Annotated in this window: 58 protein-coding genes (1 of these 58 only partly in view); 33 read left to right on the top strand and 25 right to left on the bottom strand. The window is 71.9% G+C overall.

From position 1 onward, the window contains the following. Positions 1-514 precede the first annotated feature (514 nt). The gene (locus OTB16_RS03500) at positions 515-775 is read left to right on the top strand and encodes a GNAT family N-acetyltransferase (RefSeq protein ID WP_267718302.1); all 261 of its coding nucleotides are present in this window, start codon (positions 515-517) and stop codon (positions 773-775) included. On the opposite strand, the gene OTB16_RS03495 is transcribed toward OTB16_RS03500, so the two are convergent. The 5 genes from OTB16_RS03495 to OTB16_RS03475 all read right to left on the bottom strand — a co-directional run bounded on the left by OTB16_RS03495 (position 765) and on the right by OTB16_RS03475 (position 4,573). Then, on the bottom strand, positions 765-2,405 hold the full coding sequence (locus tag OTB16_RS03495) for a transposase (RefSeq protein ID WP_267718301.1): 1,641 nt from the start codon (positions 2,403-2,405) through the stop codon (positions 765-767). The two genes, OTB16_RS03500 and OTB16_RS03495, sit on opposite strands and share 11 nt — an antisense overlap. After that, entirely contained in the window at positions 2,398-2,979 is a 582-nt protein-coding gene (locus OTB16_RS03490) for an IS607 family transposase (RefSeq protein WP_267718300.1), read from the bottom strand. Before OTB16_RS03490 ends, OTB16_RS03495 begins: the two co-directional genes overlap by 8 nt. 104 nt (positions 2,980-3,083) lie before the next feature. Further along, complete coding sequence (locus OTB16_RS03485; protein ID WP_267718299.1) at positions 3,084-3,464, bottom strand: DUF6083 domain-containing protein; 381 nt, start codon at positions 3,462-3,464, stop codon at positions 3,084-3,086. Positions 3,465-3,527: 63 nt separating this feature from the next. Further along, complete coding sequence (locus OTB16_RS03480) at positions 3,528-3,782, bottom strand: DUF397 domain-containing protein (protein WP_267718298.1); 255 nt, start codon at positions 3,780-3,782, stop codon at positions 3,528-3,530. Then, positions 3,779-4,573, bottom strand: coding sequence for a helix-turn-helix domain-containing protein (locus OTB16_RS03475; protein ID WP_267718297.1), 795 nt, complete (start codon positions 4,571-4,573; stop codon positions 3,779-3,781). The genes OTB16_RS03480 and OTB16_RS03475 overlap by 4 nt, the downstream gene beginning before the upstream one ends. Positions 4,574-4,678: 105 nt before the next feature. Between OTB16_RS03475 and OTB16_RS03470 the strand changes: the two genes are divergently transcribed. Continuing rightward, the gene (locus OTB16_RS03470; protein ID WP_267718296.1) at positions 4,679-5,083 is read left to right on the top strand and encodes an ATP-binding protein; all 405 of its coding nucleotides are present in this window, start codon (positions 4,679-4,681) and stop codon (positions 5,081-5,083) included. Between the two features lie 6 nt (positions 5,084-5,089). Here OTB16_RS03470 and OTB16_RS03465 read toward each other — a convergent pair whose 3' ends face one another. Next, positions 5,090-5,728, bottom strand: coding sequence for a hypothetical protein (locus OTB16_RS03465; protein ID WP_267718295.1), 639 nt, complete (start codon positions 5,726-5,728; stop codon positions 5,090-5,092). A 33-nt stretch (positions 5,729-5,761) separates the two neighbouring features. Beyond that, positions 5,762-6,208: a nitroreductase family deazaflavin-dependent oxidoreductase gene (locus OTB16_RS03460; RefSeq protein ID WP_267718294.1), complete on the bottom strand. Its 447-nt coding sequence runs from the start codon at positions 6,206-6,208 to the stop codon at positions 5,762-5,764. A 107-nt stretch (positions 6,209-6,315) separates the two neighbouring features. Here OTB16_RS03460 and OTB16_RS03455 point away from each other — a divergent pair, with 107 nt between their 5' ends. Further along, the gene (locus OTB16_RS03455; protein WP_267718293.1) at positions 6,316-7,314 is read left to right on the top strand and encodes a LysR family transcriptional regulator; all 999 of its coding nucleotides are present in this window, start codon (positions 6,316-6,318) and stop codon (positions 7,312-7,314) included. Between the two features lie 203 nt (positions 7,315-7,517). Here the strand turns inward: OTB16_RS03455 and OTB16_RS03450 are convergent, their stop codons facing one another. Next, positions 7,518-7,703, bottom strand: coding sequence for a hypothetical protein (locus OTB16_RS03450; protein WP_267718292.1), 186 nt, complete (start codon positions 7,701-7,703; stop codon positions 7,518-7,520). A gap of 188 nt (positions 7,704-7,891) precedes the next feature. On the opposite strand from OTB16_RS03450, the gene OTB16_RS03445 reads away from it, so the two are divergent. Continuing rightward, positions 7,892-9,247: a carbohydrate-binding protein gene (locus OTB16_RS03445; RefSeq protein WP_267718291.1), complete on the top strand. Its 1,356-nt coding sequence runs from the start codon at positions 7,892-7,894 to the stop codon at positions 9,245-9,247. Between the two features lie 114 nt (positions 9,248-9,361). Here OTB16_RS03445 and OTB16_RS03440 read toward each other — a convergent pair whose 3' ends face one another. From OTB16_RS03440 to OTB16_RS03430, 3 genes are read right to left on the bottom strand one after another with little or no spacing between them, the layout of a single operon-like run. Continuing rightward, complete coding sequence (locus OTB16_RS03440; protein WP_267718290.1) at positions 9,362-10,369, bottom strand: YdcF family protein; 1,008 nt, start codon at positions 10,367-10,369, stop codon at positions 9,362-9,364. A gap of 5 nt (positions 10,370-10,374) precedes the next feature. Further along, complete coding sequence (locus OTB16_RS03435) at positions 10,375-11,976, bottom strand: N-acyl-D-amino-acid deacylase family protein (protein WP_267718289.1); 1,602 nt, start codon at positions 11,974-11,976, stop codon at positions 10,375-10,377. An 11-nt stretch (positions 11,977-11,987) separates the two neighbouring features. Continuing rightward, on the bottom strand, positions 11,988-13,286 hold the full coding sequence (locus OTB16_RS03430) for an amino acid deaminase (protein ID WP_267718288.1): 1,299 nt from the start codon (positions 13,284-13,286) through the stop codon (positions 11,988-11,990). Between the two features lie 162 nt (positions 13,287-13,448). Between OTB16_RS03430 and OTB16_RS03425 the strand changes: the two genes are divergently transcribed. Together OTB16_RS03425 and OTB16_RS03420 are read left to right on the top strand one after the other, a co-directional pair. Next, positions 13,449-14,222, top strand: a complete 774-nt coding sequence (locus OTB16_RS03425; protein WP_267718287.1) for an IclR family transcriptional regulator — start codon at positions 13,449-13,451, stop codon at positions 14,220-14,222. After that, on the top strand, positions 14,219-14,638 hold the full coding sequence (locus OTB16_RS03420; RefSeq protein WP_267718286.1) for a RidA family protein: 420 nt from the start codon (positions 14,219-14,221) through the stop codon (positions 14,636-14,638). Before OTB16_RS03425 ends, OTB16_RS03420 begins: the two co-directional genes overlap by 4 nt. A gap of 142 nt (positions 14,639-14,780) precedes the next feature. Here OTB16_RS03420 and OTB16_RS03415 read toward each other — a convergent pair whose 3' ends face one another. Next, positions 14,781-16,115: a M14 family metallopeptidase gene (locus tag OTB16_RS03415; RefSeq protein ID WP_267718285.1), complete on the bottom strand. Its 1,335-nt coding sequence runs from the start codon at positions 16,113-16,115 to the stop codon at positions 14,781-14,783. Positions 16,116-16,240: 125 nt separating this feature from the next. Next, on the bottom strand, positions 16,241-17,938 hold the full coding sequence (locus tag OTB16_RS03410; RefSeq protein WP_267718284.1) for a chitinase: 1,698 nt from the start codon (positions 17,936-17,938) through the stop codon (positions 16,241-16,243). Positions 17,939-18,337: 399 nt separating this feature from the next. Between OTB16_RS03410 and OTB16_RS03405 the strand changes: the two genes are divergently transcribed. The 14 genes from OTB16_RS03405 (at position 18,338) to OTB16_RS03340 (ending at position 29,652) form a co-directional block, all read left to right on the top strand. Next, on the top strand, positions 18,338-19,282 hold the full coding sequence (locus tag OTB16_RS03405) for a hypothetical protein (RefSeq protein WP_267718283.1): 945 nt from the start codon (positions 18,338-18,340) through the stop codon (positions 19,280-19,282). Between the two features lie 48 nt (positions 19,283-19,330). Beyond that, positions 19,331-20,032: a Flp pilus assembly protein CpaB gene (gene cpaB / locus OTB16_RS03400; protein ID WP_267718282.1), complete on the top strand. Its 702-nt coding sequence runs from the start codon at positions 19,331-19,333 to the stop codon at positions 20,030-20,032. A gap of 28 nt (positions 20,033-20,060) precedes the next feature. Next, positions 20,061-21,320, top strand: coding sequence for a CpaE/TadZ family protein (locus OTB16_RS03395; protein ID WP_267718281.1), 1,260 nt, complete (start codon positions 20,061-20,063; stop codon positions 21,318-21,320). Positions 21,321-21,407: 87 nt separating this feature from the next. After that, positions 21,408-21,737 (top strand): TadE/TadG family type IV pilus assembly protein, encoded by a 330-nt coding sequence (locus OTB16_RS03390; RefSeq protein ID WP_267718280.1) that lies wholly within the window; start codon positions 21,408-21,410, stop codon positions 21,735-21,737. 1 nt (position 21,738) lies between these two features. After that, positions 21,739-22,113, top strand: a complete 375-nt coding sequence (locus OTB16_RS03385; protein WP_267718279.1) for a TadE/TadG family type IV pilus assembly protein — start codon at positions 21,739-21,741, stop codon at positions 22,111-22,113. 2 nt (positions 22,114-22,115) lie between these two features. Next, a complete protein-coding gene (locus OTB16_RS03380; protein WP_267718278.1) occupies positions 22,116-23,462 on the top strand; it encodes a TadA family conjugal transfer-associated ATPase in 1,347 nt (448 codons plus the stop codon). Then, positions 23,459-24,397 (top strand): type II secretion system F family protein, encoded by a 939-nt coding sequence (locus OTB16_RS03375; protein WP_267718277.1) that lies wholly within the window; start codon positions 23,459-23,461, stop codon positions 24,395-24,397. Before OTB16_RS03380 ends, OTB16_RS03375 begins: the two co-directional genes overlap by 4 nt. A 13-nt stretch (positions 24,398-24,410) precedes the next feature. Further along, positions 24,411-25,301: a DUF5936 domain-containing protein gene (locus tag OTB16_RS03370; protein WP_267718406.1), complete on the top strand. Its 891-nt coding sequence runs from the start codon at positions 24,411-24,413 to the stop codon at positions 25,299-25,301. A 3-nt stretch (positions 25,302-25,304) separates the two neighbouring features. Next, on the top strand, positions 25,305-26,699 hold the full coding sequence (locus OTB16_RS03365; RefSeq protein WP_267718276.1) for a sensor histidine kinase: 1,395 nt from the start codon (positions 25,305-25,307) through the stop codon (positions 26,697-26,699). Continuing rightward, the gene (locus tag OTB16_RS03360) at positions 26,696-27,382 is read left to right on the top strand and encodes a response regulator (protein ID WP_267718275.1); all 687 of its coding nucleotides are present in this window, start codon (positions 26,696-26,698) and stop codon (positions 27,380-27,382) included. Before OTB16_RS03365 ends, OTB16_RS03360 begins: the two co-directional genes overlap by 4 nt. A 110-nt stretch (positions 27,383-27,492) precedes the next feature. Then, positions 27,493-27,738, top strand: coding sequence for a hypothetical protein (locus OTB16_RS03355; RefSeq protein WP_267718274.1), 246 nt, complete (start codon positions 27,493-27,495; stop codon positions 27,736-27,738). Then, positions 27,738-28,397 carry a pilus assembly protein TadG-related protein gene (locus tag OTB16_RS03350; protein ID WP_267718273.1) on the top strand — a complete coding sequence of 220 codons (660 nt, stop codon included), beginning with the start codon at positions 27,738-27,740 and terminating at the stop codon, positions 28,395-28,397. Before OTB16_RS03355 ends, OTB16_RS03350 begins: the two co-directional genes overlap by 1 nt. A 30-nt stretch (positions 28,398-28,427) precedes the next feature. Then, the gene (locus OTB16_RS03345) at positions 28,428-29,012 is read left to right on the top strand and encodes a hypothetical protein (RefSeq protein ID WP_267718272.1); all 585 of its coding nucleotides are present in this window, start codon (positions 28,428-28,430) and stop codon (positions 29,010-29,012) included. Positions 29,013-29,016: 4 nt separating this feature from the next. Then, a complete protein-coding gene (locus tag OTB16_RS03340; protein WP_267718271.1) occupies positions 29,017-29,652 on the top strand; it encodes an OmpA family protein in 636 nt (211 codons plus the stop codon). A 213-nt stretch (positions 29,653-29,865) separates the two neighbouring features. Here OTB16_RS03340 and OTB16_RS03335 read toward each other — a convergent pair whose 3' ends face one another. Next, entirely contained in the window at positions 29,866-30,453 is a 588-nt protein-coding gene (locus OTB16_RS03335) for a TetR/AcrR family transcriptional regulator (protein WP_267718270.1), read from the bottom strand. 124 nt (positions 30,454-30,577) lie between these two features. Between OTB16_RS03335 and OTB16_RS03330 the strand changes: the two genes are divergently transcribed. The 4 genes from OTB16_RS03330 (at position 30,578) to OTB16_RS03315 (ending at position 34,709) form a co-directional block, all read left to right on the top strand. Then, positions 30,578-32,176 (top strand): MDR family MFS transporter, encoded by a 1,599-nt coding sequence (locus OTB16_RS03330; RefSeq protein ID WP_267718269.1) that lies wholly within the window; start codon positions 30,578-30,580, stop codon positions 32,174-32,176. A gap of 319 nt (positions 32,177-32,495) precedes the next feature. Beyond that, on the top strand, positions 32,496-33,383 hold the full coding sequence (locus tag OTB16_RS03325) for a polysaccharide deacetylase family protein (protein WP_267718268.1): 888 nt from the start codon (positions 32,496-32,498) through the stop codon (positions 33,381-33,383). A 171-nt stretch (positions 33,384-33,554) separates the two neighbouring features. Then, entirely contained in the window at positions 33,555-33,878 is a 324-nt protein-coding gene (locus tag OTB16_RS03320) for a nuclear transport factor 2 family protein (RefSeq protein ID WP_267718267.1), read from the top strand. A 204-nt stretch (positions 33,879-34,082) separates the two neighbouring features. Next, positions 34,083-34,709 carry a hypothetical protein gene (locus OTB16_RS03315; protein WP_267718266.1) on the top strand — a complete coding sequence of 209 codons (627 nt, stop codon included), beginning with the start codon at positions 34,083-34,085 and terminating at the stop codon, positions 34,707-34,709. 167 nt (positions 34,710-34,876) lie between these two features. On the opposite strand, the gene OTB16_RS03310 is transcribed toward OTB16_RS03315, so the two are convergent. From OTB16_RS03310 to OTB16_RS03300, 3 genes are all read right to left on the bottom strand, one after another. Beyond that, positions 34,877-36,160, bottom strand: a complete 1,284-nt coding sequence (locus OTB16_RS03310) for an extracellular solute-binding protein (RefSeq protein ID WP_476470156.1) — start codon at positions 36,158-36,160, stop codon at positions 34,877-34,879. 327 nt (positions 36,161-36,487) lie between these two features. Further along, on the bottom strand, positions 36,488-37,105 hold the full coding sequence (locus tag OTB16_RS03305) for an SMI1/KNR4 family protein (protein ID WP_267718265.1): 618 nt from the start codon (positions 37,103-37,105) through the stop codon (positions 36,488-36,490). A 59-nt stretch (positions 37,106-37,164) separates the two neighbouring features. Next, the gene (locus tag OTB16_RS03300) at positions 37,165-37,533 is read right to left on the bottom strand and encodes a DUF192 domain-containing protein (protein ID WP_267718264.1); all 369 of its coding nucleotides are present in this window, start codon (positions 37,531-37,533) and stop codon (positions 37,165-37,167) included. A 222-nt stretch (positions 37,534-37,755) separates the two neighbouring features. On the opposite strand from OTB16_RS03300, the gene OTB16_RS03295 reads away from it, so the two are divergent. Next, entirely contained in the window at positions 37,756-38,715 is a 960-nt protein-coding gene (locus OTB16_RS03295; protein ID WP_267718263.1) for a prepilin peptidase, read from the top strand. Between the two features lie 143 nt (positions 38,716-38,858). On the opposite strand, the gene mgrA is transcribed toward OTB16_RS03295, so the two are convergent. Continuing rightward, complete coding sequence (gene mgrA, locus OTB16_RS03290) at positions 38,859-39,896, bottom strand: L-glyceraldehyde 3-phosphate reductase (RefSeq protein ID WP_267718262.1); 1,038 nt, start codon at positions 39,894-39,896, stop codon at positions 38,859-38,861. Between the two features lie 125 nt (positions 39,897-40,021). Here mgrA and OTB16_RS03285 point away from each other — a divergent pair, with 125 nt between their 5' ends. The 6 genes from OTB16_RS03285 to OTB16_RS03260 all read left to right on the top strand — a co-directional run bounded on the left by OTB16_RS03285 (position 40,022) and on the right by OTB16_RS03260 (position 46,559). After that, a complete protein-coding gene (locus tag OTB16_RS03285; RefSeq protein ID WP_267718261.1) occupies positions 40,022-40,783 on the top strand; it encodes an isoprenyl transferase in 762 nt (253 codons plus the stop codon). A 332-nt stretch (positions 40,784-41,115) separates the two neighbouring features. Further along, a complete protein-coding gene (locus OTB16_RS03280) occupies positions 41,116-42,432 on the top strand; it encodes a PhoH family protein (RefSeq protein ID WP_267718260.1) in 1,317 nt (438 codons plus the stop codon). A gap of 421 nt (positions 42,433-42,853) precedes the next feature. Beyond that, on the top strand, positions 42,854-43,585 hold the full coding sequence (locus OTB16_RS03275) for an aggregation-promoting factor C-terminal-like domain-containing protein (protein WP_476470155.1): 732 nt from the start codon (positions 42,854-42,856) through the stop codon (positions 43,583-43,585). Between the two features lie 114 nt (positions 43,586-43,699). After that, entirely contained in the window at positions 43,700-45,031 is a 1,332-nt protein-coding gene (locus tag OTB16_RS03270; RefSeq protein WP_267718259.1) for an AI-2E family transporter, read from the top strand. Positions 45,032-45,076: 45 nt separating this feature from the next. Beyond that, on the top strand, positions 45,077-45,826 hold the full coding sequence (locus OTB16_RS03265; RefSeq protein WP_267718258.1) for a hypothetical protein: 750 nt from the start codon (positions 45,077-45,079) through the stop codon (positions 45,824-45,826). 19 nt (positions 45,827-45,845) lie between these two features. Beyond that, positions 45,846-46,559, top strand: a complete 714-nt coding sequence (locus OTB16_RS03260; protein ID WP_267718257.1) for a hypothetical protein — start codon at positions 45,846-45,848, stop codon at positions 46,557-46,559. Between the two features lie 111 nt (positions 46,560-46,670). Here OTB16_RS03260 and OTB16_RS03255 read toward each other — a convergent pair whose 3' ends face one another. Further along, entirely contained in the window at positions 46,671-47,216 is a 546-nt protein-coding gene (locus OTB16_RS03255) for an alkyl hydroperoxide reductase (protein WP_267718256.1), read from the bottom strand. 3 nt (positions 47,217-47,219) lie between these two features. Beyond that, on the bottom strand, positions 47,220-47,774 hold the full coding sequence (locus tag OTB16_RS03250; protein WP_267718255.1) for a peroxiredoxin: 555 nt from the start codon (positions 47,772-47,774) through the stop codon (positions 47,220-47,222). A gap of 136 nt (positions 47,775-47,910) precedes the next feature. Between OTB16_RS03250 and OTB16_RS03245 the strand changes: the two genes are divergently transcribed. Next, the gene (locus OTB16_RS03245; protein WP_267718254.1) at positions 47,911-48,861 is read left to right on the top strand and encodes a hydrogen peroxide-inducible genes activator; all 951 of its coding nucleotides are present in this window, start codon (positions 47,911-47,913) and stop codon (positions 48,859-48,861) included. Positions 48,862-48,901: 40 nt separating this feature from the next. Here the strand turns inward: OTB16_RS03245 and OTB16_RS03240 are convergent, their stop codons facing one another. The 5 genes from OTB16_RS03240 to OTB16_RS03220 all read right to left on the bottom strand — a co-directional run bounded on the left by OTB16_RS03240 (position 48,902) and on the right by OTB16_RS03220 (position 53,846). Further along, positions 48,902-51,259 carry an ABC transporter permease gene (locus tag OTB16_RS03240; RefSeq protein ID WP_267718253.1) on the bottom strand — a complete coding sequence of 786 codons (2,358 nt, stop codon included), beginning with the start codon at positions 51,257-51,259 and terminating at the stop codon, positions 48,902-48,904. Continuing rightward, positions 51,256-51,942 carry an ABC transporter ATP-binding protein gene (locus OTB16_RS03235; RefSeq protein WP_267718252.1) on the bottom strand — a complete coding sequence of 229 codons (687 nt, stop codon included), beginning with the start codon at positions 51,940-51,942 and terminating at the stop codon, positions 51,256-51,258. The genes OTB16_RS03240 and OTB16_RS03235 overlap by 4 nt, the downstream gene beginning before the upstream one ends. Continuing rightward, on the bottom strand, positions 51,939-52,463 hold the full coding sequence (locus OTB16_RS03230; protein WP_267718251.1) for a PadR family transcriptional regulator: 525 nt from the start codon (positions 52,461-52,463) through the stop codon (positions 51,939-51,941). Before OTB16_RS03230 ends, OTB16_RS03235 begins: the two co-directional genes overlap by 4 nt. Positions 52,464-52,638: 175 nt before the next feature. Next, positions 52,639-52,944 carry a type II toxin-antitoxin system antitoxin gene (locus OTB16_RS03225; protein WP_420717601.1) on the bottom strand — a complete coding sequence of 102 codons (306 nt, stop codon included), beginning with the start codon at positions 52,942-52,944 and terminating at the stop codon, positions 52,639-52,641. Beyond that, positions 52,941-53,846 carry an SPFH domain-containing protein gene (locus OTB16_RS03220; RefSeq protein ID WP_267718250.1) on the bottom strand — a complete coding sequence of 302 codons (906 nt, stop codon included), beginning with the start codon at positions 53,844-53,846 and terminating at the stop codon, positions 52,941-52,943. Before OTB16_RS03220 ends, OTB16_RS03225 begins: the two co-directional genes overlap by 4 nt. A 236-nt stretch (positions 53,847-54,082) precedes the next feature. Between OTB16_RS03220 and OTB16_RS03215 the strand changes: the two genes are divergently transcribed. Then, positions 54,083-55,342: the 5' portion of a transglycosylase domain-containing protein gene (locus OTB16_RS03215; protein ID WP_267718249.1), read on the top strand. The gene runs 1,020 nt beyond the window's last position; 1,260 of the gene's 2,280 nt are visible here — the first part of the coding sequence; its start codon is at positions 54,083-54,085; its stop codon lies off the right edge, out of view.

Here is a 55,342-nt window from a genome sequence, read left to right as displayed (position 1 = left end):
TGCCCGCCGGTTCGCCGAACAGCGCCTGCCAGCGCGTGGGCAGTGCCGCCTCTGTGCTCATGTGGTGTGCCGCCCCTCCCGTGGCGCCTCCGGCGCCGCCTGCCCTGTACGTAACCAAGCGACGGGTCTCGAACGCAAACTCGGGTGGCGAACATCCGGGGGGAGAACCCCTGTTGGATTGTGGTTTGCACGTGGATGGGCAAGGGCCTGGTGGTCGGTTCCAGCGAGGCGTTTCAGCGAACGCCGGGAAGGGCGGCAGTCTCGGCCGCATGCGCTACCGACACGCCACCGAAGCCGACGCGCCCGCCATGGCCGCGCTCTTCGCCGCCAACCACCACGACGCCCTGACGGAGGAGCAGCGCCGCGCCCAGGGCTTCGTACAGGGCGTGTTCGGCGAGGAGGCGCTGCGCGCCATGGCCAGGGCCGGGGAACTGCTGGTGGCGGACGACGCGGGCCGGGTGGCCGGGCTCCTCGCCTCTCGGCGGCGGCCGACCTCCCGGACCCGCCCCCGCCGGTGCGCACCCTCCTCGACGCCCAGGACGTGCTGCGCTGGCAGGGCCGCCCGCTCCGCAAGGTGCACTGGCTGCTGTACGGCCCCGTGGTGGTCGACGCGGCCTTCCGGGGCCGGGGCGTGGCCCGCGGCCTGTTCACGATGGCCGTCGCGGTAGCGGCGCAGGCGCGCGCCGAGGCCGTCGTCGCGTTCATCGAGGCGGGCAACGCGCCGTCCTGGCGGGTCCATGTCGACGGCTTCGGCATGACCGTTCCTACTCAGTGAGCAGGAGTGAGTCTTGAACCCATTCCTGATCAGATGGGACATCCCGAACGGTTTTGGGTGTCCTGGTCGCCCGCGTTCTCGTTGTCCCCGTTCGGTCTTCCAGCTTGGTGCTGGGGTCCGTGGCGGGGTGGCGGGTTTCCTCGCGTCCTCGGGTTTCCGGTCCGGCCTGGACGGTCCGATGCCCACGACGATCGCTCTGGTCGTCGTGGGGCGGTGCCGTCCGTCGCCGGATCGGATGCCCGAGGGCACGTCGTCCGATCGCGATGCCGGCGGCATCGTGACGGGACATCTTGCGGCGCGGGGTGAGCAGCGGCTTGCGCCAGTGCTCGGCTCCCCACATGGAGGTGTAGGCGGGGTCCACGGCGATGATCGCCAGGCCCTGCTCGGCGGCCATCGACACCAGGCGGGTGCGGAGTTTCCCGGTGGGGATCCCGGAGATCAGCTGACGGAACTTCTTCCGCCGGCCGTGCTTCTCGCGGGTCTTCTCCGCCCCGAAGTCGAGGTTCTCGATCGCGATCGCCTTGGCGCCGCACTTCTTCGCCCAGTGCAGGACTTGGGTGATGGCGTGGCGGACCTGGGCATCACGGTTGCCGGCGCTGCCGGACAGGTCGTAGAAGAACTGGTGGGGGTCGCCGATCGGGTTGCCGTGGACGTCGAGCCGGTAGGCGGCGAAGTGATCGGCGTTCGTGTCGACGCCGACCATCCCCGCGGCGCGGGCGGTCTCCAGCGGGACCGTCTGGACGACGGGCTTCTGCCACGAGGCGGTCAGGTACCAGCGGCCCCGGGCGACATCGAGGTGGATGCGGTAGGCGACCGCCCGGTTGCCCTCCACCCGGTCACGCCACTCCGCGCCACGGTGCGGGAACGCGACCTTCGAGGCGAGGACGTACCGGCCGCGGGGTGCGTTCGCCAGGTGGGCAAGCGGCGCGGGAAGGTTGACGGAGACCTCGCCGTCGGGGCTGACGCGGATCGTGTCGTTGCCGTAGCGCTTCCCGGACTCGCCGTCTGCCGACAGGAACCAGCGCTCGGCCTCCCACCGCTCCCGCCACTGGGGTTCGGTGAGCTTGGCTGCGGCCAGGTTGTTCCGGGTGTTCAGCAGCTTCCGGCCGCCCCGCACGACGCGGACGACACCGGCTTCCCGCTCGGCGCGGGCAACATCGAGGCGGTGCTCCAGCACGGCCAGGCGGCGGGTCTTGTGGAACCACTCACTCTTCGACCGGTAGCCGCCCGCCGCCCGCTTGGTGCCCTTCTCCCCGAGAGGCTGCGACAGGCGGTGCATCAGCGTACGGACACCAGCCTCCAGGCTCTGAATGTGGGCGAGTTGGCAGCGGCGGGAGAGCGCCCACTGGTCGTGGGTGGCCTTCGTGATCGACCCGGCCCACCGCGACGACGACTCCGCCGTCAGGTCCCGCTTACGGACCGCCCACGACTCGGAAGAGTGCTCCTGGCCCTGGGCGCAGCGCACGGCCAGGTCACGGGATGCGAGCCGGCCGAGGTGCTCGCCGACCAGGCGCAGTACCTTCTCGTCGCCGGGCGTCAGGTGCTTGAGCCGGTCGCGTATCGCGACGCCGGACGGGCCGAGTGCGACGAACGGGGCGTCGATGGTGCGGAGTTTCTTCTTCTCACTCACCTTCGGCCGCCGCTTCCAGCGCCTTGCGGGCCCGGTTCTTCGCCGACCGGCGGCCGTACAGGCGGGCGCAGAACGACGTCAGTACCTCGACCATGTCGCGGACCAGGTCGTCCTCGACCTCTCCTTCGTCCAGGACCACCAGGCGGCGGCCGTGCGCCGACAGAGCGGCCTCGACGAGCTCCACGTTTATCCGGCCGAGGCGATCCTTGTGCTCGACCACGACCGTGGTCACCTTCGGATCGGCCAGCAGCCGGCGCACCTTGGACCGGGCTCCGTTCGTTCCGGACCCGACCTCGGACTCCACCCGCACGACACGGTGACCGGCCTTCGCCGCCCACGTCGCGAGCCGGGCGGTCTGCCGCTCAAGGTCCTGCTTCTGATCGTGCGACGAGACCCGGGCGTACAGGCCCACACCATCAGACCCGACAGGCGGCGCGGAGTTCGCTTCCACGTTCACCAGGATCGTGCGCGGCCCCACACGCGTCGCCGGAACCGGCAACGTGCCCTCGCGGAACCAGCGATAAGCGGTATGCGGATGCACACCGTTCGCCTTCGCCCACTCCTTGAGGTTCATACGGAGATCATAACGCCAACTTAAAGGCAGTCATGCACACTAGAGTTGACTACACCGCGAGCAGTTCAAACCTCGCTCGGCGACTACGAGGCCGGGGGCCGCACCTACAGCGCCGTCGCGGCCCCCGCCGGGGACGCGACGGCCTGAGCGCACACGTCGAAATGGCTGACCCGGCAGGTGTCCGAGGGGATCGCCCGGCCGAGGTTGAGGGCGGTGCCGTCGCCCGCGATGCGCCAGCGCTTGCCCTCCGGTACGAGGTGGCAGGGCGCCTCGCCGGGCTGGATCAGAATCCACCGGCCGTGGACCGTCCGGTGCCAGTACGCGGCCTCGCCGCACCGCCGGCACACCGCCTGCCGCCCCTCGCGCGCATCGGGCTGCCGCTGCCGGCCGATGGTCACGAGGGTGTCCGCCAGTACCTGCGCGAGCAGGAACGGCCCGTTCTCACTGCGCCGGACCCGGTCCCGCTCGTGGGTGTTTGTGTTCAACTGTCCCCCTTCCCCGCTCTGTTGATAGCGGTTCAGGGGGCTGTCAGGCCACCGTTACGGTGATCAATCCCCCGAACGGGTGGCGACCCCGCCGAGGAACACGCCCCAGGCGTCCGCAGGCACGGAGAACCGGGGCCCGGCCGCGCCGAGCTTGGTGTCCCGGACGTGGACGGTGTGGGGGCAGGCGGCGACCTCGACGCAGTTGCTGCCCTGGTCGTCGCTGTACGTGGACTTGTGCCAGTCGAGGGCGACTTCGACGCAGTTGCCGCCCTGGCCGTCGCTGTAACTGGACTTGAACCACGTCAGATCGTTGCTCATAGCTCCTCCGCGAGTCTCTTGATGAACTCCGCCGACTCCGCAGCGCTGAGGGCGTTGGTTCGGATCATGCCATGGGCCTGTGTGAGCGCGCTGACCTTGTCCCGGTGGGAGTACATGGCGCTGGTCTCCTGGCCGTCCGCCCAGGCCCAAAGCTGATGTTCCGGCGTTTCCAGCAGGATGATCGGACCTACGAGCGCGACACCGGGGCACTTGCTCTTCGGCAGTACTTGGATGGATACGTTTCGCAGGTCGGAGAGCTTCAGCAGGTGCGCGAGCTGCCGTCGCATGGCGTCCGGGCCGCCGACCCCCGTGAGCAGGGCCGACTCGTTGACGATGAAGCTGTAGACGGTCCTGATCCGCCGCACCATCGCGTGTTGGCGTTCAATGCGCGCACGGACCCGTTCGTCCACGGTCTCATCGTCCAGGAGTGGGCTGCTGGAGCTGATCAGGAGGTGTGCGTGCTCTTCGGTTTGAAGCAGGCCCGGGATCAGCAGCGGCTCGTAGTTGTTGAAGGCAAAGCACTCCGCCTCCGCTGCCATGAACTCCTCCGACCGTTTCGGGAACGGCTCCGGTTTCATGTACTCGGCGACCGCCACCAACTTGCCGCCCGCCCCGAACAGCTGGTCCGCCGTCCGGAGCAGCTGCATCGTCGGGCGCCTGCGGCCCAGTTCCATCGACTTGACGGTCTCAGGGTCGTAGTTCGCCTCGGCCGCCAGTTCCTCCCGGCTCTTGCCCGCCTCCGTGCGCCACAGTTTGACCTGGTTGCCGCCGTACCGCCATGCCTCGGTCATTGGTCCGTCCGCCCCTCCTGCCACCGGTACCGCGCGTGTACAAACGACCCCCGTCTACGCGCCGTTGCTCGCCCGGCCCCTACCCCGGCCGCCACCGTATGGACCATGGATCACCCCATCGAGTGGCGCTACCCCCGCGCGCCCATCAGCGTCCCCCGCGCCCGTGCCTGTCTCGCCGCCCAGGCCCGGGAGTGGAAGTTGCCGGACGAGACCGCCGAGACGGCCGTCCTGCTGCTCAGCGAACTGATGGCCAACGCCTGCTGGCACGCCCGCGTCCCCGGCCGGGAGATCTGGGTGCGGTGCCTGTACGACGGGGAGCGGCTGCGGGTGGAGGTGCTCGACGCCGGGCGGGAGCTGCCCGTCCCGCGGGAGCCCCGGCCGCTGGCGGAGTCCGGGCGGGGGCTGGGGATCGTGGCGGCGCTGGCGGAGGGCTGGGGGGCGTACCCGAGGGAGTGCGGGATCGGGAAGGCGGTGTGGTTCGAGCTCGCCACGCCGCCGGACGGGACGTGAGCCCCCCTAGGACCGGCCCCGGCCGGCCGGGCGGCACCAGGCCGTTCCCGCCGCAGAGGCCGCGAAGGCCGGCAGCAGGACCGTGATCAGCACGGGCAGCCAGCCGGGGACCAGGCCCCGCGTGCCGAGCGGGCCCGTGCAGGTCGTCTGCGGCGGGAACGCCGTCCGTCCGGCGGTCTCGGCGGGCCGGCACGACAGGACCGGCGGGGAGGCCAGCGCGTACGCGACCACCAGCAGCGCCCCCGAGACGGCGGTCAGGACGCCGAAGCGCCGCCGCGACCCCGGGCGGCGCAGGTGGGCGAACTCCAGGGCGAACGCGCCGAGCAGCAGCAGGAGCAGGACGGCCTGGAAGAACCACCACACGTACGCCAGGGCGCCGATCGCCGACAGCTCCGTACCGTCCGGGTACACGCAGGTGTCGTCGTACGGGAAGACCGTGCCCTCCACGCGGAAGGCGCCGCCGGGGCCGATCATGCCGTGCGAGCAGCGCTCGACGTGCTCCGAGACCTCGGTGACCAGGACCGTCAGCAGCCACAGCGGGACCATGACCGCGAGGACCGTGGCGAAGGCGAGCCACGCCCCGCTGGGGGACGGGAGCGCGGTCCAGGCCCGTATGCGGTCGCGGGCCGTTTCGGTGGCGTACATGCCAGGAGCCTAGGGGGCTGCGGCCCGCACCGGTCAGAAGGGTTCCAGGACGACCAGGGGGATCTCCCGGTCCGTGGCCACCTGGTCCTCCTCGTACGCGGGCCACAGGCCGGTCATCAGGTGCCAGTACGTCTCCCGCTCCGCCCGGCCGGCCGTGTGGGCCGTGGCCCGGCGCAGGGTCGCGCCGGCCTGGAAGCGGACCTCGGGGTGCGCGGTGAGGTTGCGGTACCAGGCGGGGTGGTGCGGGGCGCCGTAGCCCGAGGCCACCAGGATGATGCGGCCCGCGTCCTCGCCGTAGATCAGCGGGGTGCGGACGGCGCGGCCGGTGGCGCGGCCGGCCGTGGTGAGGAGCAGGGTGTGGACGCCGTGCCAGAGGTGGCCGTCGGCGCCGACGGAGGCCACGTAGGCGCGTACGTGGTCGAGCTGCGGGCCTGGTCGCGGGTCCACGGGGTGGTCCCAGTCGACGTCGAGTGCGTGCATTCACCTGTCCTTTGGGTCGTGGCCCCCGGGCGGCTAACGAGCATTCACCGATTCTGGATGCGGCCGACCCGTAGCGCCCGCCCACTGGTCTGAACCAAGCTCGTGACATGGACCTGGAGCTGAGGCACCTCAAGATCGTCAGGGCCGTGGCGGACGCCGGCAGCCTGACGCGGGCCGCCACCGCGCTGGGGATCGCGCAGCCCGCGCTCAGCACACAGCTGAAGCGGATCGAACGGGTGCTGGGCGGGGCGCTGTTCGTACGCGGACGGGAGGGCGTACGGGCCACCCCGCTCGGGGAGCTGGTGCTGGACCGGGCCCGCGTCGTGCTGCCCGCCGTGTGCGAACTCCAGGAGGAGGCGGTGCGGTTCGCCCGGCAGGGCGCGGACGGCTACCGGCTCGGCGGGACGCACGGGCCGCTGCTCGGCGGGCTCGTGGACCGGCTGGCCCGCGAGGAGCCCGGGGTACCCGTGACCACGTACACCTCCTGGTCCGAGAAGGACGTCGCCGGCAGCGTCGCCGACGGGCGCCTGGACTTCGCGCTGGTCGGGGTCTGCGGGGAGAGCGCGCCGCCCGAGCCGGGGCGCCTCGCGTGGATGGAGGTGGCGCGGGACGCGGTGTACGTGATGCTCGCCGAGGACCATCCGCTGGCCGCCCGGCGGGAGATCGACCTGGCGGAACTGGCCGCCGAGGCCTGGACGGACGTGCCGGGCGACGGGTGCTTCGGGGACTGTTTCGCGGCGGCGTGCGTACGGGCCGGGTTCACGCCCGCCTGCGTCTACGAGACCGACACCGCCTCCTGCGTGCACCTCGTGCAGGTCGGGCGGGCGGTCGGGCTGTGCCGGGCCACCTTCCCGGTCACCCCGGGGGTGGTGGCCCGGCCGCTGGCCGGGACCCCGCTGGTGTGGCGGCACCTGCTGGGGTGGCACCCGGCGGCGCGGTCGGCGGGCCGGGCCGCCGACGTACTGGAGCACGCCCGGGCCGCGCACGCGCAGGCCCTCGCCGGCTCGGCCGGGGCGGCGGACGGCGTCGGGGGCCCGGTCGCGGCCGGACCCGGCGACGGGCTGGCGGCCGCGGCGGCCACCCCGGCGGCCCGGCCCGCCCGGTGACGGCCGGGCGGTGACGGCCCGCCCCGTGACGGACCTCCTGGCTGCGCGCTGACCGGCCGGCCGGCCGTGCGCTGACCCGGCCGTGCGCTGACCGGCCGGCCGGCCGTTCGCCGCCCGCCGGGGTCGGCCCCGGCGGGCGTACGCGAAGGCCCCGGGCCGGGGGCGACCCGGGCCGGGGCTGTTCGCGGCATCCGCGTCGAGCGCTACGGCAGGTAGCGCTCGATGACCTGCGGACCCTCCTTCTCGATCATCTGGCGTGCCTTCTCGAGCCGCTCCGGAGTCGGCTCCATCCCGCGCACCATCACGAGGTCTTCCGGGTCGTACGGCCGCTCGCCGCCCGAGAAGAGCCGGTCGGGCCGCTGAGGCTGCTGATCCGCTGCACTGTCCATCGCGTACCTCCTCCGATGCCCCCTGGGGCCATCCTGCGGCGGCCGCCCCATGAACGCACCCCGGGGCGGGTCCGGCCCGGCGGCCCGCCCCGGGCATACCGCCGGGGGAGGGGCCAACCGACAGCTCCCGTACGGTGGTTCGGGTTTCTACGGTTTCGGTTACCCCCACCGAACCGAGGAGATCCCCCATGCTCAAGCGACACGCCCGCGCGGCGTGTACCGCCCTGGCCGCCGCCGGGCTGCTGCTGGCCGCGGCGGGCGGTGCCACCGCCGGCCCCGCCCCTGAGACCGCCGCCCCGGCCGCTTCCGCCGCGGCCACCCTCCGGACCGCCGAAGCGCCCTCCGAGCTGCTCGCCGCCCTGCAGCGGGACCTCGGCCTGACCCCCACGCAGGCCAAGGCCCGACTCGCCCACGAGGCCGAGGCGGGCGCCACCGCCGCCCGGCTCCGGGACCGGCTCGGCGCCGCCTTCGCCGGGGCCTGGGTGGACGGCGCCGACTCCGCCACCCTCACCGTGGCCACCACCCGGGCCGCCGACACCGCCGCGATACGGGCCGCCGGGGCCCGGGCCGCCGTCGTCACCCGGACCCTGGCCGACCTGGACGCCGCCAAGGCCGTACTGGACCGGGCCGCCGACGCCGGAACCCCGGTCCGGTACGCCGACCCGCGCACCAACCGCCTGGTCGTCGAGGAGACCCGGGCGGGCGCGGCCGCCCGGCTGCTGGCCGCCACCGGCACCGACGCGGCCCTGGTCACCGTGGTCCGTACGGCCGAGGCCCCCCGCCCGCTGTACGACCTGCGCGGCGGAGACGCCTACTACATGAACGGCAGCGGGCGCTGCTCCGTCGGCTTCCCGGTCACCAAGGGCACGGTGAACGGCTTCGCCACCGCCGGGCACTGCGGCCGCGCCGGCACCACCACCACCGGCTTCAACCAGGTCGCCCAGGGGTCCTTCCAGGCCTCCGTCTTCCCCGGCAACGACATGGCCTGGGTCGCCGCGAACGCCCAGTGGACCGCCACCCCGTACGTCAAGGGCAGCGGCGGCGCGAACGTGCAGGTCACCGGCTCGGTGCTGCAACCCGTCGGGTCCTCCGTCTGCCGCTCCGGCTCGACCACCGGCTGGCACTGCGGAACCGTCCAGCAGCACAACACCAGCGTCACCTACCCCGAGGGCACCATCTCGGGCGTGACCCGTACGACGGTCTGCGCCGAGCCCGGCGACTCCGGCGGCTCCTACATCTCCGGCAGCCAGGCCCAGGGCGTCACCTCCGGCGGCTCCGGGAACTGCTCCAGCGGCGGCACCACCTTCTTCCAGCCGCTGAACCCGATCCTGTCCGCGTACGGCCTCACCCTCAAGACCACGGGCAGCGGCCCGGGACCCGGCCCCGGCGACCCCGAGCCGGGCGGCACCTGGAAGGCGGGCACGGTCTACGCGACCGGCGCCTCCGTCACCTACGGCGGCGCGACCTACCGCTGCCTCCAGGGGCACCAGGCCCAGACGGGCTGGGAGCCGCCGGCCGTCCCCGCGCTCTGGCAGCGCGTCTGACCGGCGCGCCCCGCCCGGGGACAGGGGGCGCCGTGGCTGCCAAGGGGGGAGTCACGGCGCCCCCGCGCACGTCCCGGCCCGGCCCCCGGGGAACGCTCACGTACATCCTCACTGTCAGGCGGCGAACGTCGCCGCCATCCCGGCCGCCACCAGCAGCCCGCAGATCCCCAGGTTCACCGTCCGGTGCTCCCAGAACACCGCGACGAACTCGCGCAGGGTGGCGCTCGGCCAGAAGTACCGGGCCGTCGGCGAGCCCACCACCTGGCCGTTGACCCCGGCCTTGCGGGCCATCATCGCGGCCCGGAAGGCGTGGAAGTTGTTGGTGACCACCACGCACCGGTAGCCGGGGTCGTCCGCGCGCATCAGCTCCCGGCTGAACTGCATGTTCTCCTCGGTCGTCGTCGACCGCTCCTCCAGCGCGACGTGCTCCGCCGGGACGCCCTCAGCGATCAGCCAGTCCGCCATCGCCCGCGCCTCGGACACCTTCTCGTCCGTCCCCTTGCCCCCCGAGACCAGCAGCACCGGCGGGCGGCCGCCGCGGGCCAGCTGGGCCGCGTAGATCTGCCGGCCCTTGCGCAGCCGCGAGGCCAGCAGCGGCGGGACCTGGTCACCGCAGACCAGGCCCGAGCCGAGCATGACCACGTGGTCGACGTCGCCGCGGACCTTGATCCGGCCGTAGAGGTAGGCGTAGCCGAGGAAGCACATGAAGATGAAGGAGACGTAGGCGGCGACCGCGCTGACGACCGCCGCGACACCGGTCACCGCCGTCGAGTCGAAGGCCCCCGCGGCCGCCACCAGCGCGATCACCGCGAAGATGCCCAGCCCCGCCAGCATCGACAGCAGGTTGGGCAGGTAGGCGCCCTCCTTGCGGACCATGGTCACCCCGTTGGCGACGAGGAACACGCCCAGCGCCAGGATGCCGAGGGCGGGCAGGCCGAACACCACCAGCAGCACGACCACCCCCGCCCAGCCGGGCAGCTTGTCCACCTGGAGGAGCAGGCCGGACGACAGGGTGAGGAACGTCAGGCCCAGCAGGACGGCGTTGCGGAACCTGCGGCGGTCGTTGCGGGCACTGACGCAGAAGGAGAGGAAGAAGAGCGTGGCGAGGGCGAAGGCGACCATGCCGTTCATCGTATGGGGCGGCGGGGGGCCGGCGCGGGGCCGCCCCGTACCGACCGACCTGCGAGGACGTCCGTCCGACGGCCCTCGTGGATCACCGGCCTGCCGTCGATGAACACGTACGGGATCCCGGTCGGCAGGACGCGCGGACGCTCGTACGTGGACCCGGCCGCGACCGTGGCCGGGTCGAAGAGGACGAGGTCGGCCCGGAAGCCCTCCCGGACCAGGCCCCGGTCGGGCAGCCGCAGCCGGGCCGCCGGGCGGCCGGCGAGGTGCGCGACGCACTCCTCCAGCGAGAGCACCCCCAGGTCGCGGACGTAGTGGCCCAGGTAGTGCGGGAAGGTGCCGTAGGCGCGCGGGTGCGGCTTCGCGCCCTGGAGGATGCCGTCGGAGCCGCCCGTGTGGACCCGGTGGCGCATGATCGCCCGGACGTTCTCCTCGTGGCCGACGTGCTGGAGGATCGTCGGCGCGAGCCGGTCGTCCAGCAGCAGCCGCCGGGCCGTGTCCCAGCCGTCGACGCGCCGGCCGACGTGCGCGGCGGCGAGGGCCGGGTCGCCGACGCCCGAGATCTCGATCGTCGACCAGTCGACGGGCACCCCGTGACAGCCGTCGGCCCCCTCGACCTCCAGGGCGTGGCGGATCCGGGCGGCCACGGCGTCGTCGCGCAGCCGGGCCAGCACCGCCTCGGGGCCGCCCTCGTTCGCCCAGCTGGGCAGCAGGGCGACCAGGGTGGTACAGCCCGGGGTGTACGGGTAACTGTCGAGGGTGATGTCGCAGCCCTCGGCCAGGGCCGCGTCGAGGAGCGCGAGGAGTTCGGGGGCCCGGCCCTCGTTCTCACCGAAGTTCATGGTGGCGTGCGCGAGGTGCAGCGCGCAGCCGGCCTCCCGGGTCAGCTCGATCATCTCGGCGTACGCGTCGAGCGCGCGGTGGCCGTAACTGCGGTGGTGTGGGCAGTAGTAGCCGCCGTGCCGCGCCACCACCCGGCACAGTTCGGTCAGTTCGGCGCCGTCGGCGTACATGCCGGGGGTGTAGGTGAGACCCGAGGACATGCCGACCGCGCCCTGGGCCAGGCCCTCGTCGACGAGCTCCCGCATCCGGTCCAGCTCGGCGGCGGTCGCGGGCCGGTCGTCCCAGCCGACGGCGTACGCGCGGACCGTGCCCTGGGGGACGAGGTAGGCGGCGTTCACGGCGATGCCGCGGCCGCCGTGGGCGTGGTCGAGGCGGTCCAGGTACCCGCCGACGGTGCGCCAGTCGAAGTCGACGTCGTCGCCGGGGCCGTTCCAGCCCGCGATGGCCGTGCGGACACCGGCGAGGGTGCGGTCGTCGGCGGGCGCGTACGACAGGCCGTCCTGGCCCAGGACTTCGAGGGTGACGCCCTGGGCGGCCTTCGCACTGTGGTCCGGGTCGCGGAGCAGGGCCAGGTCGCTGTGGGCGTGCATGTCGACGAAGCCGGGGGCGAGGGCGAGGCCGTGCGCGTCGAGCGTGCGCCGCCCGCCGCCCGGGATCCGGCCGATCGCGGCGATCCGGCCCCCGTGCACGCCGACGTCGGCCGTGTACGAGGGCCCGCCCGTGCCGTCGACGACGCGGGCCCCGCGGATGACGAGGTCCATGCGGCCGCGGCCTAGAAGAAGGTGCGGACGTAGTCGGTGACCGTGCCGTCGGCCTCCACGACCGGGATCAGCGGCCACTTCTCGAAGATCGTGCATGGGTGGGACATGCCGAGCGCCACCCAGTCGCCGACGTCCAGGTCCCCGGCGGAGTCGGTCTCCAGCCAGGTGTGCTGGTCGGAGAGCTTCACCACGCGGACCCCGGTCGCGGGCCGCTCGGTCCCGTCGAGCGCGTCGCGGACGAGTTCGGCCTCCGGCAGGCCCAGGTCGTAGGCGATGTCGCGCTTGCCGGCGTTGACGAACGCCTGCGTGGGGGAGGGGCGGGAGACCACCTGCGTCCACAGGCGGAACGCGGGGCGCAGCCCGCCCTCCTCCGGGATCCGGTTGAAGGGCGTCAGGCGGGTGTACCAGCCGTGGTCGTGGGAGACGTACGCGCCGGAGCGCAGCAGCTTCAGGACCGGGCGGGACAGCTCCGGGATCCCGGCGAAGACGTCGGCGACGGCGTCGAACCAGGCGGAGCCGCCGGCGCTGACGACGATCTCGTCCAGGTCCGCGGCGAACCGCCCGGCCTTGTCGAACTCGGCGGCGAGCGAGGTCAGACGGCGCAGGTAGGCGTGGACGTTGTCCTCGTCGGCGCCGGGGACCTCGGCCTCGTACCCGGCGACGCCGACGAGGCGCAGGGTGTCCGTGGCGGCGACGGCGTCGGCGACGGCGCGGCAGTCCTCGTCGGTACGGGCGCCGGTACGGGCCCCCTCGCCGGCGCCGAGCTCCACGACCACGTCCAGGACGGCCGGCTGCCCCTGGAGGGCGCGGTCCATGAGCCGTACCCCGCGCACGGAGTCGACGTAGCAGACGAAGCGGAAGCCGGGATCGGCGGCGAGCTCGGCGGCGACCCAGCGCAGGGCGGCGGGATCGACGAGCTCGTTGGCGAGGAAGATCCGCTGGATGCCGAAGGCGCGGTAGACGCGGGCCTGGTGGGGGACGGCGGCGGTGATGCCCCAGGCGCCGTGGTCCAGCTGGCGGCGGAAGAGCTGGGGGGACATGCACGTCTTGCCGTGGGGCGCGAAGGCCAGCGCGTGCCGGGCGGCGTAGGTGCCCAGCGCGGTGAGGTTGTGCTCCAGCGCGTCGGCGTCGAGGGTCAGCACGGGGGTGGTGAACCCGCCGGTGTACAGCCCGCGGCGCTGCGCGGCGAGCCCGCCCACGGTGAGGCCGGCGGCCTGGGCGTCCGGGGGGAGGCCCTTGAACCGGTGGTCCACCGGCTCGTCGGCGAGGTCCTTGACGGGGTCGCTGGCGGGGTCGCTGGCGCTGGCCATGCGGGTGCCTCCCGGGGGTGTGTTGCGATATGCGCAACGGTCGTTGCGGATCGTGCTGCATGTTGTCTAACATCCCGCATGACGACGGGTCAACGTCCCGGGGCTCCGCCCCGGACCCCGCGCCTCAAGCGCCGGCGGGGCTGAGATCGGGGAAGGGATCGGATGAGTCAGTCGGTGGAGAGGGCGCTCGGCATCCTGCCGTTGCTCGCGCGGGGGCCCGCCGGGCTCGGGGCGGTGGCCGACGCGCTCGGCGTGCACAAGAGCACCGCGCTGCGGCTGCTGCGGACCCTGGACGCCCACGGCCTGGCCTACCGCCAGCCCGACGGCCGCTACCGCCTCGGCGCGAGCCTCTTCGCGCTGGCCGCCGAGGCCATCGAGAACCTCGACGTCCGCGAGATCGCCCACCCCCACCTCGTGGAGCTGAACCGGGCCACCGGACACACCGTGCACCTCGCCCTGCACCAGGACGACGAGGTCGTCTACATCGACAAGGTCGACAGCCGCTACCCGGTCCGCATGTACTCCCGGATCGGCAAGCCCGTCCCCCTCACGGTCGCCGCCGTCGCCAAACTGCTGCTGGCCGACCTCCCCGAGGCGGAGCGGCGGGCCCTCGCGGCCCGGATCGAGTACCCCCGCTACACCTCCCGCTCCACTCCCGACGCGCAGGCCTTCCTGCGCGAGCTGGACCTCGTACGGGAACAGGGCTGGGCCACCGACCTCGGGGGCCACGAGGAGTCCATCAACTGCCTGGGCGCGCCCGTGTACGGGCCGGACGGGCGGGTCGTCGCCGCGCTGTCCGTGTCCGCGCCCGGCGTGGTGGTCGCCGCCGAGGCGCTCCTCGAACTGCGGCCCCTGGTCCTGCGTACGGCCGACACCATCAGCCAGGAGTACTCCGGCTCCGGCTCCGGCTCCGATCCGAACAAGGACTCCGCATGAGCGACACGGCCGCCAAGACCGCGATCACCCCCGACACGCACACCACGCCGCCGGCGAAGTTCTCGCACGGCGTGCGCAAGGGCAACATCCTCCAGGTCGCCGGGCAGGTCGGCTTCCTCCCGCACGTCGACGGGCAGCCGCCGACCCCCGCGGGGCCGAGGCTGCGCGAGCAGACCCTCCAGACGCTGGAGAACGTCCGCTCGGTCCTGGAGGCCGGCGGCGCGGACTGGGACGACGTGATGATGATCCGCGTCTACCTCACCGACACGGACCACTTCGCCGAGATGAACGGCATCTACAACACCTACTTCGAGGAGCAGGGCCTGAAGGAGGCGCCGGCCGCCCGCACCACGGTCTACGTGGGCCTGCCGGCCGGGCTGCTCGTCGAGATCGACGCCCTCGCCGTCCTGGGCTGAGCGGACGCGCCCGGGGCAGCGGCCGGGGGGCCGGGAAGGGGCCGGGAGGGGCGCCCCGCGCGGCGCGCGGGGAGGGGCGCCCCCCTGGCGGTGAGGCGCCCCGGTCACGTGGCGGTCAGGCCGCGCGGCGGTCAGGCCGCGGTCAGGCGCAGTACTGCGCCTCCTTGCCGATCGAGCGGTACATGCAGTCGGCGTTCTCCAGCAGCTGGAGGACGGCCTCCTTGTTGCGCGACGTCTCGCGGTCGATGACCTCGTCGGGCGGGTAGAAGCCGCCGCCGCCCGCGCTCGACGGGTACAGCTCGAAGGTGTAGGCGAAGATCTTCTGGCTGCCCCACAGCCAGTCGTCGATCGTCCCGTCCGTGATGTACAGGTCGCTCGACTGCTCCGGCGTGTAGCCGTTGCTCGCCGCCATGCCCGTACCGATCTTCTTGAAGACGGCGAGGTCGTCGGCGGTGAGGCCGGGCGCGGTGTCGTTGTACGTCCAGCCGAAGGGCCAGAGCACCAGCTGGCTGTAGGTGTGGAAGTCGATCGAGGCCTTGATCTGCTGCTTGCCGCCGATCACCCGGCTGCGGACGAAGTCGGAGACGACCTTCACCTCGGGCGCCGACTCGGCGGCCGCGCCGCGGTAGGTCTCGGAGCTCTTGCTGCTGCTGGAGCCGCCGCAGCAGCCCCACTTGTAGTTCCAGTTCCGGTTCTGGTCGGTGCCGACGTAGGAGGAGCCGGAGTTGGGCTGGCGGTTCTTGCGCCAGGAGCGGTAGGAGCCGGTGGCGATGTCGTACTCGCCGCCGTCCGGGTTGAGGTCAGGGATGATCCAGATCTCGCGGCCGTTGACGGCGTTGGTGACCCGGGACTCGCTGCCGTACTTGGAGCCCAGCTCCTTGAGGAGGTACAGGGCCATTTCCACGGTCAGGTGCTCGCGGGCGTGCTGGTGCGCGGTGAACATCACCTCGGGCTCGGCCTCGTCGGTCGCGACGTTGTCGCTGATCTTGATGGCGACGAGGTCGCGGCCCTGGTACGACTTCCCGATGACCCGCTTGCTCATGATCGAGGGGTACTGGGCGATGCGCTGGTCGATCTCCGCGCTGGCCTCGGCGTAGTTGTGGTAGCGGGAGTCCGCCGAGGGGAAGTCCATCGTGCCCGACGCGATCCCGGGCAGCGAGCGGTCGGGCGGCCCGGGGAGGGCCGTGAGCTGGTAGCCGAGCTTGCGCAGGCTCTTGGCCTGCATGGTGTCGGCGCTGACGACGACGGTGTGGTCGTCCACCTCGTCGATCGACACCCCGGTACGGAGCAGGGCCGTGCGGTCGGTGACCGTGGAGGGCCCGTGGATCCGGTACTGGACGATCGCCTCGTCCTGGGTGGCGGTGGACGGGGAGGCCGGTGGCGAGGCCGTGGCGCTCATCCCGTACGCGGGCGCGCCGAGGGCGAGCGCCAGCAGGGCGGCCGTGACGGCAGCCCTCCGGCGGGTGTGGAGCCGCATGCGTTCTCCTGGGTGGGGAGTGTGGGGGTAGCCGTGCGGACGCGCACAGCGTGCTCTTGTGGCATGTCCTGGTCAATAGCTCGTCGTGTCCGCCGAACCGATCCGGCCACCCCCACACCTACCGCCTACGGGAGGGCGTGGACCTTCGGACCCACCGCGTTGGACCAGGCGCTACCCGCCTTGGCGTCCCAGTTGGTCGACCAGGTCATCGCGCCGCGGAGCCCCGGGTAGGTCTTGGAGGGCTTGAAGGTTCCGCAGTTCGTGCCCCGGGCCAGGCAGTCCAGGGCGTTGTTGACGATGGCCGGGGAGACGTAGCCGCTGCCCGCGCCGCTCGGCGAGGCCGGGACGCCGATCCCCACCTGGGAGGGGGCCAGGCCGCCTTCCAGCTGGATGCAGGCGAGCGCGGTGAGGAAGTCCACCGTGCCCTGGGAGTAGACCTTGCCGTCGCAGCCGTTCATCGAGCCGCTGTTGTAGTACTGCATGTTGACGACGGTGAGGATGTCCTTGATGTTCAGCGCCGTCTTGAAGTAGCCGCCCGCCGTCGACTGCATGTCGATGGTCTGCGGGGCCATGGTGATGACCAGCGAGGGACCGGCCTTCTGCGACAGCGCGCGCAGCGCCTGCGTCATGTAGGTCGGATTGATGCCGTTCTCCAGGTCGATGTCGATCCCGGTGAACCCGTACTCCCGCATCAGCGCCCAGGCCGAGTTCGCGAGGTTGTTCGCGGAGGCCGAGTCGTTGACCGTGATCGTGCCCTTCTCCCCGCCGACGGAGAGGATGACGGACTTGCCCGCCGTCTTCTTCGCGGCGATGTCGGCCTTGAACTGGGCGACGGTGTAGCCGTTCAGCCCGGCCGAGTCGAGGTTGAAGGTGATGGCGCCCGGCGTGGTCGTGGCGTCGGCGAAGGAGACGGCGATGATGTCGTACTGCGCCGAGACGTCGGAGATCTTCTGGACGGTGGCGCCGTTGTTGAAGTTCTGCCAGTAGCCGGTCAGCGCGTGCTTGGGCACCGACGGGTTCGGGTCGGGGTCGCCGCCGCCCCCGGTGGTCGTGCCGGTCACCGCCGCGGACTTGGGGCCCTCGCCCGCCGCGTTGTGGGCGCTCACCTGGAAGGAGTACGAGGTCGAGGCGGCAAGCCCGGTGATCTGGGCGGAGGCCGAGGTGACGGACTGGACGCGGACGCCGTCCTGGTACACGTGGTAGCCGGCCGCCCCGCTCACGGCGTTCCACGAAAGGGTGAGGCCGCTCGCGCTCTGGCCGGAAACGGCGGTCCCGGCCGGGGAGCCGGGGATGCCCGGGCCGGGGTCGGTCCCGCCGCCGCCGTCCGGGCCGAAGACGCTGAACTCGTCGGCGAAGTAGGCGGGCTGGCCGTACCAGCCGTGGGTGTAGACGGTGACCTGGGTGGTGTTCGGGCCGGTGGAGAAGGCCGTGGAGAGCTTCTGCCAGCCGCCGCCGGAGCCCGGGGTCCAGGTGGACACGTCCTGGGTGCCGGTGCCGGTCGCGCCGAGGTAGACGTAGCTGCCCTGGACCTGGGTGCTCAGCGTGTACGTCGAGTTCGGCTTGACCGTGACGGTCTGGCTGCAGCGGGCGTTGTCGGACCCGGCCGGGGTGGCCTTGAGGGCGCCGGTCCCGGCGTGCACCGGGGAGGAGACGGCGGCGCCGCTCCCGCCGGAACACGACCAGTTGGCGAGGCCGGACTCGAAGCCCCCGTTGCGGGCGACGTTGATGTCCGCGGCTTGCGCGGTGCCGGCGGTGAGGGCGGTCAGGCCGCCGGCGGTGAGCGTGGCGGCGCCCAGCAGGGCGAGGGAGCGTATGCGGTTCACGTGGGCTCCGGTGGGGGGAGGAAAGGGGTGGGGAGGGTGCGGGCCGGGTGGGGGAGGGCGGTTGAAGGCCTGCGGTGCCAAGTTGGTCCAGACCAATCCTCGTGTCAAGAGTCTTTGCTATCTGGCTTGAAATGGTCGGCATGCCGATCCCTGTTGTCCGGGTTTCCGGCCACCTGTGACACGTGCCCGCAGTACGGGAATCGGCAAGGCCCTGCCCTGCCAGGGGCGACGCGGATATGGTGCTTGGGCAAGGGGGAAGCGCGTCGATCGTTTGCGGTCGCGCAGGGTTTACGCGTACGCGACGAGCGGGATTCGCGTGCGGGAGACGGGCGTGGAAGCGCCCGCAGGGGCACCGCCCAGCGGTAGCTGGGGGCGTACGGGGTGAACAGGGGGACTCGCGTGCCGACCGCCATCGCTGTCACCAGCGCGGACCTGGTACTGCCGGCCCCCGACCGGCACACGCCGGGCGCCGCCGTACTGGACCCGCCCGAGCGCCTCGACCTCGACGCCGCGCTCACCGGTACGGCCGCCCTGCTGGAGCGCCACGGCCACCTGGTCGCCGTCGTGCCGTCCTGGCTGCCCCGCGCCACCGTCCAGCGGCTGCACACCGTACGGGCCATCCTGGAAACCGACCGGATAGCGCTCCTCGACATCGACCTCCCGCCGCTGGGCACCGCCCTGCTGGTCCGTCAGCTGCGCCAGCTCAGCGTCTTCGACTTCAGCCCCGGAGTCATAGCCTCCGCGGCCCGGCTGCTGTCCCACTACATCTACGCGGGCGCCCTGCTGGGCTCCGTGGCCAAGCTCGACCGGATCCCCGTCGGCCTCAAGGCCCACGCCCGGTCCTGGTCGCCGAGCGCCCAGTTCGCCGTACTCGCCCATCCGGCCCCGCACCTGGCCCGCCTGTCCGGCGCCGGAGCGGGCCGCACCGGCGGGAGCCACGGCGCGGGCCGCGCTGCGGGCCGCGCGAAGGGCTCCGGCGGGGAGGCGGCCGCCGGACTGCCGCCCGGGCCCGAGTTCGCCACGCACCTCACCTTCGCCCGCGGCCAGCTCGCCTCCGACTGGGTCGCCGCCGAACTGGCCCCCGCCTGGCAGGTGCAGGGCGTCATGGAGAACCCGCTCCCGGCCGACTCCGCCGGCTGGTGGGGCACCCCCAAGCTGGTCGAGTTCGCCGCCGGCATCCCGGACCCCGCCGTCCTCTACCAACTGGTCGCCTCGGTCCGCCGCGAGGAGTGCCGCTGGTGCGGCCTCGAACTCATCGGCGACCGATGCGGCTTCTGCGCCGCACCCCTCACGGCACCGCCCCCGCCGGCCGGGCCGTCGAGCACCGCCCGCTCCAGACGCTGACCGGCCCGACCACACGAACGAACGAAGAACGGCGAGGTAGTACGGCTCATGAACTCACGCCAGCGCCGCGGCGTCATCCTGCTGCTCCTGTCGGTCCTCTGCACACTGGGAGCCTTCGCCGGAGTCCTCGTGGTGATCGGCGACGTCAACTCCAAGGTCGGGGCCGAGGTCGTCGCCTACCGCGCCAAGGGGGACATCGCACCGTACAGCCCGCTCGCGGCGGGCCAGTTCGAGGAAGTCACCATCCCCAGGCGCTGGCTGTCCCAGACGGCCGTCACCGACCTCGGCGCGCTCGACAACAAGATCGCGCTCACCACCCTGAAGAAGGGCTCGCTGCTCCAGGCCGACATGTTCGTCGACCGCCCGCAGCTCCAGCCCGGCGAGCAGGAGATCGCCATCATGATCGACGCGGCCACGGGCGTGGCCGGAAAGATCACCTCCGGGGCCAAGGTCAACATCATCGCCACCTTCAAGGGCGCCAAGGACACCGACCCCGCGCGCTCGGTGATCATCGTCGCCAACGCCCGTGTCCTGGGCGTCGGCAAACTCACCGCCCTGGAGAAGAACGCCGACCGCACCGGACCGGCCGAGGCCGTGCCGATCACCTTCGCCCTGAACACCAAGGACACCCAGCGCGTCGCGTACGCCGAGTCCTTCGCGGAGCACGTACGCCTGGCCCTGGTCGCCCCCGGAACCGACTCGGCGCCCAGCCCGGGCGACCGTACGTACACCCTCGACGGGGACAAGTGAGGCCCGGCCCGGGCGAAAGGAGAGCGCAATGACCACCCGAATCCTCCCCGCGGTCGGCGACCCGGACGCGGCCCGCGCCATCGCCACCCTCCTCAGCCAGCTCCCCGCCGCCGAGCCCGCCGCCCCCGTGCCCGACTCCACCTCGCTCCTCGACACGCTGGCCCGGATGGCCTCCGAGTCGATCGACGAGCTCCCCGAAGTCGTCCTGGTCCATGAGCGGATCGGCCCGGCCCCGGCCCTGGAGCTCATCCGGGAAGTCGCCCTGCGCTTCCCGGCGGTGGGCGTCATCCTGGTCTCCTCCGACGCCGGCCCGGGCCTCTTCTCCGCCGCCATGGACTCCGGCGCGCGCGGCCTGATCGGGCTGCCGCTGTCCTACGAGGAACTCGCCGCCCGCGTCCAGGCCGCCGCCCAGTGGTCCGTGGGCGTACGCCGCCACCTGGGCCGCAGCCCCGAGGCGCTCACCGGCCCGGGCGGCCGGGTCGTCACCGTCACCGGCGCCAAGGGCGGGGTCGGCGCCACCTTCACCGCCGTCCAGTTCGCGCTGGCCGCGGCCGCCTCGGGGCGGCGTACGGCGCTGGTCGACCTGGACCTCCAGGCCGGGGACGTGGGCTCGTACCTCGACGTGCAGTTCCGCCGCTCCATCGCCGACCTGGCCGGCATCCAGGACATCTCCCCGCGCGTGCTCCAGGACGCGGTCTACGACGACCGCACCGGCCTGGCCCTGCTGCTGGCCCCCGCGGACGGCGAACGGGGCGAGGAGGTCGACGACCGGGCCGCCCGGCACGTCATCGCCGCCCTGCGCGGCCGCTACGAGCTCGTCGTCATCGACTGTGGCACCCAGATGACGGGCGCGAACGCCGCCGCCGTGGAGATGGCGGACGTCGCCGTGCTGGTCACCACCCCGGACGTGGTCGCCGTACGGGCGGCGAAGCGGATGGTGCGGATGTGGGAGCGGCTCCAGGTGCGCAAGGCGGAGGACACCGCGTTGGTCGTCAACCGATGGAGCAAGCACACCGAGATCCAGCCCGCCCTGATCGAGAAGATCACCAAGACCCGCGCCACCCGGACCCCGGTCCCGGCCGCCTTCAAGGAACTCCAGGCGGTGGTCGACGCGGGCCGCGTCCAGGACCTCGACAACCGCTCCACGGTCAAGCAGGCCCTGTGGACCCTCGCCGGCGAACTCGGCCTCCTCTCCACCCCGGAGGACCCGGCGCAGCCCCCGGGCGGCGCACTGGCGGTCCGCGCGGCGGGCCCGGTGGCGCGGCTGCGCCGCGGCCGGGAGGGCTGAACGGTGGCCGCCCGGAGAGGAACGCGCGCGAGCGGCCGCGGCCGTAACCGTGACCGTGACCGCGGCCGCGGCCGTGACCGCGGTCAGGTGGCCGTGGAGTTCGTCGGCATGGTCCCGCTGATCCTGCTGCTCGTGGCGGCGGTGTGGGAGTGCGTACTGATCGGGTACGCGTTCTCCCTGGCGGGCAACGCGGCGGACGAGGCGGCGCGGGCGGGGGCGGTGACGGGCGACGCGGCGTGCGTGGCGGCGGCCAGGGAGCACATCTCCGCCGCCTGGAACATGCCTGACCCCCAGTGCGGGAAGTCGGGGAACATCTACAAGGCGACGGTCACCCTGGAGATCCCCGTGCTCTTCCCCGGACTCAGCTTCGACGGCATCACCGGCACCGCCGGAGCGGCCATGGAGAGGGAGGACTGACGTGGACAGGCGACGCGTGCGCTCCGACCGGGGCCAAGTGGCTCTGGAGTACATCGGTTTCGTGCCGATCCTGCTGTTCGTCGCGCTCTGCGGCATCCAGCTCGGCTGGGTCGCCTACGTCCACGAGCAGGCCGGCACGGCCGCCCGTACGGCGGCCCGCGTCGAGGCCCGCAACGGCAGCGGCGGCGCGGCCGCCGGTGCGGCGGCCGTCAAGACGAGCCTCGCCCCGGTCGTCGTGGTGACCAAGGGCGCCGACGCCGTCACCGCCGAGGTGACCATAAAGATCAACTCGCTGGTGCCCGGACTCGACGTCCCCGACGCCAAGGCCACCGCCGTCATGCCCAACGACGACCCGACGCTCCCGAAGGGCCCCTGACCATGAGCCTGCGTTCCCGGGTCAACACCCCGGACGACCGCCACGGCCCCCGCGAGGACGGCCGGCTCGTCTCCTCCTACCGCGCCAAGCTGCTGGAGGAGATCGACCTCGCCGAGATGTCGGCGCTCGCGCCGGCCGAGCGCCGGGCACGGCTGGAACGCGTACTGGGCCACATCATCAGCCGCGAGGGCCCGGTCCTCTCCACCGTCGAGCGCGCCCAGCTGATCCGGCGCGTCGTCGACGAGGCCCTCGGGCTCGGCGTGCTCGAACCGCTGCTGGAGGACGCCTCCATCTCCGAGATCATGGTCAACGGCCCCGACCAGATCTTCGTCGAGCGGGGCGGCCGCGTCGAACAGCTCCCGCTGCGCTTCGCCTCGCACGAGCAGCTGATGCAGACCATCGAGCGCATCGTCTCCACCGTCAACCGCCGCGTGGACGAGGCCAATCCGATGGTCGACGCCCGCCTGCCCAGCGGCGAGCGCGTCAACGTCATCATCCCGCCGCTCTCCCTGACCGGCGCCACCCTCACCATCCGCCGCTTCCCGCGCGCCTTCACCCTGCACGAGATGATCGGCCTCGGCTCCCTCGACGAGCAGATGCTCCTGCTGCTGTCCGGGCTGGTCCAGGCGAAGATGAACCTGATCGTCTCGGGCGCCACCGGCACCGGCAAGACCACCCTCCTCAACGCCCTCTCCGGGCTGATCCCGGAGGGCGAGCGCGTCATCACCATCGAGGACTCCGCCGAGCTCCAGCTCCAGCAGGCCCACGTCATCCGGCTCGAATCCCGGCCGGCGAACGTCGAGGGCAAGGGCCAGATCACCATCCGCGACCTGGTCCGCAACTCCCTGCGCATGCGCCCCGACCGCATCATCGTCGGCGAGGTCCGCGGCGGCGAGACCCTCGACATGCTCCAGGCCATGTCCACCGGCCACGACGGCTCGCTCGCCACCGTCCACGCGAACAGCGCCGAGGACGCGCTGATGCGCCTGCAGACCCTCGCGTCGATGTCCGAGGTCGAAGTGCCCTTCGAGGCGCTCCAGGACCAGATCAACAGCGCCGTGAACGTCGTCGTCCAGCTCACCCGTTTCGGCGACGGATCGCGCCGCATCACGGAGATCGCCATCCTCGACTCGCACGGCCGCGAACCCTTCCGGATCACCACCGTCTGCCGTTACGTCGCCCAGCCCATGGGGGCCGACGCGCGCGTCCACGGCCGCTTCGAGTACTACCCGCTGCCGCGCCGGATCGCGGACCGCCTCTACATGAACAACCAGCCGATCCCGCAGGCCTTCGGGGTCGCGCTGTCCGACGACCCGCTCACCGCCCGCATCACCCGGACCGCCCTGTGAACCCAACTGTCCTGATCACCCTCGGCGCCACCCTGCTGGCCTGCCTGTTCGTCATCCTCGGCGTGCACGCGTACGCCGCCGGCCGTGCCCAGCGCGCCGCCCTCGTCGAACGCCTCACGTCGGCGGGCGCGCCGCCCCCGACGGGCCGGCGCCGCCGCTTCCCCGGAGTCGACCGGCGGCTGCGCCGGACCAAGCTCGGCCGCCGCATCGAGGTCAGGCTGGCGACGACGGGCCTGGACATGACGCCGGGCGAGTTCTTCGTCTACATGCTGCTGGGCGTCGGCGGGGTCTGGCTGATCGCGGCCGCGCTGCTGGCCCCGTTCTTCGGGCCGGTGGCCGGCCTGATCGGGCTCTGGTCGGCGAACGCCTTCCTCACCTGGCAGCGCTCCCGCCGCACCGAGCGTTTCATCAACCAGCTCCCGGAACTCGCCCGGATCCTGGCCAACGCCACCCAGGCCGGTCTGGCCCTGCGTACGGCCATCGGGATCGCCGCCGACGAACTGGAGGCCCCGGCGGGCGAGGAGCTGGGGCGGGTCGCCGACCGGCTCGCGCTCGGCCACTCCATCGAGGAGTCCCTCGGCGAGCTCGCGGAACGCCTCCCGTCGCGGGAACTGGTCGTGCTCGTCTCCACGCTCGTCCTGTCCGCCCGCGCGGGCGGCACGATCGTCGAGAGCCTGCGCAACCTCACCGTGACGCTGGAGCAGCGCAAGGAGACCCGCCGCGAGATCCGTACGCAGCTCTCCCAGGTGACGGTGACCGCGTACCTCGTGCCGGCCATCGGGCTCGGCTCGCTGCTGCTGGTGGACATGATGATGCCGGGCGCGCTGGACCGGATGACGGGGGCCTTCATCGGGCAGACCGCGGTCCTGGCCGCGCTCGGCCTCTTCACCCTCGGCTTCGTCCTCATCCGCCGCCTGTCCAAGATCGACGTGTGAGGGGGCCGACATGATCACCGTTCTCCTGGCCCTGCTCGTGGCGGTGTCCGTCCTCGGCGTCTTCCACGGCATCCGGCTCTACCGGGCCGACGTGAAACTCCCGACCGACCTCGCGCTGGCCCTGGAGGTCGGCGCCACGCGCACCACGGCGGTCGGCTCGCTGGTGGACCGGATGGGCATCCGCTGGGCGCCGCTGGTCCTGCGCCTGATGGGCCCGAACCGGGTCGCGCGCAAACGCCGCCAGATCGACATGGCGGGCAACCCGGCCGGCCTCACCATCGACCGGTACGCGGCGCGCCGCGCCGTCTACGGCCTGCTGGGCGGGCTCGGCGCCTTCTCGATGCTGATCAACGGGCAGTTGGTGGCGGCCCTGCTGATGGTCGCCTTCGGCCTGTTCTGGATCGAGGCCGGCCTCTGGTCGGCCATCCGCGTCCGCCGCGACCACATCGAGCGCACCCTGCCGGACTTCCTGGACGTGCTCGCGGTCGTGGTCAGCGCGGGCCTCGGCTTCCGGCAGGCACTGGAGCGCGTGGCGCACAAGTACGAGGGCCCGTGGGCGGACGAGATCCGGATCACCCTCCAGCAGATGGACATGGGCGTCGGCCGCCGTCAGGCCTTCGACGAACTGCGCCGGCGCAACGACTCCGAGCAGGTCGCACAGTTCGTCACCGCCCTCCAGCAGGGCGAGGAGCTGGGCTCCCCGATCGTGGAGACCCTCATCGCCATCGCCGACGACATGCGCCGTACGGACGCCCAGAACGCCCGCCGGCGCGCGGCCCGTGCCGTCCCGAAGGCCACGTTCGCCGTCACGATGTTCATGCTGCCCGGCACGCTGATCCTGCTCGTCTGCGGCTTCGTTTACGGGGCGAACGTCGACTTCGGCGCGCTCCTCGGGGGCGGGTGAACCATGACGGCACTGGACATCGCGGCGAACCTCGTACCGGGCGCGGCGGGCGCGCCGCTGGGCGGCGTACGGGCGGGGCGGCTCGGGGCGGCGACGCGGTGGGCGCGGGCGGCCCGGTGGGCGCGGCCTGCGCGGGAGGCGGCGCGGCCTGTGCGGGAGGCGGGGCGGCCTGTGCGGGAGGCGGCCCGTTCGGGGGGTGGTCCGTCGTTCGCGCTCCAGGCCAACGCCCTCCAGGCGCTGTGCCGGCAGGTCTTCGCGTTCCGGCTGGTGATGATCGCGCTGGGCGCGCCGCTGGCGCTGGGCCGGACCGCCCCCGGCGGGCCGACGTACCTGGTGGGCGCGGCCGTACTGGTCACCTTCATGCTCTCGTACGCCCTCTTCCGCGACTGGGAGCGCTTCGGCCCGCTGCTGCTGCGGCACCGCTGGCTGCTCGTACCGGACATGGCGTTCAGCGGGCTGCTGCTGGTCACGGCGACGCCGGAGTCCCCGCTCGGGCTGGTCGCCGTCTGCACCCCGCTGCTGGCCGGTCTGGTCTACGGCTGGCGCGGATCGGCGCTCTACGCGGCCGTCCAGGCCGTCGCCGTCGCCGCCCTCGCGCAGGGGCCGGTCCTGCCGGCCCTGTGCCTCCTCGCGGGCGCGGCGGGGGTGTGCCTGCGCGACCTCCTGTTCCGCTTCGGCGCGGCCGGCCGGGACCTGACCGAGACCCGCGCCCGGCTGGCGGCCGCCGAGGCGGTCCGGGCCGAACGGGAGCACCTGGCACGGGAGATGCACGACTCGGTGGCCAAGACCCTGTACGGGCTGGCCCTGACCGCGGACGCCCTCGCCCGGACCACCGACCCGGCGGCGGTCCGCCGCCAGGCCGACCTGCTCGCGGACGCGGCCCGCCGCGCGGCGGCGGAGTCCCGGGAGCTCCTCTCGGACCTGCGCCGGGACGCGGACGCGCGCACGGCGGGTCCGGGAGCGGCACCGGGCGCCCCGATCGTGTCCGCGCTCCGCACGCTGCTGCGGTCCGCGACGGAGGCGGGCACGGGCGAACTGAGGGTCACGGGCGCGACGCCGTCCGTCCCGCCCCCGGTGGCCCGGCACCTCGTATCGGTGGCGTCGGAGGCGCTGGAGAACGTACGCCGCCACGCGGACGCGGCCCGCGTGGTGGTGGAGCTGGCGACCGGCGGCGCCGAACTCACCCTCACCGTCACCGACGACGGCCGCGGCCTGCCGGGCGGCGGCGCCGACCTCACCGCCCTGCGCGGCGAGGGCCACTTCGGCCTGCTCGGCATGGTGGAACGCGCGACGGCGATCGGAGCCCGCCTCCGGCTCGGCCCGGTCCCGGACGGCCCCGGCACCCGGGTCCGCCTAACCCTCCCCCTGGCCGCCCTGACCCCGGAGGGGCGCCCGTGACCCCGACCCGCGTCCTGATCGCCGACGACAACCCGGTCGTCCGGGCGGGCCTGGCCGCGCTCCTGGCCACGACGCAGGACCTGGAGGTCGTCGCCGAGGCGGTGGACGGCCGCGAAGCCCTGGTCCTGACCCGCCGCCACACCCCCGACGTGGTCCTGCTGGACGTACGGATGCCCGGGGTCGACGGCATCTCGGCCCTGCCGCACCTGGTCCGGCTGGCGCCGGTGCTGATGCTGACGTACAGCCAGGAGACGGACATCGTCCGGGAAGCGCTGCTCCTGGGCGCGGGCGGCTACCTGATCCACGGCGAGTTCACATCGGACGACCTGGTCCGCGCGGTCCGCGACGTCCGCGGGGGCCGCGCCCACTTCACGCCGACGGCCGCGAACGCGTTGGTCGCCGAACTCCGGTCCTCTTCGCAACAGCAACGAACTGTGGCACAGTCTTCTGAGCGGATCCACAACTCCGTTGTATTCGGCTTGAGTTCCCGGGAGGTGGAGATCATGGACCTGATCGCGTCCGGGATGAATAACCAGCGGATCGCGGCCGCGTGCTTCATCAGCGAGAAGACCGTCAAGAACCACATCAACCGCATCTTCGCGAAGCTCCAGAGCACCACCCGCAGCGAGGCGATAGCCCGCTGGCTGGGAACCGCCCGTCCAGGAGTGACCGGCCATGGGTAGACAGAGTGCGCAGTGGGTCCGTAATTGGGCCCCGGGACCCTTGGTAACGACCGGTGACTCGCCGTACCGTCCGCAAACCAACAGCGGTACCGGCCCGGGAGGGAACCCCCATGTCACACAGCACGCTGCTGAAGGCGACCGTCGGTGCGAAGATCCGCCTGACCACCTGGTCGGACACGACGATCACCCGAATCCGCCAACGCCACGCGAACCTCGACCGAGGCCAGACCGCGTTCGAATACTTGGGCATCATCCTGGTGGTCGTGGTGATCATCGGAGCGATCGTCGGGTCGGGCATCGGTACGGAGATCACCTCGAAGATCAAGAAGGCCGTGCTGGACATCAAAGCCGGCTAGTGCCCGAGCGCGGGAAGTACAGGGGCGACCGGGGGCAGGCCTTTCCCATCTATGTCGTGATGGTGGCGGGTCTGCTCTTCGCTGCGTTCGCCTTCTTCGTGGTGGGCCAGGCCTCGGTCACCCGCAGCGACGCGCAGGGTGCCGCCGACGCGGCCGCGCTGGCGGCCGCCAGGGAAGCCAGGGACGGGGCGCTGGTCGGGCTTGACCTCGGCGCACTGAAGCCGGCGGACTGGCAAGAACTCCTGCGCGGAAGGCTCATCACCGCCGGGGGTGCTTGCGGCGCGGCTGCCGATTTCGCGGGCAAGAACGGTGCCACGGTCACGTGCAGGCCATCGATTCCGCAGGTCTCGGTGACGGTGGAAACCGAACGGACAGTGGGCAGTTCGGTCATCCCGGGGACCGACGGAATGCACGGAACGGCAGACGCGACCGCCGTGATCGAATCCCTTTGCGTGTTGGGGTCGGCACCCCCTCCCAGCGCCACGCCCACCCCAGGCGGCGGGACACCGTCCCCTACCTCCACGCCGACACCACCTGCTTCTCCCGACCCCGTCAGGGCGAACTGCAAGGACGGCAAGCTCGTGGAGATCGACCCGCTCAAACCCGGATCCCTGCGCGCGCTGTCGAGGAACCTGTTCAGCGTGCGACTGCTCCACTGACAGTGAACGAGAGACAAGGAAGCGGCGTACATGAGCATTCGGCACTTGGTGAAGGCCCGTGGGGGAGCGGCCGCAGTGGTTGCGGTCGTCTTCGCCGTGACGTTGGCCGGGTGTGGGGGAGAGGGCAAGCAGAAGCAGCCGCAGCAGTCCGCGACGCCGCAGTCGAAGGATTCGGGTAGCCCGGCCCCGGCGCCGAGTGCGGAGAAGAGTTCCGAACCCGCGAAGATCCTCGCCACAGCGGAAGGAGCGAGCGGCATGGCCTTGGTGATCAATTCAATGCAACGGGATCCCGGCGGATTCCTCACCGTCAACGGACAGATCAAGAACACCGGTAGCGAGTCCTTCACGAGTACCTCGGCATGGCGCGGCATCGAGTTGAAGGGCGCCGGCGAATCCGTGGCGGGCGCGACCTTGGTCGACAAGGTGGGCAAGAAGCGCTACTACGTGCTCCGTGACACGGAGGCCAGGTGCCTGTGCACGACAGGAATCTCAAGCGTCGGTCCCGGCCAGGTGATCCCCTTCTTCGCCCAGTTCCCCGCACCGCCCGTCTCCACCAGCGAGGTGGAGTTCAGCCTCCCCACCTTCGCTACGGCCACCGTCAAAATCTCCGGGTGACCTCATGAAAACTAGCCATCGCGCAGCAGCAGCCACGGCGATCTCCGCTCTCGTCATCGGAGCAGCCCACCTGATCGGCGCCACCGCCGCCCACGCGGACGACGTCCAGCCGTCCGTGCCCCCCGGCACCGAGCCCTCCGCGTCCGCCCCCGTCGCCATCGACTCCAACGCCCCCGGGCTGAAGATCCCGCAGGGCGGGACCCTCGCGCCCGTCAAGGTGCTGGACATTGCCGAGGTCGTCGAGGACCTCGGCGGCGAGCAGCGGCGGCAGGAGACCAACCAGACCGTCATGATGGCGCTCCAGTCCGAGGTGCTGTTCCCCGAGAACAGCGCGGTCTTCAACGCGCAGGCCGCCGCCCGGATCCAGGCCATCGCCAACGAGATCAACCAGCAGAAGGCGACCCGCATCCGCGTCTTCGGCTTCACCGACGACCAGGGCAGCTACGAGCACGGCCAGGTGCTGTCCAAGCAGCGGGCCGACGCCGTGCAGTCGGAGCTGTCCAAGACCGTGACCGCCCCCGGCGTCGTCTACGACGTCCGCGGGTACAGCGAGGACTATCCGGTGGCCGACAACAGCACCGAGGAAGGCCAGAAGAAGAACCGCCGCGTGGAGATCACCTTCCCGCGCAGCGAGAAGTAGCCGCCGGGAAGTAGCCGTAGCCGTCAGGAGCGCCGCCGTCCCGGTGGGCCCGGCCGGGACCCGGCGTCACCCGTGCCCGCCCGACCCGGCGTCGGGTAGCAGAGGGGGACTGGCCGGAGCGGGCTGGACCGGAGCGGGCTGGACCGGAGCCGGCTGGGCCGGGGCCCCGGCCGGGCCGGAGCCCGGCCGCCCCCGCCGCCCCGCCCCCCCCCGCTACGCGTCGTGGTGGGCCTGGGTGATGAGGTCCGTCGCGACCTCCAGGGCCGCCTGCCGGGTCTCCTCCGGGTCGCCCTCCACGTGCTGGAGGAACATCATCCCCGCGTGCAGCGTGAACAGCGCGCTCACGCAGCGGACCTGGTCCGTCAGCGGCCCGTCCTCCGCCCGCAGCAGCTCCACCAGCCGGAACAGCCGCTTCTTCACCGTATCGCCGATGCTCAGCTCGCGCGTCGTCGCCTGGTTCTCCTGCATGAAGCGGTACAGCGAGGCGCCGTCGGCCATGGCCCGGCTGTAGCGCCGCAGCACCTCCCGCTTGGTCTCCAGGGTGCGCGGCTGCTCCTCCGCCCAGGCGATCAGCTCGTCGATCGGCCGCGTGACGTCCTCGAACAGGCTGATGATGATGTCTTCCTTGGTCTTGAAGTGGTAGTACAGCGCCGCCTTCGTGACCTCGAGCCGCTCCGCGATCTCGCGGAGCGACGTCTTCTCGTACCCCTGTTCCGCGAAGAGCTCCAGCGCGACGTCCTGGATGCGCTGACGCGTGTTGCCGCGTCGCTGCTGCGGACCCCTGCTGGGACTGGTGGTCATTGCTCTCCTCGAAAAATTACTTACTTGACGCCCGGCTAGTTACGGGACTACCTTCCCCCAGTGTAGTGAACTAGCCGGGCGGCAAGTAAGTTCCGGCGGGGTGGAAAGTGCCAGGGGAGTGGACATGGGCGAGACAGTCAAGACGGCGGACACCTCGAAGGAGGTGAAGCCGCGCAGCGTGCGGGTCGTCCTGATGGCGCTCATGATCGCGATGCTGCTGGCCATGCTCGACAACATGATCATCGGCACCGCGATGCCGACGATCGTCGGCGAGCTGGGCGGCCTGGAGCACCTCTCCTGGGTGGTCACGGCCTACACCCTCGCCACCGCGGCCTCCACCCCCATCTGGGGCAAGATCGGCGACCTGTACGGGCGCAAGGGCTCCTTCCTCGCCTCGATCGTCATCTTCCTCATCGGCTCCGTGCTCAGCGGCATGGCCCAGGACATGGGCCAGCTGATCGGCTTCCGCGCGGTCCAGGGCCTCGGCGCCGGCGGTCTGATGGTCGGCGTCATGGCGATCATCGGCGACCTGATCCCGCCCCGCGAGCGCGGCAAGTACCAGGGCATGATGGCCGGCGTGATGGCCCTCGCCATGATCGGCGGCCCGCTGGTCGGCGGCACCATCACCGACCACATGGGCTGGCGCTGGTCCTTCTACATCAACCTCCCGCTCGGCGCCGTCGCCCTCGCGATGGTCTCGGCCGTGCTGCACCTGCCGAAGAAGACCGGACAGGCCCGCCCGAAGATCGACTATCTCGGCGCGGCGCTCCTGACCATCGCCATCACCTCCACCGTGCTCGTCACGACCTGGGGCGGCACCGAGTACGCCTGGGGCTCCGCCGAGGTCATCGGCCTGATCGCCGTCGGCGTGTCGTCCACCGCGGCGTTCCTCTACGTCGAGACCAAGGCCGCCGAGCCGGTCATGCCGCTGCACATCTTCCGCAGCCGCAACTTCACCCTCATGTCGGTGATCGGTTTCCTCGTCGGCTTCGCGATGTTCGGCGGCGTGCTCTACCTCCCGCTGTTCCAGCAGTCGGTACAGGGCGCCTCCGCCACCAACTCCGGCCTGCTGCTCCTGCCGATGCTGCTCTCGATGATGCTCGTCTCGCTGATCGCGGGCCGCGTCACCACCAACAGCGGCAAGTACAAGATCTTCCCGATCATCGGCGGCGCACTCATGGTCGTCGGGCTCTTCCTGCTCGCGACGATGGACACCGACACCACCCGGCTGATGTCGGGGGTGTACATGGCCGTCCTCGGTGCCGGACTCGGCTTCCTGATGCAGATCACCATGCTCGTCGCGCAGAACAGCGTCGAGATGAAGGACATGGGCGTCGCGTCCTCCTCGGCGACCCTCTTCCGTACGCTCGGCGGCTCCTTCGGCGTGGCCCTGATGGGCTCGCTGTTCACCACCCAGGTCACCGACACCATGCGGGACCGCCTCGGCCCCGAGGCCGCCGCAGCCGCCGGCTCCGCCCAGCTGGACGCGGCGAGCCTGGCCAAGCTGCCCGAGGCCGTACGCGACGCCTACCAGCAAGCGGTCGCCGCCGGTACGCACTCGGCGTTCCTGCTCGGCGCGGCCATCGCCGTACTGGGCTTCGCGGCAGCCTGGTTCGTCAAGGAGGTCCCCCTGCGCGGCGGCGGCCCCGCGGTCCCGGCAGCCGACCCGGACGACGAGCAGCCGGCCCCCGCGCCGCAGGCGACCGCGACCCCGGTCCACTAGGGCGTCTCGGCGGCGGCCCCGGCCCCGGCCGCCGTTACCCGGTCCGGCCCCGGTGGAGTACGTATCCACCGGGGCCGGACCGTTTCGGCGTACCCGCGCCCGGTCGGCCCGGTCGGACCACCAGCCCGCCGGACCAACGGCCCGACAGGGTAGGAGATCTCACCGTTTCGCTCGGTTTCGTCTGGGCAGGAATTCGGGACGATCAAGGACCAACGTCCCATTACCCGGAATTTAAGGGGCAATCGGCTGGAACCCCTCGATGGAGACGCACGTCCTGATCCACAGAACGCTCACAAGGCGGATGGGGAGTGGACGGCTCATGGGTTTCAAGGCGCGCATCACCGAGCGGGGCACCCGGGCGCGAACGGCCGTCGCGGCCACCGCGATGGCCGTGGCGGCGACGGTCTGGGGGGTGTCGGCCCTCGTCGAACCCGGACACACCTCCGCGCACGACGTCGCGGGGGGCCACGGCCCCGCCCGGCCGGGCGGCTCCGGCTCCGGCCCCGGAGGCACACCGGCGAAGGGGATACCCGAGGGCATAGCCCACGCGTCGGAGAGCGGCGCGAACGCCGTCAACATCACCATCGACGACGGACCCGACCCCCGCTGGACGCCGAAGGTGCTCGACCTACTGGCGGAGCAAGACGTGAAGGCGACGTTCTGCATGATCGGCCCGCAGGCCAAGGCCCACCCCGACCTGGTCAAGCGGGTCGTCGCGGCCGGCCACCGCCTCTGCGATCACACCATGAACCACGACACCGCCATGGACAAGAAGCCGGTCGCCTACCAGGAACAGCAGATCCTGGACGCGAAGAAGCTCATCGAAGAGGCCGCGGGCGGCGCGAAGGTGGAGTACTACCGGGCCCCCGGCGGCGCGTTCACCCCCGACAGCCGGCGCATCGCCGCGGCGAACGGGATGCGCCCGCTCGGCTGGAACGTCGACACGAAGGACTTCGGCAAGCCGGGCGCGGCCGCCATCGTCGACGCCGTGAAGCGCGAGATCGGCAACGGCCCCACGGTCCTCTTCCACGACGGCGGCGGCAACCGCGCCCAGACCGTCGAGGCGCTCGACGGGGTGCTCGCCTGGCTGAAGCAGCAGGGCCGGCCCACCGGCTTCCCGATCCGCACCGCGCCCGAAGCGGCGGAGGCCGCCGAGGCCCCGGACGCCGCCGACGTCCCGGAGCCTGGCCGGAACCACGCCTCCTGACACCCCGTCCGTCCGCCTGACACCCCGCCCAGCCTCCTGACACCCCGCCCAGCGGCCTGACACGCCGTCCGGCGGCGAACGGGTGACGGTCGGCGCCCCGGCCCGCCCGCCGGTGTTCCCTGGGTCGCGCGGAACCGACCCGCCGACCGTCAGCCGACCCAGGAGGCCCCCGTGATCGACCCCAGCCAGCTCTCCGACCCCGTCGTCCGCGCCTTCGTCACCGCAGTCAACGCGGGTGACCAGGCGGCCTTCCAAGCCGTTCTGACCCCCGACGCCACCATGTCCGACGACGGTTCCGACCGCGATCTCACCCAGTGGGCGGAGAAGGAGATCTTCTCCTGCAACGGCCACATGTCCGTCGTCTCCGAGTCCGACGGGGGCCGCGCCCTGGTCGTCGACTACCGCAACGACACGTGGGGCGAGATGCGCACCGCCTGGCGCTTCACGGTCACCGGCGACGGCCGGGTCGGCCGCTTCGAGACCGGCCAGGCCTGACCGCCGCCCCGCAGTGGCCGAAGGCCCCGGGTCCACCGCTGCCCGGAGCCCGAAGCTCGAAGCCCCGCGCGAAGTGGTCCGGCTCCGGGGTGACGAGGCCGGGTCCCGGCGCCGGCCTCGTCGCCGTGCGGCGGCAGGCTCCCGTACGGGTGAAAGCACGCCCGGCGTCGTTCCGGCCCGCCGCGGAGGCCCGTTGGGCCCGGCATGAAGCGCACCCGCATCGCCGCTCTCGCCCTCGCCGCAGCCGCCGCGGCCCTCGCCCCCGCCCTCGGCCAGGCGGCCACCGCCGCGGAGGGGACGGCGTTCCTCCAGGACCCCGCAGGCGGGGAGAAGTCCATGAAGTCGATGTGGACCAAAGACGAGATGCACAAGGTGGAGGGGCAGTTCCGATTCCACCAGGGGGTCCAGTACAAGACGACCACCAAGCCCGGCCCGTCAGGCGCGCCCGAATGGGAGCGGAAGGTCGCCGACCCCAAGACCCTCGCGTGGCAGCCCTCGTACGAGTTCGCCTGGTCGGTGTCGGACTCGACGCTGGTCAAGAAGGCGCTGACCACCAAGGAGGGTAAGCACCCGATCGTCGTGCACGCCGTACTGCGCACCGCGAAGCGGGCCGTGGCGGGGGAGGTCCGCGAGGAGCTGACGGGCAGCGCCGCGACGGGCCGCAAGAAGATCGCGGGAAGCAGGCGGATCGCCTGTGACACCGGTGAGTACACGGTGGAGTGGTCGGTCACGCGCTCGGGCTACGGGACGCTGACGGGCACCCTGCGCTGGGACTCCAGCTGCGAGGAGTACCGCACCGCGTTCTCGGCCGACCACGGCAAGCAGGGCTGAGCGGAGCCCGCACGGGGCCGGTGCGGCGGGGGCCGGCCGCCCCGCGCACCTTGTGGGTGCTCGGCGGGCGACTGGGCCGACGGCCTCGGATCGAGTGCCGTACTGGCCATCGTGCCGCACGGGGTGGGGGGCGGCACGGGGCGAACGTCCCTTCTCAAGGGGGCCCTTCAGCGCTTCTTGACGGCCTCGTTCGCCTGGGCGGCGATGTCGTCGAGCACGGCCTTCGGGTCGCCGGCCGGCTCCACGGCCCGCCCGATGTTGCGCTTGATGGTGTCGCTGACCTTCACCCAGGACGGGTCGTTCACCGGGTAGAGTTGGGCGCCGCGCAACGCCGTCAGGAACAGCTGGTCGTTCGTGGCGAGGCCGCCGCCGGCCGGGGTGCGCGAGGCGGAGACGGTGGACGGCAGCAGGTGGTAGCGGTCCGCGAAGTCCGACAGGTTCTTGTCCTGGTACACGAAGTCCAGGAACGTGCCGATCTCCGCGCGATTGCCGTTCTGCTTGAACGCCATCATCCAGTCGGCCACGCCCACGGCCGGCGTGCTCTCGCCGGCGCCGAGCGTGTCCGAGACCGGCATGTCGACGGTGCCGACGGTGATGCCCTTGCCGCGCGCCTCGTGGGCGAGGGAGGGGTAGCCGTTCAGCATGCCGGCCTCGCCGCGCAGGAACGCGGCGAAGGCGTCGGCGCGGTTGAGCTGCGCGGGCGGGGTGGGGCCGACCAGTCCCGGCGCGACCAGGTTGTCCTTGACCCACTGCCAGGTCTCGATGTTCCGGTCGGAGGCCAGGCTGTAGTTGCCGCTGCTGTCGGCGTAGCCGCCGCCGTTGCTCAGCTCCCAGATCATCGCCTCCGCGTGCGCCTCCTCGGGGCCCAGGGGCAGGGCGAACGGGTACTTCACGCCCTTGTCCTTGAGCGCCTTGGCGGCGGCCTTGAGGTCGGACCAGGTCTTGGGCGCGGTGACGCCGGCCTTGGTGAAGAGCGCCTCGTTGTAGAACAGCAGGCGGCTGCTCGCCACGAAGGGCAGGCCGTAGAGGGTGTTTCCGACGGAACCGGCCTCGGCGAGGGGCTGGAGGAAGTTCGCCTCGGCGGTGACCGAGAGGAGCTCGTCCGCGGAATAGAGCTTGCCCTGCGCCGCGAAGTCCGAGTATCCGCCCATGAGGGCCAGGTCGGGCGCGTTGCCGGCCTTGACCATGCGGGAGACCTCGCGGTCGATGTCGGTCCACGGCAGGAGCTTCACCTCGACCTTGATGCCGGGGTTGGCGGCGGTGAAATCCTCCGTCACCTTGTCCCAGAAGGCCTTGGAACTCGTGGCCGGAGTGTCGCCGTACTCGGCGGCCACCAGGCGCAGCGTTCCGCCGTCACCGTCGCCGTCGTCGGACAGTCCGCATCCGGCCATGGGTATCAGCAGACCGAGCACGACCGTGGTGGCGGCCGCGCCGAAGATTTTTCGTCGCACGGGTGTATTCCCCTGGTTTTCTTTTGGATCGCGTTACTACTTATGAGTTACTCCGGGTCGAGGTGTCCCTCCGTGGCCCGTTGGCCGGAATTCTCTCCTGAGGGAGGGGTGGTTGATTCCATTGGGGGCGTCTTTGTGGTCAATGCTCCAAGTGGGGCTTTTCCGGCTGGTGTTTTCCGATATGTGATCAACAATTCGGACGCGCGTAGACATGCCGAAAAGCCCGTTTTCGGTCACGGAACGGGCTCGGTGGGCGCAGTGAGCGCGGTGGCGCGGTGGCGCGGTGGCGCGGTGGCGCGGTGGCGCGAGGGTTCGCCTCGGCGCCGGTCAGTCGGCGAACTCGCCCGCGTACGGGTCGGGCTCGCCGGTCTCCGGGTTGCGGCCCTCCTGCCACCGGCGCTGCGCCTTGCGCCAGTGCACGAAGCTGAGGTGCCCGCCGTCCCAGAAGGTGATGCTGACGGGGCTCACGTCGAACTCGTCCGAGCAGAGCCGGTAGAGGAATTCGGCCATGCCGTACGGGTACACCGCGAAGGAGTCGGCCGTGTGCCGCCCACACACCAGGACCGGCCACTGGTTCGGGTCGGGGTCGGACGTGAGCCAGCACAGGATGTCGGACCCGCCCGTGACGCCCCAGGCGACGATCGCCTCCGGGTCCACGTCGAAGGCGGACCGGCCGCCCTCAGCCTCCCAGACCTGCCGGGCGTTGTCGGTCTCCTCGGCCATCTGGGCCGTATCCCATTGGAGTCCGGGCTTGGGCAGCGGCAGCAGGATGCTGGCCTCGCCGTTGATGGAGCCCGCGCCGAAGCGGCCCATGAAGGCGATGAAGTCCGCCGGGAACCGGGTACCCCACACCGCCTCGGCCGCCGGCCAGTCGATGTCCTCGTCGGCGCCGTGCGTCGCCGGCATGATCTGCTCCAGCGCCTTGATGCGCGCGTTCTCCGTCATGCCGCTCCCCTGCCACCCCAGCTCAACCGCCCCAACCTACCGCCGCGGGAGTGCACCGCCTAGCCGGGCGTGAGACGCCCGGGTACGTCCACGTTCACGGTGGTACCGGCCGTCAGCCCCCAGCCCGCCATCGCGCCCGCCGCCGCCTCCAGGACGTGCCGGGAGCGGAGCCGGGGCAGCCCGAGGCGGCCGGGGCGCATCGTGACGACGGCGAGCACGCGCAGCTTCCGGTCGAGGTGGGCCACGTCGATCGGGAACCGCATCCGGAACGTGTGCACGCTCGCCGCCGGAGTCAGCAGCAGGGCCCCCTCGATGCCGTCCCGCCCGAGCAGGCCGCGGGTGCGGGCCCGGTAGGAGGCGGCGATCTCCAGGGGGACCACCACGTCTGCGACCCGGAGGGTGGCCGGGCCGTCGTACCAAGTCGCCATGGCGGCACCCTAAGCGGTCGCGGTCCCGTTCGGTGGTGCGGTCCCGTACGCGGGTGCGGGTGCGGGTGCGGGTGCGGGGCCGTTGCCGGGGCTCCGCCCCGGACCCCGCGCCTCAAACGCCGGCGGGGCTGGAGGTGGGCCGCCGGGGCTGGAGACGTGCCGCCGGGGCCGGGTGAGGTGCCCCCTGGCGGGGGTGGGGCGGGCGGGCCTACCGTTCGGCGGATGGGTGTGGTCGTGATCGTGCTTGCCGCCGCGTACGGGCTGGTCGCCGGGCTGCTGCTGCCGCGCGCCGCGTACCGGTTGTCCGTCGCGCCGGGGGAGCCCTGGCGGGACCGCTGCCCGGAGGGGCACCCGCTGGCCGGCTGGCTCGGCCCGGCCCGCTGCGCCCCGCGCCGCCGCCGGGCCGGAGAACCGGCGGGGACGTCGGCGGCACCCGCGGCGCCCGGGCCGGGAGCCGCCGTCCCGCCCGGCTACGGCCTCCCGCCCGGGCCGGGAGCCGCCGTCCCGCCCGGCTACGGCCTCCCGCCCGGGCCGGGAGCCGCCGTCCCGCCCGGGCCCGGTTCCGCCGTCCCGTCCGGGGAGGCGCCGTCCGTCCTGCCCGGGGTCGGGGTCGGGGCCGCAGTCGCCGTACCGCACCGGTACGGGCGGCGGGGGGTTGCGCTCGGGGTGCTGGGCGGGGTCGTGTGCGCCGTGGTGGGGGCCGCCGTCGGGTGGCGGCCCGAGGCGTGGGCGTTCGTCGGGCTCGCGCCCGCCGTCCTGCTGCTCGCCCTGGTCGACCGGGCCGTGCACCGGCTGCCCGACGTACTGACCCTGCCGCTCGCCGCCGCCGCCGCGGCCCTGCTCGGGGCGGCCGCCGCGCTGCCCGGCGCCGCGGGCTCCTGGCGGCTCGCGCTGCTGGGCGGGGCCGCGCTCGCGGGGGCGTACCTCGTGCTCTTCCTGATCAACCCCGCCGGCATGGGCTTCGGCGACGTCAAGCTGGCGCTCTCCCTGGGGGTCGCTCTTGGGTGGTACGGGTGGGGGGTATGGGCCGCCGGGGCCTTCCTGGGCTTCCTCTACGGGGCCCTGTACGGCCTCGCCCTTGTCCTGCGGGGCTCCGCGACCCGCAAGCAGGGTTTCGCGTTCGGGCCCTTCATGGCGGCCGGAGCTCTCACCGGATTGCTGCTGGGTGGTTTCGGAGCGTAGTCACGGCGCGGTGATGCACGCATCACGCTTTACGAAGGGTTATGGTGGAACCCCCCCCTCGGGCCGGTCCGTATCCCCCCCCACGGACCGGCCCGTTTTTTGTTCTCCGCGCCCCAGGGCCCGGCCGCCGGCGAAAACGCAGGTCAGCCGCGCTGGGCCCAGATGTTGGCGCCGGGGGTGGACACCGCGAAGGAATCGATCTCCTTGAGCTCCGCGTCCGAGAGCGGGGCCCCGGCCAGTGCGGCCACGTTCTCCTCCAGCTGCCGCACGCTCGAAGCCCCGATCAGGGCCGAGGTCATGCGCTCGTCGCGGAGCACCCACGTCAGCGCCAGCTGCGCCAGCGACTGGCCGCGCCGCGCCGCGATGTCGTTCAGGCCGTTCAGCCGGCGCACCACGTCGTCGGAGAGCAGGTCCGGGTTGAGGGACTTGCCCTGCGTGGCCCGCGAGCCCTCCGGGATGTCCTTCAGGTACTTGCCGGTCAGCAGCCCCTGCGCGAGCGGCGCGAAGGAGATGCAGCCCATGCCGGCCTCCTCCAGGGTGTCCAGCAGCCCGTCCTCCTCCGTCCAGCGGTTGATCATGGAGTACGAGGGCTGGTGGATCAGCGGCCGCACGCCCATGTCGCGCAGGATCCGGGCCGCCTCGGCCGTCTGCTCCGCGGTGTACGAGGACACGCCGACGTACAGCGCCTTGCCCTGCCGGACCGCGGACGCCAGGGCGCCCATGGTCTCTTCGAGGGGGGTCTCCGGGTCGAAGCGGTGCGAGTAGAAGACGTCCACGTAGTCGACGCCCATCCGCTTCAGCGAGGCGTCGAGCGAGCCGAGCAGGTACTTGCGGCTGCCCCACTCGCCGTACGGGCCGGCGTGCATCAGGTAGCCGGCCTTGGTCGACAGCACCAGCTCCTCGCGGAGGGACGCGAAGTCCTGCGCGAAGATCTTGCCGAAGTTCAGCTCGGCCGAGCCGGGCGGCGGGCCGTAGTTGTTCGCCAGGTCGAAGTGGGTGACGCCGAGGTCGAAGGCCCGGCGCAGGATCGCCCGCTGGGACTCCAGGGACTTGTCGTCACCGAAGTTGTGCCAGAGGCCGAGGGAGATCGCGGGGAGCTTGAGGCCGCTGTGGCCGGTGCGCCGGTACTCCATGGAGTCGTAGCGAGAGGGCTCTGCCCGATAGGGATTGGTATCAGTCACGTTGTCCTCCCTATCACGGAGTTGTGACAGGCCGAGTTGGGTACCCCTCCCCACCTCGCAGTAATGTGGCGCACTCGGGGGACCGCAATTCGCACGGGGGCATTGCACGGAGGGGCTGGAAGATCGTGAAGCTGCGCGACCTGGTGTACAGGCTCTACGCACGCCGGGTGGAAGGCCGACTCGACCATGACGCGGCGCCCAAGCACATCGGCGTCATCCTGGACGGGAACAGGCGCTGGGCGAAGGCGTCCGGAGGCACGACGGAGCAGGGCCACCAGGCCGGAGCCGACAAGATCTCCGAGATGCTCGGCTGGTGCACGGAGACGGACGTCGAGGTCGTCACCCTGTGGATGCTCTCCACGGACAACCTGGACCGGCCGGAGGTCGAGCTCCGCCCGCTGCTCAACATCATCGAGAACACCGTGCGGGGCCTCGCCGCGGACGGCCGCTGGCGCGTCCACCACGTCGGCAACCTGGACATCCTGCCCGGCCAGACCCAGACGGTCCTCAAGGAGGCCGAGCAGGCCACCCACGACGTCAACGGCATAACGGTCAACGTCGCCGTCGGCTACGGCGGCCGCCAGGAGATCGCCGACGCGGTCCGCTCGCTGCTCCTGGAGCACGCGCAGAAGGGCACCTCCTTCGAGCAGCTCGCCGAGATCCTGGACATCGACCACATCGCCGAGCACCTCTACACGCGCGGCCAGCCCGACCCGGACCTCGTGATCCGCACCAGCGGCGAGCAGCGGCTGTCCGGATTCATGCTCTGGCAGAGCGCGCATTCGGAGTACTACTTCTGCGAGGTCTTCTGGCCGGCCTTCCGCAAGGTCGACTTCCTCCGGGCCCTGCGCGACTACGCCGCCCGTCACCGGCGGTACGGGACCTGATGTAACCGGGATGGCCGACACCCCCTCGGCGCATTCCCGGCCCCGACACGCCCTTCCCGCGAAGCCTTCACCAGGGATTCACCGAGCGTCCGTCATATGCCATGGCATGGCCTGGCTTGTTCGGGGAATATCCCTTCCAGGTCGATGCCCGATCCACGGGTGTCGAGTCTCAGCGGACGGCATGGGGTCGTCCGCCCGGGAGGCCCTTTGCACCAGGACGCGCGTGCGGTTCGCACGGTCGGACGGGAGGGCCGGAAATCGGCCCTGGCATGGGTGCCGATGACCGGTCCGGTCTTCATGGCCCGACCTCTTCCGAGGGGGTACGTCCTTCCGTGGTGACCAGCACGAAGCGCCGCCTGCCCGACAGGCGCACCTATGTCCTCGACACCAGCGTCCTGCTGGCAGACCCCAACGCGATCTCCCGCTTCGACGAGCACGAGGTCGTGCTCCCGATCGTGGTGATCACCGAGCTGGAGGCAAAGAGGCACCATCCCGAACTCGGCTACTTCGCGCGCCAGGCCCTCCGCCTGCTCGACGACTTCCGGGTCCGGTACGGACGTCTCGACGCTCCCATCCCGCTGGGCGATCTGGGCGGCACCCTGCGTGTCGAGCTCAACCACTCCGACCCGAGCGTCCTGCCCGCCGGCTTCCGGTTGGGGGACAACGACTCGCGGATCCTCGCCGTCGCCCGCAACCTCCAGGCCGAGGGGTTCGACGTCACGGTCGTGTCGAAGGATCTCCCGCTGCGCATCAAGGCCTCCTCGGTGGGGCTGATCGCCGAGGAGTACCGCGCGGAGCTCGCGATCACCGATGCCGGCTGGACGGGGATGAGCGAGCTCGCCCTGTCCGGGGAGCAGGTGGACCTCCTCTTCTCGGAGGAGCGGCTCTACGTCCCCGAGGCGGCGGACATGCCCGTGCACACGGGGCTGGTCCTCCAGTCCGAGCGCGGCAAGGCGCTGGGCCGCGTCACGGCGGACGGGAACGTGAAGCTCGTACGGGGCGACCGCGAGGCCTTCGGGCTGCACGGCCGCAGCGCCGAGCAGCGGATCGCGCTCGACCTGCTCCTCGACCCGGAGATCGGGATCCTCTCGATGGGCGGCCGGGCCGGCACCGGCAAGTCGGCACTGGCGCTGTGCGCGGGCCTGGAGGCCGTGCTGGAACGGAGGCAGCATCAGAAGGTGATGGTCTTCCGGCCGCTGTACGCGGTCGGCGGGCAGGAGCTCGGCTACCTGCCCGGGGACGCGTCCGAGAAGATGAGCCCCTGGGCCCAGGCGGTCTTCGACACCCTCTCGGCCGTGGCCGGGCGCGAGGTCATCGAGGAGGTGCTGAACCGGGGGATGCTGGAGGTCCTGCCGCTCACGCACATCCGCGGCCGCTCGCTGCACGACGCGTTCGTGATCGTGGACGAGGCGCAGTCGCTGGAGCGCAACGTCCTGCTGACCGTCCTGTCCCGGATCGGGGCCAATTCGCGGGTGGTTCTGACCCACGACGTGGCCCAGCGGGACAACCTCAGGGTCGGCCGGTACGACGGAGTGGTCGCCGTGGTCGAGAAGCTGAAGGGGCATCCGCTCTTCGCGCACATCACGCTGACTCGTTCCGAGCGGTCCCCGATCGCTGCGCTGGTCACCGAGATGCTCGAGACCCTCTGACCCCGGAGGGCGACCGAAAGGGTCAAAAACCCCATAGCGGGAAGGCGAGTTGACGCCGCCCGGCAAAGGCCGAGGAGCCTAGCCGGGCGGCGTCGCGCTGCACAGCCCTTTGGCCAAAACAACGGTGACATGCCAGGTGTGACCTTTCCCACGCAGTGGAGAATTGCCCTGCGCCGCCGCGGTCCGGCAGAGTCTGGTTTCCGTCAGGCCCCGCATACGGCACACCTGTATCTCCCGTGAGGTACGCGCAGCACCACAACTCCACATTCGATGCCGTATGCCGCCCGGATCCACATGGCAGCCCCCGCAGGGGAGTTGCCCACGGGCCAGCGTCTCCAGCGACCGATGCACCACGGAGGCCAGTGTCGAGGGGCACTCTTGCGCCCGCCCGGTCCTGCGGACGCTGCTGGAAGGACATCATGTGAGTCGGATCTCGGTCCGGGGGTTCGCAGTGGCTTCGGCCACCGCGGTCACCACCGTGGGCGCAGTCGTGGGAGTTGCCGCAGGCGACCCCACCACGAACGATCTCGAGACGACCGCGTCGGGCGCGACTCTCCTCACAGACATCCCGGTCGGCGACCAGGCACAGGTCCAGAGCGCGTCCCTGACGCAGCAGGCCGACGCCATCGTCCACGCCGCCGACACCGACGCCAAGCGCTCGGCCGAGGAATCGGCGCGGATCCAGGCCGCCGAGACCGCCAAGACCAAGAAGGCGGAAGCGGAGAAGGCCGAGGCGGAGAAGGCGGCGAAGGCGAAGGCCGAAGCCGAGGCCAGGGAGAAGAAGGAACGCGAGGAGAAGGAGCAGGTCGCCAGCCGCTCCGCCGCCCGCGACGCCGGCGACTTCGCGCCGCAGAGCTCGTACACGGTCGCCCAGGTCAAGGCCATCGCGCAGCAGATGGTCCCGGCGAACCAGTTCCAGTGCTTCTCGAAGATCATCAACCAGGAATCCACCTGGAACTACAAGGCCGTCAACTCGTCCTCGGGCGCCTACGGTCTGGTCCAGGCGCTCCCGGGCTCGAAGATGGCCTCGGCCGGTGCCGACTGGCGCACCAACCCCGCCACGCAGATCAAGTGGGGCCTGAACTACATGGAGGACCGCTACGGCGGCCCCTGCCAGGCCTGGACCTTCCACCAGGCGAACGGCTGGTACTAGGCGCGGCCACCGAGCCCCACCCAGTCCCGGGAAGCCCCGCACCGTCCGACGGTGCGGGGCTTCCCGCGTGTACGGTCGGATGTCTGTGACCAGTGGGGCGGGGAGAGGAACGACATGTCGAAGTGGGCAGGCTGGCTCGGCCGGCTCGGGAACAGGCTGAACCGGATGGAGGCGGCGCTCGACGAGCGGCGCGCCGAGGTGGAGGCCGAAACCCGGGGCGACCTGCCGCGCTCCGCCGCGTCCGCCCCGCCCCGGACCGAGGCGCACGGGCACGCCGTCACGCGGTCCGCCCCCGAACGCCCCGACCCGGTGACCGTGGTCCCGTGGGGCGTACGGGTCGCCGCCGAGGTCAGCTGGCGGCTGCTGCTCCTCGCCGGGATGCTCTGGGTGCTGATGAAGGTGATCAGCGAAGTCCGGCTGGTCGTCCTGGCCTTCGCCGCGGCCCTCCTCGTCACGGCGATGCTCCAGCCCTTCGTGGTCCGGCTGCGCCGCCTCGGCCTGCCCCGGGGCCTGGCCACCGCCGTCACCGCGATCCTCGGCTTCGTCGTCATCGGGCTCGTCGGCTGGTTCGTGGTCTGGCAGGTGATGGACAACCTCGACGACCTCTCCGACCGGGTCCGCGACGGCATCAACGAACTCAAGCTCTGGGCACTGGACAGTCCGTTCCACGTGACCGAGAAGCAGATCAACGACATCGCGAAGAACCTCAGCGAGACCATCGGCACCAACACCGAGGAGATCACCACCGCCGGGCTGCAGGGCGTGACGGTGCTCGTCGAGGTCCTGACCGGCATGCTGCTCGCGATGTTCTCGACGCTCTTCCTGCTCTACGACGGCAAGCGGATCTGGACCTGGGCGCTGGGCCTCGTCCCCGCTCCGGCCCGCCCCGGTGTGGCCGGCGCCGGCCCGCGCGCCTGGCGCACGCTGACCGCGTACGTCCGCGGCACCGTCCTCGTCGCGCTCATCGACGCCATCTTCATCGGCCTCGGGCTGTACTTCCTCGACGTGACGATGGCCGTACCGCTCGCCGTCTTCATCTTCCTGTTCGCCTTCATCCCGCTCGTCGGCGCGGTCATCTCCGGCGCCCTCGCGGTGGTCGTGGCGCTGGTGACCCAGGGGCCGTTCATCGCGGCCATGGTCCTCCTCGTGGTCCTGGCGGTGCAGCAGATCGAGGGCCACGTGCTCCAGCCCTTCATCCTCGGCCGTGCCGTACGGGTGCACCCCCTCGCGGTGGTGCTCTCGGTCGCGGCCGGCGGGCTGATCGCGGGCATCGGCGGGGCCGTGGTCGCCGTACCGCTGGTCGCCGTCACCAACACGGCGGTCGGGTACCTGAGGGCGTACTCGCGCGAACAGCAGCTGGGCGGCGCGGCGCCCGTGGGGCCCGCGCCGCACGGGGCGACGGCCGTGGAGCGGGAACCGGACGACCCGGCGGATGCCCGGGCCTAGGCCGTCTCCGAAAGAGACGGCCCAGCAGGAGCAGGGGGGCGGGGAATGATCAGCGAGCCCGAGCTCGACGGGGAATGGGAGTCCGCGCGACCGGCCGAGGTGGCGGAACCGGCCCCGCCGCCCGGACGGGGGCCGGGGCGGCCGTGGCGGTGGGTCGCGGCGACCGCGGTGGCCACCTCCGTGCTGTGGACGGCCGGCCTCTACGCCTTCGGGGACCGGCTGACCCGGCCCGAGATCGGCTACCGCGCCCCGGACAACCTGTGCGAGCGGTTCGCGGCGGACGCCCTGAAACCGGTCCTGCCCGACCAGCCGAGCTCGACGGGCCCGCACGGGGAGAGCCGCCACGAGGCCGTCGACTGGGCGTGGTGCACCCTCTCCGACAACAACTCCAGCGATTCGGACGGCTATTTCCTGGAAGCCGAGGTCGAGCTCCACAAGAAGACCGACCCGGCCGCCGAGTTCGAGGTCGGCGGCCGGTTTGACCTGATGCTCGACTCCCAGGAAGGGGAGGCGGGCTGGGAGCCGGTGCGCGGCCTCGGGGAACAGGCGCTGATAGCCGGCAGCCGCGAGGGGTCCGACGACCTCTACCTGAGGGTCCGCGACGGGGGCGCCGTCTTCAACCTCCGGCTGGCCTGGATCCGCACCGGGCCGGACCCGGACGCCCCGCAGGCCGGTGAGGCCGGTGAGGGCGGTGAGGCCGGCCGGGCGAGGAGCGGCCCGCGGCCCGAACGGAAGGTCCTTGAGGCGGCGATGATCAAAGACATGCGGGCGCTGATGGCGGCGCTGCGCACATGACGACCGCGGGCGGAGACCGGTGATATCGGAGCCGGAGATCGACACAGAGTGGGATGGCGGCGGCGGCCGCGGGCCGGGCGCGGCCGGGTCGGCCGCCGCCGGACCGGACGAGGGCGCCGCGGCCGGGTCCGTAAGGGGCCGGCCGTGGTGGTGGGCGCTGGGCGGGGCGGTGGCCGCCTCGGCGGTGTGGGGCGGTGTCCTCGTGGGCCTGGAGGACCGTGACGGCGAGGAGCCACCGCCGACGGCGTACTGCATCAGCCAAGACCTGTGCCGGGAGGCGCCGTTGTCCGCCCTGGCGCGGACCGCAGGCCGTATCGGACCGACGTCGCCGAGTCTGGGCGAGAGCCCCGCGGCCGACTGGGCGTACTGCTCCTACGTGTCCTCCGCGGCGGACTCCGCCGCCGAGGAGTTGGTCTACGGGGCCGAGCTCCTCGTGGAGCTGCACAAGAAGGCCGACCCCGAAGCGGAGTTCGCCGCCGGACCGGGGCTCACCCCGCACCTGCGGCGCGGGGCCGTGCGGCACGAGGAGGTGGCGGGACTCGGCGAGCGGGCCCTGATCACCGACTCCGTCGGGGACCAGGAGCCACAGCTCCACGTACTGGACGGCGGGGCCGTGTTCACCCTCTCGGTGCAGTGGTCGACCGGGCCGGACGACGCCCCGCCGGACGAGGACGCGATCAAGGCGGCCGTGATCGAGGACGTCCGGGCGCTGATGGCCGTACTGAAGGACTGACGGCCGCGCCGGAGGGGCGAACACGCGCGAAGGGGCGAACACGCGCGGAGGGCCCCGCTGCCGGGATCGGCGGCGGGGCCCTCACGTGGTGCGGGACCGCGTGGTGCGGGCCTACTCGGCGGTGGCGGCGGCCAGCGCCGCCTCCCCGTCGAGGGTGACCGCGACGGCCTGGATCACCGAGGCGATCTTGAAGGCCTCCTGGACCGTCTCGCGGTCGACGCCGGCCTTGCGCAGGACCTGCTCGTGCGAGTCCAGGCACTGGCCGCAGCCGTTGATCGCGGAGACGGCGAGCGACCACAGCTCGAAGTCGACCTTCTCCACGCCCGGGTTGCCGATGACGTTCATCCGCAGGCCCGCCCGCAGCGTGCCGTACTCCGGGTCGGAGAGCAGGTGGCGGGTGCGGTAGAAGACGTTGTTCATCGCCATGATCGCGGCGGCGGACTTGGCGGCGGTGTACGCCTCCGGCGACAGGTTCGCCTTCGCCTCCGGCTCCAGCTCACGCAGGACCCGCGGGGAGCGGGCGGCGATCGCGCAGGCCAGGACCGTGCCCCACAGCTGCTGGGCGGGGAGGCCGCTGTTGCCGATGACCGAACCGAGGTTCAGCTTCAGGTCCTTGGCGAAGTCCGGTACGGCGGACTTGAGGGCGTCGAGGGACATCCGTCACTCACCGGCCAGCAGCGAGCCGGCGTCGAGGGTGCCCTCGCCCTTGTTCCAGTTGCAGGGGCACAGCTCGTCGGTCTGCAGGGCGTCGAGGACCCGCAGGACCTCCTTGGGGTTACGGCCCACGGAACCGGCGGTCACCATCGTGAACTGGATCTCGTTGTTCTGGTCGACGATGAAGACGGCGCGCTGGGCGAAGCCGTCCTCGCCCTGGACGCCACAGGCCTGCATGAGCTCGTGCTTGGAGTCGGCCAGCATCGGGAAGGGCAGGTCACGCAGGTCGGCGTGGTCCTTGCGCCAGGCGTGGTGGACGAACTCGGAGTCGCCGGAGACGCCGAGGACCTGGGCGTCGCGGTCGAGGAACTCCTCGTTCAGCTTGCCGAAGGCGGCGATCTCGGTCGGGCAGACGAAGGTGAAGTCCTTCGGCCAGAAGAACACCACGCGCCACTTGCCCTCATAGGTCTTGTGGTCGATCTGGGCGAACTCGCTGCCGGCCTCGAGCGAGACGCAAGCGGTCAGATCGTAGGTGGGGAACTTGTCGCCGACAGTGAGCACGTGCTCTCCTTGCGCATCGGGAAGTGACCCATTTTGGGGGCATTCCCAGGGGGTTGGACGGATCTCACATGCTGACACAGCTGCATTGATTACGGAAATTGCTACTCTTGTGTTGAGTGATCGGAGGTGCCTATCAGTGGCTATCGGTAACAGGGGAGTGAAACAGCCGACTTTGGCGCAACTGCGCGCCTTCGCGGCGGTCGCCGAGCACCTGCACTTCCGGGACGCGGCCGCGGCCATCGGAATGAGCCAGCCCGCGCTCTCCGGATCCGTCTCCGCGCTGGAGGAGACCCTCGGGGTGCAGCTGCTGGAGCGGACCACCCGCAAGGTGCTGCTGTCCCCGGCCGGCGAGCGGATCGCCGCCCGGGCCCGCGTCGTGCTCGACGCCGTGGGCGGGCTGCTGGAGGAGGCCGAGGCCGTACGGGCCCCCTTCACCGGGGTGCTGCGGCTCGGGGTGATCCCCACGGTCGCGCCGTACCTGCTGCCCACCGTGCTCGGGCTGTTCCACCGGCGCTACCCGCGGATGGACCTCCAGGTGCACGAGGAGCAGACCGCCACGCTGCTGGAGGGGCTGGCCGGCGGACGCCTCGACCTGCTGCTGCTGGCGGTCCCGCTCGGGGTGCCCGGAGTCACCGAACTGCCGCTGTTCGACGAGGACTTCGTCCTCCTCGCGCCCCGGGAGCACCCGCTGGCCGGGCGCCGGGACATCCCGCGCGAGGAACTGCGGGGACTCCAGCTGCTGTTGCTCGACGAAGGGCACTGCCTGCGGGACCAGGCCCTGGACATCTGCCGCGAGGCGGGGCGCACGGCGGGCGCGGACGTCACGACCACCGCGGCCGGACTGTCCACGCTCGTACAACTGGTCGCCGGGGGACTGGGCGTGACGCTGCTGCCGCGGACAGCGCTGCGGCTGGAGACCGCCCGCAACGAGTACCTGGCCACCGGCTGCTTCGCCGAGCCGGCCCCCTCACGGCGGATCGCGCTGGCCATGCGCACCGGCACCGCGCGGCAGGAGGAGTTCCGGGCCATCGCCGCCGCACTGCGCGAAGCCGTACGCCCGCTCCCCGTCTGGCCCACCGACGGGTAGCGGCCCCCGGGGCGGGGGGACCGGCCCGGCCCCCCGGGGCTCACTCCGTCCGGAGGCCGTCCGGGCGCATCAGGCGCAGCAGCGGCGGCAGGCTGAGCAGGGTCACCAGGACGACCACGCCCGCGCCGGCGCCGGTCATGCCAGCCACCGAGGCCCAGTCCACCTGGACGGGCCGGCCCGCCATCCGCACCAGCACCGCGCCGAGGCCGATGCCCACCACCGCCGCCAGGCCGAGGCCGAGCCCGACCGGCAGGGCCGTCTGCCAGAGCACCGACAGGCTCAGGGTGGAGCGCTTGGTGCCGAAGGCGACGAGGGAGGACAGCAGCTTGCGGCGCTCGCGCAATTGCTCCAGCTGCGAGACCAGCAGGCTCGCGCCGATCAGGACGAGCACCCCGACCGCGCCGAAGAACAGCCCGACGCGGATCGTGGAGTACGGACCGGCCTGCCGGGTCGACTTCAGGGTCATCGCGGTGGCGAACGGGTCCGCCTTGAACGCGGCCGTGCGGACCTGGTCCAGGGCGTCCGGCACGGAGTCGTCGAGCTGGACGAAGATCTGCGCGGACTGGGCCGCCTGCACGCCCTTCGGCGCCGCGGCCGGGGTCACCAGCAGGCCCGTGCGCAGCTGGCCGGCGGGGTCCTCACGGCTGGCGACGGTGCGGGCGGCGGCTGGGAGGGTCCACGTGACGGCCTTCTCGGCGTCCGGGGTCCCGTCGTCGTAGCCCAGGACGTTGCCGGCGTAGAGCCGGTCGCCCGGCTTGGCCGTGGTCCCGTACGCGCCGGTGTCCCGGGAGGGCGAGCCGGTCAGGACGAACGCGTCGCCGTCCGCGCAGGAGTCGAGCACCGCCACCTCGTGCAGCGCCTCGCAGGTACCGGCCGTGACGGGGATCCGCCGGTCCGCCGCGGGGATCTGATGCGCGGCGTCGAAGGTGGTCAGCGGCACGGTCTTGGAGATGCCCCGCGTACCGGAGATCTCCTGGGCGAGGGCGTTCGCCCGGGACTCGGTGCCGCTGTGCATCAGGATCGAGACCGAGGCCCGGGCCGGGTCCTCGCCGGTGTCCTTCGTGTAGGTGCCCTCGACGCCGCTGAACAGCATCTGGAGGGCGATGGCTCCGGCGACGGCGACCGCGATGCCGTTGACCAGGCGGGCGGCGGCCCCGCTGCCCACCTGGAGGTGGCGTACGGCCAGCTGCCAGGAGACCGGGCCGCCGGACAGCCGCCCGACGAACCGTTCCAGCAGCAGGGGCAGCAGGGCGGTGACCCCGACGAGGAGCAGCACGACCCCGCCGGTGACCTGCCACTCGTTGAAGTAGCCGCTCCCGTTGCCGCGGCCCATCAGCGGGACGAGCAGGGCCAGTCCGCCGAGGGGCAGCAGCAGCCGCCACCAGACGCGCCGCTTGCGCGGCTTGGCGGTCCGGACCACGCCGAGGGGCTCGATGACGACGCCGCGCAGGGCGAACAGGGTCACGGCGACGGCCGCGGCGGGCACCGCCACGGCGACCAGTGCGGCCAGCCACAGTGTCGGGTCGAGGTCGGCCGGGAAGACGCTGCGCTGTTCGACGGTGAGCGTTCCGACCAGCCGGCGGCCGACCACGAAGAAGCCGGCCCCGAGCACCAGCCCGAGCAGGGAACCGGCCAGAGCCTCGCCGGCGGCGATCCGGCGGACCATGGGGCCGTCGGCGCCCACGAGCCGCAGCGCGGCGAGCCGCCGGTCGCGCCGCTCCCCGCCGAAGCGGACGGCGGCGGCGATGAACACGGCGACGGGCGTGAGGAGGGCGACGAACGTCAGCACGATCAGCAGCATCTGCACCGGGTCGAGCTTCGGCGCCTGCATGGTGTTGGCGAAGCCGGTGACCCGCTGGACGCGGTGGTCGGCGGGGTCGGTCTTCGCCAGCTTGTCGCTGCCCAGGTAGAAGACGAGCTCGCCCGGGCCGACCAGGCCGGCGTCGGCGATGACCTGGGTGATCCTGCCGTCGAGGCGCTCGCGCAGCAGCTTGCCGTCCGCCGAGCGCATCAGTGCGTCCAGGGCGGGGGAGACGGCCAGTTCGCCGACGCCGGGGATCCGCTCCAGGCCCGGCGGGACCGGTGCCTGCGGCCCCTCGGCGAGGACCAGGGAGCCGCCGATGTCCAGGCCGCGGTACGTCGTGTCGCCGTTCGCGACGAGCAGGCTGTCGGTGCGCGGCCCGTCGGCGGTGGGCGCGGTCAGCGTGGAGCGGGCGTCGCCGCGCTCGTTGCGGGCGGCGAGCGCCCCGGGCAGCGCGGTGGTCAGGAGCAGCAGTGCGACGCCGAGGCCGACGCCCGTACCGGTGAGGGTGGTGCGGGTCCAGCCCTCGCGGCCGCCGCCGAACGCGAAGCGGACGCCGAGGGCGAGGTCGCGGGCCCAGGTGCGGAGCGTGTTCATACGATCCGCTCCATGTCGCGGGACTTGCCGTCGCGTACGACGATCTCGCGGTCGGAGTAGGCGGCCACACGGGTCTCGTGCGTGACGAGGACGACGGCGGCGTTGGCGGAGCGGGCGGCCTCGGTCAGCAGTTGCATGACGAGCTCGCCGTTGAGGGAGTCCAGGGCGCCGGTGGGCTCGTCGGCGAAGATCACCCGGGGCCGGGTGACCAGGGCGCGGGCCACGGCGACGCGCTGGCCCTGGCCGCCGGAGACCTCGCCGGGGCGCTTGGCCCCGACGTCCTCGACCTGGAGCCGCTCCATCCAGTGCAGGGCGGCGGACTCGGCCTCCTTGCGCTTGACGCCGGCCAGGCGGAGCGGGAGGGCGACGTTCTCGACGCAGGTGAGCTCCGGTACGAGCTGGCCGAACTGGAACACGAAGCCGAACTCACTGCGGCGCAGGGCGCTGCGCCGGCCGTCGCTCATGGCGGACAGCTCGTGGCCCGCGTACGTGATGGAGCCGGAGTCGGGTGTGACGATGCCGGCGAGGCAGTGCAGCAGGGTCGACTTGCCCGAGCCCGAGGGGCCCATGACGGCGACGACCTCGCCGGGGTGGATGGAGAACTCGGCGCCGTCGAGAGCGGCGGTGGGCCCGTACGCCTTCCGCAGGTCCGTGGCGGCGAGGAGCGAGCCGGCCGGGGTCATCGGCGTACCTCCCGGGAGAGCTGGTCCAGGCGGGCGGCGGTGAGTTCCAGCCACCGCAGGTCCGCTTCGAGGTGGAACAGGGCGTGGTCGCAGACCAGCTGATCGGCGAGGTCGCCCTTGCGCTTGCGCTGGGTGAGGATGCGCATCAGGCGCAGGTGTTCCGCGCGCTGGGTGTCCAGAAGCCCGGCGGCGCTGCGGCCGGTGAGCAGGGCGAGGACGACCTTGGTGTAGAGGGTCGAGTGGAGGTACGGCTCGGGCTTCTCGGGCTGGGCGAGCCAGGCCTCGACGTCGGTGACTCCGGCGCCGGTGATGGCGTACCGCTTGCGGTCGGGACCGCCGCCGCTCTCTATCCCGTCGACCTCGACGAGGCCGTTCTTCAGGAGGCGGGACATGGTCGAGTAGACCTGCCCGTAGGCGAGGGGGCGGTCGTGGCCGAACTTTTCGTCGAAGGCGCGCTTGAGGTCGTAGCCGTGGCGCGGGCCGGCCTCCAGGAGGCCGAGCAAGGTGTGACCGATGGACATGCCGAGGACTATACACGGGGTGTATACCTTCGATGTATACGCGGGGTGTATAGCTGGCCGGAAATGGCCCTCCCTCGCAGTTCAGGGTGTTCGTCACGATCCGGTACGGGGCGCCGACACCCGTCCGGGGTTACGTACGCATCCCCGGACGCGGGCCACCTCGCACGTACGCCCCTCAGCCGCCGGCCGGGCCGGAGCCGGACTTCGGCGGGCGGCCGCGGCGGGGGAGGGGGCCCGGGCCCGGCGGGAGGCGGCCGGCCTCGGTGAGGGCGCGGCGCAGGAGGAACTCGATCTGGGCGTTCGCGCTGCGCAGCTCGTCGCCCGCCCAGCGGGCCAGCGCGTCGTACACCTGCGGGTCGAGGCGCAGCAGCACCTGCTTGCGCGCCTGCCGGCCCGCGGGCGGCCGCCCGGGCCCCGGCCCAGGCCCCACCCCGGGCAGCGGGTCGTCGGACGGCGGTGGCGTGCTGCCGGGCGGGTTCACTGGTAGAGGGTGCCCGCGTTGATCACGGGCTGGGCGGCGCGGTCCCCACAGAGGATCACCATCAGGTTGGAGACCATGGCGGCCTTGCGCTCCGCGTCCAGTTCCACGATGTCCTCCTCCTGCAGCCGGGTCAGGGCCAGTTCGACCATGCCCACCGCCCCTTCCACGATCTGCTTGCGGGCCGCCACGACCGCGCCGGCCTGCTGGCGCTGGAGCATCGCGGAGGCGATCTCGGGGGCGTACGCGAGGTGCGTGAAGCGGGACTCGATGATGTGCACGCCGGCCGCCTCCACGCGGGCGTGCAGCTCGATCGCCAGCTTCTCGGTGATCTCCTCGGCGTTCCCGCGCAGCGACAGGCCGTCCTCGTCGTGGGCGTCGTAGGGGTACTCGATCGCGATGTGCCGGACGGCGGCCTCGGTCTGGGTCTCGACGAACTCGGTGAAGTCCTCCACCTCGAAGACGGCCCGCGCGGTGTCCTCGACCCGCCACACCACGACCGCCGCGAGCTCGATCGGGTTGCCGTACGCGTCATTGACCTTCAGGACGGGCGTCTCGTGGTTGCGGGCCCGCGTGGAGATCATCCTGCGCGAGGTGAGCGGGTTGACCCAGCGCAGCCCGTCCGTGCGGATCGTGCCCCGGTAGCGGCCGAACAGCTGGACCACGCGGGCCTGGCCGGGCGAGATGGTGTTCAGGCCCGTCATCGCGATGAACGAGGCGAGGATCAGCAGGATGCCGCCCGTTATGAGCGCCGCCTTGGCGGCGGCGGCCGCCGCCAAGGCGCCGCCCACGATCATTCCCGCCCCCGCGATCAGGCCCGCCAGGCTCAGCAGCAGAGCCAGTCCGCCGCCGACGCTGTGTGCGGTGAACTCCCGTGCGCCTTCCGGTGTGGCAGTCGTGTTCATTATGCTTTGCCCCGTTTCACCTGATGGTCGCCCCGTGGGCTGCCTAGCAAAGTGATATCACTTTTCTGCCGTACGGCAACCCTTGGGGTCCCGTGTGCGTCGGTTCCACTGGTGTGGGTGCTGATTCTCACGTCCGAATTAGCCGGTATTGACCAAAGTTGACCATCCTTTGTCACAGCCTGCGGTGTTAGCTTCGTGAGCTGACGTCGGGGGGGTAATCGAGCGGAGCGGGAGCGATGGGCCGAGCAGAAGTGCGTAAGGCGCAGCAGCAGCGCGGTGCGCGGCGCGCGCCGAGCGGACACGGCGAGGGCAAGGGGAGCGCCGGCGAGCGCAGTGGCATACGCCGGTTCTTCACCTGGAAGACGGTCCTCGGGACGGTCTTCGGGGGGATCCTGCTCCTGATGGCCGCGTTGACCGTCCTCTACTTCTCGGTGGACGAGCCCTCCGACCCGAACAAGCTGGCCATCCAGCAGAGCAACACCTACAAGTGGTCCGACGGAACGGTCATGGCCCGCGTCGGCGAGACGAACCGCTCGATCGTGCCGATCGACAAGATCCCCGAAGACGTCCGGACCGCGTTCATCGCCATCGAGAACAAGTCCTTCTACAAGGACCGCGGCATCGACGTGATGGGTCTGGCCCGCGGCCTGTTCAACACCGCCACGGGCAAGGGCAAGGCCGGCGGCTCGACGATCACCCAGCAGTACGTCAAGAACTACTACCTGACTCAGGACCAGTCGGCGACCCGCAAGCTGCGGGAGCTCGTGATCTCCCTCAAGGTCGACCAGCGGCTCGAGAAGAACGACATCCTCGCCGGTTACCTGAACACCAACTTCTACGGCCGCAACGCCTACGGCATCCAGGCCGCCGCCCAGGCCTACTACGGCGTCGACGCCGACAAACTGACGCTGGAGCAGGGCGCCTACCTCGCCGCCGTCATCCAGGCCCCCAGCCAGTACGACTGGGCGACCGCCGGACCGAACGGCAAGAAGCTGGTCATGATCCGCTTCAACGCCGTCCTCGACAACATGGTCGAAATGGGCAAGCTGGACGAGGCCAAGCGCAAGACCGTGGTATTCCAGGAGCCCGTCAAGCCCAGGCCCACCCCGGGCATGGACGGCCAGAAGGGCTACCTGGTCCAGGCCGCCGAGGTCGAGCTGAACCGGCAGGACATCACCGACGCCGAAATCGCGGCCGGCGGCTGGGAGATCACGCTCACCATCGACAAGAAGAAGCAGGACGCGCTGGAGAAGGCGGTCCAGGAGGAGCTGGAGTCCAAGCTCGACCGCAAGGACACCAAGAACCGCCCCCAGGACCAGAGCGTCCAGGCCGGCGCCACCTCCGTGGACCCCAAGACCGGAGCGATCGTCGCGATGTACGGCGGCACGGGCCTGGCGGACAAGGACCGGAGCAACGCCCTGCGTGAGGACTACCAGCCGGGGTCGACCTTCAAGCCGGTCGTGCTGGCCTCCGCGCTGGAGATCGGCGCGACCACC

It is taken from the genome of Streptomyces antarcticus (assembly GCF_026627255.1).
Taxonomy (GTDB): Bacteria; Actinomycetota; Actinomycetes; order Streptomycetales; family Streptomycetaceae; genus Streptomyces; species Streptomyces antarcticus.
This window is presented reverse-complemented; position numbering and strand designations above follow the sequence as displayed.

Coding starts and splice junctions, on each gene's coding strand:
- OTB16_RS03340 (WP_267718271.1), top strand. CDS start 29,017: ATGAAAACTAGCCATCGCGCAGCAGCAGCCACGGCGATCTCCGCTCTC.
- OTB16_RS03335 (WP_267718270.1), bottom strand. CDS start 30,453: ATGACCACCAGTCCCAGCAGGGGTCCGCAGCAGCGACGCGGCAACACG.
- OTB16_RS03490 (WP_267718300.1), bottom strand. CDS start 2,979: ATGAACCTCAAGGAGTGGGCGAAGGCGAACGGTGTGCATCCGCATACC.
- OTB16_RS03265 (WP_267718258.1), top strand. CDS start 45,077: ATGATCAGCGAGCCCGAGCTCGACGGGGAATGGGAGTCCGCGCGACCG.
- OTB16_RS03465 (WP_267718295.1), bottom strand. CDS start 5,728: ATGTACGCCACCGAAACGGCCCGCGACCGCATACGGGCCTGGACCGCG.
- OTB16_RS03395 (WP_267718281.1), top strand. CDS start 20,061: ATGACCACCCGAATCCTCCCCGCGGTCGGCGACCCGGACGCGGCCCGC.
- OTB16_RS03430 (WP_267718288.1), bottom strand. CDS start 13,286: ATGGCCAGCGCCAGCGACCCCGCCAGCGACCCCGTCAAGGACCTCGCC.
- OTB16_RS03325 (WP_267718268.1), top strand. CDS start 32,496: ATGGGTTTCAAGGCGCGCATCACCGAGCGGGGCACCCGGGCGCGAACG.
- OTB16_RS03440 (WP_267718290.1), bottom strand. CDS start 10,369: ATGGTCGCCTTCGCCCTCGCCACGCTCTTCTTCCTCTCCTTCTGCGTC.
- OTB16_RS03445 (WP_267718291.1), top strand. CDS start 7,892: ATGCTCAAGCGACACGCCCGCGCGGCGTGTACCGCCCTGGCCGCCGCC.
- OTB16_RS03480 (WP_267718298.1), bottom strand. CDS start 3,782: ATGAGCAACGATCTGACGTGGTTCAAGTCCAGTTACAGCGACGGCCAG.
- OTB16_RS03300 (WP_267718264.1), bottom strand. CDS start 37,533: ATGGCGACTTGGTACGACGGCCCGGCCACCCTCCGGGTCGCAGACGTG.
- OTB16_RS03365 (WP_267718276.1), top strand. CDS start 25,305: ATGACGGCACTGGACATCGCGGCGAACCTCGTACCGGGCGCGGCGGGC.
- OTB16_RS03425 (WP_267718287.1), top strand. CDS start 13,449: ATGAGTCAGTCGGTGGAGAGGGCGCTCGGCATCCTGCCGTTGCTCGCG.
- OTB16_RS03270 (WP_267718259.1), top strand. CDS start 43,700: ATGTCGAAGTGGGCAGGCTGGCTCGGCCGGCTCGGGAACAGGCTGAAC.
- OTB16_RS03475 (WP_267718297.1), bottom strand. CDS start 4,573: ATGACCGAGGCATGGCGGTACGGCGGCAACCAGGTCAAACTGTGGCGC.
- OTB16_RS03355 (WP_267718274.1), top strand. CDS start 27,493: ATGTCACACAGCACGCTGCTGAAGGCGACCGTCGGTGCGAAGATCCGC.
- OTB16_RS03450 (WP_267718292.1), bottom strand. CDS start 7,703: ATGGACAGTGCAGCGGATCAGCAGCCTCAGCGGCCCGACCGGCTCTTC.
- OTB16_RS03470 (WP_267718296.1), top strand. CDS start 4,679: ATGGATCACCCCATCGAGTGGCGCTACCCCCGCGCGCCCATCAGCGTC.
- OTB16_RS03235 (WP_267718252.1), bottom strand. CDS start 51,942: ATGACCCCGGCCGGCTCGCTCCTCGCCGCCACGGACCTGCGGAAGGCG.
- OTB16_RS03460 (WP_267718294.1), bottom strand. CDS start 6,208: ATGCACGCACTCGACGTCGACTGGGACCACCCCGTGGACCCGCGACCA.
- OTB16_RS03415 (WP_267718285.1), bottom strand. CDS start 16,115: ATGCGGCTCCACACCCGCCGGAGGGCTGCCGTCACGGCCGCCCTGCTG.
- OTB16_RS03255 (WP_267718256.1), bottom strand. CDS start 47,216: ATGTCCCTCGACGCCCTCAAGTCCGCCGTACCGGACTTCGCCAAGGAC.
- cpaB (WP_267718282.1), top strand. CDS start 19,331: ATGAACTCACGCCAGCGCCGCGGCGTCATCCTGCTGCTCCTGTCGGTC.
- OTB16_RS03455 (WP_267718293.1), top strand. CDS start 6,316: ATGGACCTGGAGCTGAGGCACCTCAAGATCGTCAGGGCCGTGGCGGAC.
- OTB16_RS03315 (WP_267718266.1), top strand. CDS start 34,083: ATGAAGCGCACCCGCATCGCCGCTCTCGCCCTCGCCGCAGCCGCCGCG.
- OTB16_RS03220 (WP_267718250.1), bottom strand. CDS start 53,846: ATGAACACGACTGCCACACCGGAAGGCGCACGGGAGTTCACCGCACAC.
- OTB16_RS03380 (WP_267718278.1), top strand. CDS start 22,116: ATGAGCCTGCGTTCCCGGGTCAACACCCCGGACGACCGCCACGGCCCC.
- OTB16_RS03305 (WP_267718265.1), bottom strand. CDS start 37,105: ATGACGGAGAACGCGCGCATCAAGGCGCTGGAGCAGATCATGCCGGCG.
- OTB16_RS03345 (WP_267718272.1), top strand. CDS start 28,428: ATGAGCATTCGGCACTTGGTGAAGGCCCGTGGGGGAGCGGCCGCAGTG.
- OTB16_RS03435 (WP_267718289.1), bottom strand. CDS start 11,976: ATGGACCTCGTCATCCGCGGGGCCCGCGTCGTCGACGGCACGGGCGGG.
- OTB16_RS03240 (WP_267718253.1), bottom strand. CDS start 51,259: ATGAACACGCTCCGCACCTGGGCCCGCGACCTCGCCCTCGGCGTCCGC.
- OTB16_RS03330 (WP_267718269.1), top strand. CDS start 30,578: ATGGGCGAGACAGTCAAGACGGCGGACACCTCGAAGGAGGTGAAGCCG.
- OTB16_RS03230 (WP_267718251.1), bottom strand. CDS start 52,463: ATGTCCATCGGTCACACCTTGCTCGGCCTCCTGGAGGCCGGCCCGCGC.
- OTB16_RS03420 (WP_267718286.1), top strand. CDS start 14,219: ATGAGCGACACGGCCGCCAAGACCGCGATCACCCCCGACACGCACACC.
- OTB16_RS03295 (WP_267718263.1), top strand. CDS start 37,756: ATGGGTGTGGTCGTGATCGTGCTTGCCGCCGCGTACGGGCTGGTCGCC.